Source organism: Nocardioides sp. zg-1228 (assembly GCF_017086465.1).
Taxonomy (GTDB): domain Bacteria; phylum Actinomycetota; class Actinomycetes; order Propionibacteriales; family Nocardioidaceae; genus Nocardioides.
In genome coordinates this window covers 2774548-2832218 of record NZ_CP070961.1, presented here as the reverse complement: position 1 = coordinate 2832218, position 57671 = coordinate 2774548, and the positions used below count along the sequence as shown (strand labels likewise).

The window sequence follows — 57671 nt, the reverse complement described above, 5'->3', positions numbered from 1 at the left end:
GCGCCACGCCCGCCGCTGGGCACGCCAGCAGGGCGGCCCGCTCGCCGAGCGCGCCATGCGCGACTACCAGGCCGCCGCCATCGAGCTCGGCTACCTCCACCACCGCTACCTGCGCGGCACGGCGCCCGACGACTTCGCCGCGCGCGGACAGGAGCACGTCGACGAGCTCCGCCGGATCCGCCCCTACATCTCCTTCCCCGGACAGGTGGTCCCCACCCGATGAACGACAACGACGACGCGACCCCTGGTCAGCCCGCCGACCAGCAGCCGGCCGAGCCGACGCCGGGACGCCGCGACGACGACACCACGACCGCCATGGTGACCGCGCTCGTGCGGCTGCGCGGGGCGCTGCAGGAGGCCCGGCTGCCGCTCGAGCTCCCCGGCGCCGCGGAGCAGCGGGCCGCGCGGGCCGAGATGGTCGACCAGCTCGAGGACTACGTGATCCCGCGGCTGATGACCCTCGACGCGCCGCTGCTCGCGGTCGTCGGCGGGTCCACCGGCGCGGGCAAGTCCACGCTCGTCAACTCCCTCGTCGGCACCCGGGTGACCACCCCCGGCGTCCTGCGTCCCACGACCCGCTCGCCGGTGCTCGTGCACCACCCGTCCGACGCCAAGTGGTTCGGCCAGGACCGGCTGCTGCCCGAGCTCGAGCGCGTCGACCGGCAGACCAACGACCCCGCCGCGCTCCAGCTCGTGCCCTCGCCCGTGATGGCGCCCGGGCTGGCGATCCTCGACGCCCCCGACATCGACTCGGTCGAGGAGCAGAACCGCGTGCTGGCGGCCCAGCTGCTCGCCGCCGCCGACCTGTGGCTGTTCGTCACCTCCGCCGCGCGCTACGCCGACCAGGTGCCGTGGGACTTCCTGCGCAAGGCCGCCGAGCGCTCGGCGGCCGTCGCGATCGTGCTCGACCGCACCCCGCCCGAGGCCGTGGACACCATCACCACGCACCTGGCCCGGATGCTGGCGAGCCGGGGCCTGAAGGACTCGCCGCTCTTCGTCGTCGAGGAGGGCGAGGTCTCCGACATGGGCCTGCTGGCCTCGTCGTCGGTGAGGGAGATCCGGCAGTGGCTGCGCGCGCTCGCCGAGGACCAGGAGGCGCGCCAGTCGGTCGTGCAGCAGACCCTCGACGGCGCGATCCGCACGCTGGCGCGTCGTACGCACGCCGTGGCCGACGCGGCGACCGAGCAGGTCGACGCCGTCCGCCGCCTCCGCGAGGACGCCAACGAGGCCTACGACCGTGCCGTCACGGCGGTGGGCGAGGCCTCCGCCGACGGCACCCTGCTGCGCGGCGAGGTGCTGGCGCGCTGGCAGGAGTTCGTCGGCACCGGCGAGCTGCTGCGCACGCTGGAGACCCGGGTCGGCTGGATCCGCGACCGCGTCGTCAACGCGGTCAAGGGCAAGCCCCAGCAGGCCGAGCGGGTCACGGTCGCCGTCGAGTCGGGCCTCGAGACGCTCATCCTCGAGCACGCCGAGGCGGCCGCCGAGCGGGCCGACGCCTCGTGGCACGGCACCGCCGCCGGGCAGGCCCTGCTGCGCGACGCCGGGGAGGACCTCGGCCGGGCCTCGCGCGACTTCCGCCGCCGCGCCGAGCGCGCCGTGCGCGACTGGCAGTCCGACGTCCTCGACATGGTCCGCACGGAGGGCGCCGAGAAGCGCTCGACCGCGCGCTTCCTCGCGTTCGGCGTCAACGGCCTCTCCGTCGCGCTGATGATCGTGGTGTTCGCCCACACCGCCGGCGTGACCGGCGCCGAGGCGGGCATCGCCGGTGGGTCGGCGATCCTCGGGCAGAAGCTGCTCGAGGCCGTCTTCGGCGACCAGGCCGTGCGCTCGCTCGCCGAGCGGGCCCGGCAGCGTCTGGAGGCCTCGGTCAACGACCTGCTCGACTCCGAGCGCCGGCGCTACACCGACCTGCTCGACAGCCTCCAGATCGCCCCCGAGTCGCCCGAGCGGATGCGGGCGGCGGCGCGCAAGGTCGACGACCTGCGCTTCGCGGAGGCGCAGCGACCTCCCCGGGTGTCGGGTGGTGGTGACGACGCCCCCTAGGGTTGTGGTCACAAGCACCGCAGCCCGGACCGTGAGGGAGACATGACGTCGTTGCTCGAAGGGGCCAAGAAGCTGGTCACCAGGAGCTCTGACATCGGCGCACGCGTCGACGGACTCGAGCGCGCAGCCGAGGCGGCCCGCGGCCGGGTCGACGACGCCGTCGTCGACGACGCCACCGCGGTCGCCGCGCGCGCCGCGAGCCGGCTCAAGCTGTCGGCCGACCACACGGTCGTCGCGCTGGGCGGCGCCACCGGCTCGGGCAAGTCCTCGACGTTCAACGCCCTCAGCGGGCTCGAGCTCGCCGCGGTCGGCGTACGCCGTCCCACCACGTCGTGGGCCACTGCCGTCGTGTGGGGCAAGGAGGGTGCCGAGGAGCTGCTGGAGTGGCTCGGCATCCCGCCGCGCCACCAGGTCACCCGCGACTCGATGCTCTCCCAGGGCGACGAGGACGCCGAGATGCGCGGTGTCGTGCTGCTCGACCTGCCCGACCACGACTCCACCGAGGTCTCCCACCACCTCGAGGTCGAGCGGCTGGTGCAGCTCGCCGACATGCTGGTCTGGGTGCTCGACCCGCAGAAGTACGCCGACGCCGCCATCCACGACCGCTTCCTCAAGCCCCTCGCCGGCCACCAGGACGTGATGCTGGTCGTCCTCAACCACATCGACACCGTGCCCGAGGACCGTCGTGCCGGCATGGTCGACGACGTGCGGCGCCTGCTGGAGGCCGACGGCCTCTCCGGCGTCCCGGTGCTGCCCGTCAGTGCCCGCCAGGGATGGGGCATCGAGGAGCTCCGCGGCATGATCGCCAAGCGGGTGGCGGAGAAGAAGCTCACCCGGGCGCGGCTCGAGGCCGACGTCCGCTCGGCCGCCCAGCGCCTCGAGGAGGCCACCGGCACGGGCAAGGTGCCGTCGCTGTCCAAGGAGCGGGTCGCGGCGCTCGACGACGCGTTCGCCGACGCGGCCGGCGTCCCGACCGTGGTCAAGGCCGTGGCCGACTCCACCCGCATCCGCGCCAACCGGGCGACCGGCTGGCCGGTCACGGCGTGGTTCTCGCGCCTCAAGCCCGACCCCCTCAAGCGCCTCCACCTCGACCTCGGCGCGGCCGGCAAGGAGCTCACCGGCACCGCACGCACCTCCGTCCCGAAGGCGACCGGGGTGCAGCGTGCCCGGATCGACACCGAGGTGCGCGCGCTGGCCGACCAGGTGGGTGAGGGCATGGCGCCGCCGTGGGCCGCGGCCGTGCGCGCGGCGTCGGTGTCGCGCCTGCCCGACCTCGGCGACCGACTCGACCGCGCCGTGGCCGGCGTCGACCTCGGCGCCGCCAGGATCCCGGCGTGGGCCGGGCTGGTGCGCGTCCTGCAGTACGTCCTGATCCTCGCCGCGATCGTCGGGGCCGGCTGGCTGGCCCTCCTCGCGCTCGGGTCCTACGCCCGGCTGCCCGAGCCGCCCACGCCGGAGGTCGGCGCCTTCCCGCTGCCCACCCTGCTGCTGCTCGGCGGGATCGGGCTGGGCCTGCTCCTCGCCCTCGTGTGCCGCTGGCTGGTGGCCGCGACCGCGCGCAAGCGGGCGCGCACGGCCGACAAGCGGCTGCGCGATGCGATCTCGGAGGTGTCCGCCGAGCTGGTCGTCGCCCCGATCGAGGCCGAGCTGGCCTCCTACGCGACCGTCCGCGAGGGCCTCGCCGCCGCCCTGCGCTGACCACTCGCGGGCCGGAGAACGTCCCCAGGCCGCGCCGACGGCGGGTTGTCCCCAGCCTCGCGCCGGTGCGGCCCGTCCTGTCGGCCGGGGCGGCGAGCCTTGGGTGATCGCGGCGGGAGGGCCGTCGCCCGAGCCAGGAGGCACCGATGTACGACACCCAGATCACCCTGACCGGCCGGGTCGGCGGCGACGTGACGCTGCGCGAGATCGCCGACGGTCGCGCCGTCGCGACGTTCCGTGTGGCGTGCAGGCCGAGCCGCTACCGAGACGGCGAGTGGGTCAACGGCGCCACGTCGTGGCACACCGTCAAGGCGTGGAACCGGCTGGCCCGCCACGCGGCCTCCTCGCTGCACAGCGGCGACCCGGTCGTCGTCCACGGGCGGCTGGTGGCCGACGTGTGGGAGCGTGACGGCGCACCACAGACCTCGTTCGAGGTGGTGGCCTCCGCCGTCGGCCACGACCTCTCCCAGGGCACGACCAGCTTCACCAAGGCGGCGCCGGCCGAGTCGCGAGACTCGGCGTCGCAGGTCGGCGGGGAGGCCGGGGAGCAGGCCATGCGGCAGGGCGGGCAGCAGGGCGGGGAGCAGGGCGGCCAGCAGGCCGCTTGACCGGGGGCCTTGCGCGTCGGTGCGATTGTCGGCCGGGGGTCGCTTCCCCGTAGGCTCGGCCGCATGGCTGAGTACGTCTTCACACTGCGCAATGTGCGCAAGGCCCACGGCGACAAGGTCGTCCTCGACAACGTCACCTTGTCGTTCCTCCACGGCGCCAAGATCGGAGTCGTCGGCCCCAACGGCACGGGCAAGTCCTCGCTGCTCAAGATCATGGCGGGGCTCGACCACGCCAACAACGGCGACGCCATCCTCGACCCCGAGGCGACGGTCGGGATGCTCCAGCAGGAGCCGCCGCTCACCGAGGGCAAGACCGTCCTGGAGAACGTGGAGGAGGCGGTCGGCGACCTCAAGGCGAAGATGAAGCGCCTCGAGGAGGCCTACATGGAGATGGGGGAGCCCGACGCCGACCAGGACGCCCTGATGAAGGAGACGGGCGACCTCCAGACCGAGCTCGACAACGCCGGTGCGTGGGACCTCGACAGCCGCCTCGACCAGGCCATGGACGCCCTGCGCTGCCCGCCGCCCGACGTCCTGGTCGACAACCTCTCCGGTGGTGAGCGCCGCCGGGTGGCGCTGTGCAAGCTGCTCCTCCAGCAACCCGACCTGCTCCTGCTCGACGAGCCCACCAACCACCTCGACGCCGAGTCGGTGCAGTGGCTCGAGGGCCACCTCGCCTCCTACCCCGGCGCCGTCCTCGCCGTCACCCACGACCGGTACTTCCTCGACAACGTCGCGCAGTGGATCCTCGAGCTCGACCGCGGCAAGGCGCACCCCTACGAGGGCAACTACTCCACCTACCTCGAGACCAAGAAGGACCGGCTCAAGGTCGAGGGCCAGAAGGACGCCAAGCGCGCCCGGATGCTGGAGAAGGAGCTGGAGTGGGTCCGCTCCAACCCCAAGGCCCGGCAGGCCAAGAGCAAGTCGCGTCTGGCCCGCTACGAGGAGATGGCGGCCGAGGCCGACCGGATGCGCAAGATCGACACCTCCGAGATCAACATCCCGGCCGGCCCGCGCCTCGGCGACATCGTGCTCGAGGCCGAGGGGCTCGGCAAGGGCTTCGACGACCGCACGCTGATCCACGACCTGTCCTTCAAGCTGCCCCGCGCGGGCATCGTCGGCGTCATCGGCCCCAACGGCGTCGGCAAGACCACGCTCTTCCGGATGATCACGGGCTCGGAGCAGCCGGACGAGGGCACCCTCACCGTCGGCCAGACGGTCAAGCTGTCCTACGTCGACCAGTCCCGCGGCGGCATCGACCCCCACAAGAACGTCTGGGAGGTCGTCTCCGACGGTCTCGACTTCATCAAGGTCGCCAACTTCGAGATGAACAGCCGCGCCTACGTCGCCTCCTTCGGCTTCAAGGGCCCCGACCAGCAGAAGAAGGCCGGCATCCTGTCCGGCGGCGAGCGCAACCGCCTCAACCTGGCGCTGACGCTGAAGATGGGCGGCAACCTGCTGCTCCTCGACGAGCCCACCAACGACCTCGACGTCGAGACCCTGTCGTCCCTCGAGGACGCGCTGCTCGACTTCCCGGGCTGCGCCGTGGTCACCTCCCACGACCGGTGGTTCCTCGACCGCGTGGCGACCCACATCCTGGCGTGGGAGGGCGACGACGAGGACCCGGCCAAGTGGTTCTGGTTCGAGGGCAACTTCGCATCCTACGAGCAGAACAAGGTCGAGCGGCTCGGCATCGAGGCGGCCCGTCCGCACCGCGTCACCCACCGCCGGCTCACCCGCGACTGACCGGCTCCGTCGGCCGGCGGCGCGCGACGCCCGCCGGCCGGCGACCCGGCGCGCGTTCGCCCGCCGTCCGGCGTGCGTACGGCGGAGTGGTCAGGCGGGCCGGATCTCCGACTCCGGGTGCCGGTTGACCAGGTGGTCGGCGACGCGGTTGAACACCCGCCCGACGGCGGCGAAGTCCTCTTCGGGCACCAGGTCGACGATGTTGCGCCGCACGCTCTCGACGTGGCACGGCGCCGCGCGCACCAGCAGCTCGTAGCCCTGGTCGGTCATGGTCGCCACCACCCCGCGCCCGTCCTCCGGGGTCGTGCCGCGGGTGACGTAGCCCGCGGCCTCCATCCGGGCGACGGTGTGCGTCACCCGGCTGCGCGAGTGGGCCATCGCGTCGGCGAGCTGGGCCATCCGCATCGCCCGCCCGGGGCGCTCGGAGAGCCGGACCAGCACCTCGTACTCCGTCAGCGACATGCCGAATTCGCGCCGCAGGTCGTCGTCGAGGCGCTCCTCGAGGAGCGTCATGCCCATCATCAGGGCGCGCCAGGAGTGCTGCTGGTCGTCGTCGAGCCAACGCGGCTCCCCCGTCGTGGTCATGGGGCCAGCGTAGTGCTGGCGAGGGCGGGACTTCCTCAGGAGAGCCGCTCGAGGATCATCGCCATGCCCTGGCCGCCCCCGACGCACATGGTGATCAGGCCGGTGGACTTGTCGTGCCAGTCGAGGCTGTTGAGCATCGTGTTCTGCAGGCGGGCGCCGGTCATGCCGAACGGGTGGCCCACCGCGATCGCGCCACCGTTGACGTTGAGGCGGTCGAGGTCGATGCCGAGGTCCTGGTAGGACGGGACGACCTGGGCGGCGAAGGCCTCGTTGATCTCGACGAGGTCGATGTCGCCGATGCTCATGCCGGCGTGCTTGAGGGCGTTCTTGGTGGCCTCGACGGGTCCGAGCCCCATGATCTCGGGGGAGAGGCCCGAGACGCCGGTCGACACGATGCGCGCCAGCGGCGTCAGGCCGAGCTCGGCGGCCTTGGTGTCGGACATGACGACCACCGCGGCGGCGCCGTCGTTGAGCGCGCAGCAGTTGCCGGCGGTGACCACGCCGTCGGGGCGGAAGACCGGGTCGAGGGCGGCGATGGCCTCGTAGGTCACCCCGGCGCGGGGGCCGTCGTCCTTGCTGACCACGGTGCCGTCGGGCGTGGTGACGGGGGTGATCTCGCGCTCCCAGAAGCCGTCGGCGATCGCCTTCTCGGCGAGGTTCTGCGAGCGGACGGCGAACTCGTCGAGCTCCTTGCGGTCGAGGCCGCGCAGCCGGGCGACGTTCTCGGCCGTCTGGCCCATCGCGATGTAGATGTCGGGCAGCTCGCCGTCCTCGCGCGGGTCGTGCCAGTCGCGCCCGCCCTTCGCGTACTCGGCGGTGCGTGCGGCGGCGTCCTCGAAGCGCGGGTTGCGCGTGTCGGGGATGTGGTCGGAGGTGCCCTTGGCGAAGCGGGACACGGTCTCCACGCCGGCGGAGACGATGATGTCGCCCTCGCCGGCCTTGATCGCGTGGAACGCCATCCGGGTGGTCTGCACCGACGACGAGCAGTAGCGGGTCACGGTCGCGCCGGGGACCTCGAGGCCGAGCAGCGTGGTGACCACCCGCGCCATGTTGTTGCCCGACTCGCCACCGGGGAGCCCGCAGCCGAGGAGCAGGTCCTCGATCGTGGCGGGGTCGAGCGCCGGGATCTTCTCCAGGGCGGCCTGCACCACGAGGGCGGTGAGGTCGTCGGGGCGGAAGTCCTTGAGCGAGCCCTTGTTGGCGCGTCCGATGGGGGAGCGGGCTGCGGAAACGATCACTGCCTCGGGCATGGAGGACTCCGGTGGCTCGGTGGGTGGTGGGGAGGTCGTGCGGGTGTGCCATCGCACCTTAGTGCGGCACCGGGCGCCAGGTCGGCGCAGGGTGGGGTCGTCGTCTGCGACGATCGGCACGTGCGTCATCTCTATCGCTGCCCCCTGAGGTGGGCCGACCTCGACCTGCTCGGCCACGTCAACAACGTCACCTACGTCGACTACCTCCAGGAGGCGCGGGTCGACATGTTCCGCACCCACGCCCCTGCGAGCCGGGCCGACGACCTGGCCGAGGGGGTCGTGGTGGTGCGGCACGAGGTCACCTACCTCTCGTCGCTGACCTTCGGCTCCGAGCCGGTCTCGATCGAGTGCTGGGTGACCGAGATCCGCGCCGCGAGCTTCACGATGGCCTACGAGGTCTTCGAGGAGGACGCGTCGGGCGAGCGCACGGTCTACGTCCGCGCCCGGACCGTGCTCACGCCCTACGTCTTCTCCACCGAGCGACCGCGGCGCCTGCACGCCGAGGAGCGCGAGTCGCTCGGGCGGCTGCTCGAGCCGGACGAGCCCGTGCGTACGCCGAGGCTGCCCGACGTCGTCGACGTGCCCGGCGGGCGCTACTCGGTGCACGTCCGCTTCAGCGACGTCGACGTCTACGGCCACGTCAACAACGTCAAGTACTTCGAGTACTTCCAGGAGGCGCGGATCCAGCTCATGATGGCCAGCGGCGCCGAGCTGGGGCAGGGGCACCACCTCGTGGTCGCCCAGGTCGACGTCGACTACCGGCGCCCGATCCTGTTCCGCCCCGAGCCCTACGACTGCCGCACCTGGATCTCACGGATCGGCACCACGTCGGTCGTCTTCGACTCGGTGGTGCGCGACGGCGAGGAGGTGCTGGCCCGTGCGCGGGTGGTCGGGGTGTGCATGGACAGCGCCACCGGGCGTCCGGCGCCCGTGCCCGACGTGCTGCGCGACCTCGCGGGGGAGCTCAGTCCGGGGAGTTGACCATGAACTGCGCGGCGTGGGTGACGTAGTCCCAGAACCGCTCGTCCTGCTCGGGAGTGAGGCCGGCCTCGTCGAGACCGGCGCGGAAGTGCCGCAGCCAGTGCTGCGCCGACTCCGGCGTCACGCTGAACGGCGCGTGGCGCATCCTCAGCCGCGGGTGGCCGCGCGTGTCGCCGTACGTGGTGGGGCCGCCCCAGTACTGGATGAGGAACAGGGCGAACCGGTCCTCGGCGGGGCCGAGGTCCTCCTCGGGGTACATCGGGCGCAGGACCTCGTCGTCGGCGACGCCCTCGTAGAAGCGGTGCACGATCCGGCGGATCGTCTCCTCGCCGCCGATCTCGTCGTAGAAGGTCGTCGTCACGCGACCATCCTCCCGTGCCACCCCAGCCGCGTCAGGACGGGGTCTCCCCGGTGGGCGCGATCTCGGCCTCGGTCTGCGCCGGACCCCGCGCCGGCGGGTGCGCGTCGTCGGGAGCGGACGGGGCCTCGGGGCGCTGCTGGTCGCGGATCCACAGCACGCGCTGGGCGAACGGGATCTCGATGCCCTCCAGGTCGAACCGGGCCTTGATCCGCTGGCGCATCTCGCGGGCCACGGCCCACTGCTCCAGCGGCGCGGTCTTCAGGGCGACGCGCACCAGCACGCCGTCCGGGCCGAGCTCCTGCACGCCCCACACCGACGGCTCCTCGATGACCCGACCGGTGAAGTCCTCGTCCTGCCAGAGGTCGTGCGCGACGTCGGCCAGCACGCGCTGCACGCGGGCCAGGTCCTCGCCGTAGGCCACCCCGACGTCGAGCACGGTGCGTGCCCAGTTCTGGCTCATGTTGCCGACCCGGAGGATCTCGCCGTTGCGGACGTACCAGACGGTGCCGTTGACGTCGCGCAGCCGCGTCACGCGCAGGCCCACCGCCTCCACGGTGCCGGAGGCCTCACCCAGGTCGACCTCGTCGCCGACGCCGTACTGGTCCTCGAAGATCATGAAGATGCCCGACAGGAAGTCCTTGACCAGCGCCTGCGAGCCGAACCCGATGGCGACGCCGATGATGCCGGCGCTGGCGATCAGCGGGCCGATGTCGTAGCCGAGCTCGGCGATGACCATCAGTGAGACCACGGTGAGGACGACACCGGTGATGACGCTCTTGAGCAGCGAGCCCATCGTCGCCGCACGCTGCACCCGCCTGGTGTAGCCCGGGTCCTCACGCAGGTTGAGGGCCGCGCCCATGCGCCCGCCCGAGATGGCGCGGCTCAGGCGGTCGGGCAGCATCCCGTGCTCGGCCCTGCGGACGATCCGGTCGACGAGCCGGTGGAGCGCCCACCGCACCACGAGCCCGATGATCACCAGGCCGGCCAGGGCCAGCGGCTTGCCGACGATCCAGTCGACCACCGTGGACAGCGACGCGTCGCTGGTGCGCTCCCAGGTCCAGTCGCACAGCCGCGCGTCGGCGTCGCAGGGGTTGGTCTCGCTCCCGGAGGCCTCGGTCATGAGCATGATCGGGGTGGTGAGGGGGTGAGGCATGCCCGCCAGTATGGGCGATACGCTGTGACCCGTGACCACGCACGTCAGCCCGTCCCGCTCACCCCGACGCGCCCGCGCCCGCTGGGGCGGCCGTGCCGCAGCCCTCGCCGGGGGCACGGCCCTCGCCCTGCTCGCCGCGCCGGCCCACGCCGACGTCCCCGAGGGCTGGGGTGGCCAGACCGAGCGCCTCCAGCTCGACTCGCTGCACTCCCTGGCGCTGTTCGTCGGATTCCCGCTCCTGGCCTTCGTGGTGATCGCGGTCGCGGTCTACCTACCGCCGATGATCCGCGGCGAGCGGCTCCTGCCCGACCACTCGGCCGGTGAGCCCCAGTGGATCGGCGGTCCGCGACAGGGCGTCGCCGAGCTCCCCGCCCCCGACGGCGAGGACTCCCGAGCAGGTGGCGCAAGTGGCCGCTGGTGAGGCCCTGAGCGACACCGACCGGCTGGCCCTCGACAAGTCCATCCGGCTCGCCGAGCAGGCCTCCCGCTTCGAGTTCTCCGTCTACGTCGGCCCGGTCGAGGGCGACGACGCCCGCACCTGGGCCACCCGCCTGCACAACCGCCTGGTGGTCCCGGCGCGCAGCGTGCTGATCCTCGTCGACCCCCGCCGTCGGGTGGTCGAGGTCGTCACCGGCGGCGACGTACGCCGCGTCCTGACCGACGCCGAGGTCGAGCGCGCCGTCGAGGCCATGACGTCGGACTTCGCCGCCGGCCACCTGCTCGCCGGCCTCCAGCGGGGCATCGCCCTGCTGGCCGAGCGCACCCAGCCCCAGGGCTCCCCCCAGGCCTGAGCCGAGGCGGCTCGTCCTGACGCCGAAGTCGGGTCGAGTCGGCTCGTCCTGACTCCGAAACAGCGCCGAGTCGGCGCGTCCTGACCTCGATGGTGTCAGGACGCGCCGCCTCGACCCTTGTGGGGTGTCAGGACGCGCCGCCTCGACCCTCGTGGGGTGTCAGGACGCGCCGACTCGACCGCTGCCTCGACTGCTACCGGGCGTCGCACTCCTGCGCGGCCAGGGCGCGGGCGATCTCGGCGCGCGCCTCGCCGACGTAGCGCTGCGCCTGCTTGGGCGCCGAGCCGTCGGCCAGCCACTCGTCGAGCCGCGCGAGGGTGGCGGCGGAGCCGAGAGGGCGCGGGAAGCCGTACTCGAGGATCGTCGAGGCCTTGTGGAAGCCCAGCGTGTCGACGAGCGTCTGCGACGCGGTGAGGAACTTCTCGAGGTAGGGCTCGAGCACGTCCTCCTGCCCGAAGCGGAAGATCGAGAACGCGATCTCGCGCGAGGTCTCGTTGGGCGTCGACGGGTCGAGCAGCGCGTCCCAGGCCGCGGCCTTGGCCTCCGCGGTCGGCTGGGCGGCCCGGGCGGCGGCCGCCTGCTCCTTGCCCGAGATGGTCCGGTCGACCTCGAGCTCGGCGTCGATCTCCGCGTCGCCGAAACGACCCTGCTTGGCCAGCGCGGTGATGAGCACCCACCGCATGTCCTGGTCGATCGCCAGCCCTTCGACCTCGAACGACCCGTCGAGCAGGCCGATGAGGTCGTCGAGCGCCGCGTCGCTGTGGGCGGCCCCGGCGTAGGAGCGGGCGAAGGTGAGCTGGTGGTCGCTGCCGGGCTCGGCCGCGAGCAGCAGCTCGCGCAGGCCGGTCTCCCACTGCGCCCTGAGCTCGGGTCGGTGCGCGGGGTCGGAGTAGAAGTTGACGGCGAGCGCGGTCGACGCCGGGATCCGGGTCACCGCCCACGCGTCGCTCTCCTGGCCGATGTTGGCGAGCACCAGGTCGACCCAGTCGCGGGTGCGCATCTCGGCGTCACGCGTCATGTCCCACGCCGCACCCCACACGAGCGCGCGGGGCAGCGAGTCCTCGAACGTCGACAGGGCCGAGATGGCGGTCGCGAGGGAGCGCTCGTCGAGGCGGATCTTGGCGTAGGCGTGGTCCTCGTCGTTGAGCAGCAGCAGCGCGGGCTGCCGCACGCCGACGAGCTCGGGGACGTCGGTGCTGGCGCCGTCGACGTCGATCTCGAGGTAGTCGCGACGCACGAGGCGCCCGGCGCCCTCCTCGTCGGTCACCGTGTCGTAGAGGCCGATGCCGAGGCGGTGCCGGCGCAGCGTCGGCCAGTCGGGGTGGGCCGACTGGGCGACGGCGAACGACGAGTAGGCGCCGTCGGCGTCGAGCTCGAAGACCGGCGCGAGCGTGTTGACGCCGGCCGTCTGGAGCCACTCCTGCGCCCAGCCCTGCAGCTCGCGGCCCGAGGACTTCTCGAGCGTGGCGAGCAGGTCCTTGAACTCCGGGTTGCCGTACTCCCACTCCTTGAAGTAGGACCGCAGGCCCTTCAGGAACGGCTCGATGCCGACCCACGCGACGAGCTGCTTGAGCACCGACGCGCCCTTGGCGTAGGTGATCATGTCGAAGTTGACCTCGACCGCGTGCAGGTCGACGTTGTCGGCCGCGATCGGGTGGGTGGACGGCAGCTGGTCGGCGCGGTAGCCGGTCTGCTTGCGGGCGTTGGCGAAGCCGGTCCACGCGTCGGTGAACTCGGTGGCGTTGGCCTCGCACCAGTAGCAGGCCCACTCCGCGAACGACTCGTTGAGCCAGAGGTCGTCCCACCACTTCATGGTCACCAGGTCGCCGAACCACATGTGCGCCATCTCGTGGGTGATGACCGAGGCGCGGAACTCGAAGAACGAGCGGGGCTGGCGGCTGCGGGGGAGGTACTCGTCGCGCAGGGTCACGCAGCCGGCGTTCTCCATCGCTCCGGCGTTGTACTCCGGCACGTAGAGCTGGTCGTACTTGCCGAACGGGTAGGGGTAGTCGAACTGCTCCTCGAACCACTCGAAGCTCTGCTTGGTCAGCTTGACCAGCTCGGCGGTGTCCATGTGGTCCTTGAGCGACTGGCGGCAGTAGTGGCCCAGCGGGATGGTGCCGAACTTGCCCTCGTAGGTGTCGAACTCGCCGTGGTACTCGCCGGCGACGATCGCGGTGATGTAGGTCGACATCCGCTTGGTGGTGGGGAAGCGCCACAGCGAGGCGCCGTCGCCCGCCTCGACCGGCTCGGGGGTCGCGGCGTTGGACACCACGACCCAGTGCGAGGGGGCGGTGACGTTGAAGGTGAACACGGCCTTGAGGTCGGGCTGCTCGAAGGTGGTGAAGACGCGCCGGGCGTCGGGCACCTCGAACTGGCTGTAGAGGTAGACCCGGTCGTCGGCGGGGTCGACGAAGCGGTGCAGCCCTTCGCCGGTGTTGGAGTAGGCGCAGTCGGCCGTCACCACCAGCGTGTTGCTCGCCTCGAGCCCGTCGAGCGCGATGCGGTGGTCGGCGTACGCGGTGGCCGGGTCGAGGCTGCGTCCGTTGAGCGTGATCTCGCGGACGCTGGGCGCGACGAGGTCGGCGAACGTGGCGGCTCCTGGCTCGCGGCAGGTGAACTCGAGCGTCGTGGTGGAGACGAAGGTGGTCTCCTCGGGCTGGGTGGCTGACGTGAGGTCCAGGTCGACGGTGTACGCCGTGACGTCCAGGAGGGCGGCGCGGGTGGCGGCCTCGTCCCGGGTGAGGTTGGTTCCAGGCATGCTCGCATCCTGCCACCGGGTGCATCGCCGGCCCATGCCGGAGGGGGCCGGTGGGCGGCCGGCGGGCGGCCGGTGGGCGGCCGGTGGGGGAGGGGTGGGGAATAGGTGGCCGTGGCGGGGTCTTGTGGTGGACATGGCTACCGCTGACCTCTGGTTCGACCCGCTCTGCCCGTTCGCCTGGATCACCTCGCGCTGGATCCGCGAGGTCGAGCAGGTGCGCGACATCGACGTGCAGTGGCACGTGATGTCGCTGGCCTACCTCAACAAGGACAAGGACATCCCCGACGAGTACCGGGAGATGCTGAAGGGCACCGAGAAGCCGGTGCGCGTCGCGATCAAGATCGCGCAGGAGCGTGACAACAAGGCGCTGGGCGACTGGTACACCGCGGTCGGCACCCGCCACCACAACCACGGTGAGGGGCTGACCAGGGAGACGGTCGCCGCGTCGCTGGCGGACGCGGGCCTGCCCGCCGACCTGATCGAGGCCTGGGACGACGCGTCGCTCGACGACGCGGTCGCGAAGAGCCACCACGAGGGCATGGACCCCGTCGGCGACGACGTCGGCACGCCGACCATCCACATCGACGGCTCGGCGTTCTTCGGTCCGGTCCTGTCCAAGATCCCCCGCGGCGAGGAGGCCGGCGAGCTCTGGGACGGCGCCGTGGCCGTCGCGAAGTTCCCCTACTTCTACGAGCTCAAGCGCTCGCGCACGGGCGACCTCGACTTCTCCTGACCCCGCGCTGCCGCCCGCCCGTGCCCGGGGACGCCACCGGGGCAGGGCGGGTGGCACCCGGTCACTAGGCTTGCGTCCATGACTCGTGTCCTGTCCGCCGTCGCCTGGCCCTACACCAACGGCCCGCGCCACATCGGCCACGTGGCCGGTTTCGGCGTGCCCTCCGACGTGTTCAGCCGCTACATGCGGATGGCGGGCCACGACGTGCTGATGGTGAGCGGCACCGACGAGCACGGCACGCCGATCCTGGTGCTCGCCGACAACGAGGGCCTGCCCGCCCGCGAGCTGGTCGACAAGTACAACCAGGTGATCGTCGACGACCTCTGCGGCCTCGGGCTGTCGTACGACCTCTTCACCCGCACCACCACCGGCAACCACTACGCGGTGGTGCAGGAGATGTTCGAGACGTGTCGCCGCAACGGCTACATGGTCGAGGAGACGACGAAGACCGCGATCAGCCCGTCCACGGGCCGCACGCTGCCCGACCGCTACATCGAGGGCACCTGCCCGATCTGCAAGTACGCCGAGGCGCGCGGCGACCAGTGCGACAACTGCGGCAACCAGCTCGACCCGACCGACCTCATCGACCCGCGCTCGAGGATCAACGGCGAGACCCCGGAGTTCCGCGACACCCAGCACTGGTTCCTCGACCTGCCGGCCCTCGCCGACGCGCTGGGGGCGTGGCTCGACGAGCGCGAGGCGACCGGCCTGTGGCGACCCAACGTGATCAAGTTCAGCCAGAACATCCTCAAGGAGATCCGTCCGCGCGCGATGACCCGCGACATCGACTGGGGCATCCCGGTCCCGGGCTGGGAGGACCAGCCGACCAAGCGGCTCTACGTGTGGTTCGACGCGGTCATCGGCTACCTGTCGGCCTCCATCGAGTGGGCCCGTCGGCTGGGCGAGCCGGACAAGTGGCGCGAATGGTGGAACGACGCCGACGCCGAGTCCTACTACTTCATGGGCAAGGACAACATCGTCTTCCACTCCCAGATCTGGCCGGCCGAGCTGCTGGCCTACAACGGCGAGGGCGACAAGGGCGGCGAGCCCGGCGCGTACGGCACGCTCAACCTGCCGACCGAGGTGGTCTCCAGCGAGTTCCTGACCTTTGGCGACTCGCAGTTCTCGACCAGCCGCGGCAACGTCATCTACGTCGGCGACTTCCTCGCCCGCTACGGCCCCGACGCGCTGCGCTACTACATCTGCGCGGCCGGGCCGGAGACCTCCGACGCCGCCTTCACGTGGGCCGACTTCGTCACCCGCAACAACTCCGAGCTGGTCGCGGGCTGGGGCAACCTGGTCAACCGCACCGCCACGATGGTCGCCAAGAGCTTCGGCGAGATCCCGGCGGCGGGGCCGCTCGAGGAGGTCGACGAGCAGGTGCTCGCCACCGTGCGCGGGGGCTTCACGAGCGTCGGCGACCTGATCGAGAAGCACCGGCTGCGAGCCGCCGTCGCCGAGGCGATGCGGGTGGTCGGCGAGGTCAACAAGTACCTCACGGTCACCGAGCCCTACAAGATGAAGGACGAGTCCCAGCGCGAGCGCCTCGCGACGGTGCTGCACGTGGCCGCGCAGTGCGTGAGCGACTGCAACACGCTGCTGTCGCCGTTCCTGCCCCACGCGGCCAACAAGGTGCACGCGGTGCTGGGCGGCGAGGGCGAGCTGATGCCGATGCCGCGCATCGAGCAGGTCGAGGAGCTCGAGCCCGACAACGGCGCCGGCCACACGTCGTACACGATCATCACCGGCGACTACTCCGCGACGCCCGCGTGGGCGTCGCGCCCGGTGCCGGTGGGTGCGAAGGTGGCCAAGCCGACGCCGGTGTTCACCAAGCTCGACCCGTCGGTCGTCGAGGAGGAGCTCGCCCGGGTGGGTGGCTAGGCTCCGCCCCATGCCCGACACCGCCGAGATGTACCTGCCGCACTTCGTGGTCAGGCAGAAGCTGACCATGATGATCAACCGCTACGAGATCTCGGAGTCGGACGAGGCGGGCAACCCCACCCGGCTGATGGCGCTCGCGGAGCAGAAGCGGATGGCGTTCAAGGAGCAGGTCACCTTCTTCGCCGACGCGAGCAAGTCGCGTCCGGTCTTCGGCTTCAAGGCGCGCCGTGCGATCGACCTCAACGCCGGCTACGACATCACCGACGAGTCCGGGGCGCAGATCGGCTACTTCAAGAAGGAGTTCGGCGCGTCGCTGCTCCGCTCGACCTTCCTGGTCGAGGGGCCCGGCTACGCCGGCTCCGGTCGCGAGCGCAACCAGCTCGTCGCGCTGCTGCGCCGCTTCACCGACGTCGACTTCATCCCGGTCAACTTCGACTTCGTCGACACCACCGGCGCCCCGCTCTTCTCCGTCGAGCGCAGGATGTCGATCCGTGACCACTACCGCGTCACGGTGCCCGACCGGCGGGTCGACTTCCGGGTCGCGGCCGCGGTCGCCGTCGGCCTCGACGCACTGATGTCGCGCTGATCGAGCGCTGGACCCCGACTCCCACCGACCAGGAGGTCGTCGTGATGTATCCCGAGGTGCGCGCGGCACTCGCCGGGGACGACAGTCCCGACCTCCGCGCGCCCGGCTTCAACCTCGCCGCCCACCGCGAGGACGCACGCCGCGCCAGCCTCCTCGAGCCGCGCGAGGACGTCGCCGCGGTCGAGGAGGTCGACGCCGACGGGGTGCGCTGCCGCCTCTACACGCCCGCCGGCGCCCGGCCGGGCCTCGTCGTGCACGCCCACGGCGGCGGGTTCGTGCTCAACGACGTCGACGTCCACGACCCCATCTGCCGCCGCTTCGCCAACCGGCTGGGCCGCCCGGTGCTGAGCGTCGGCTACCGCCGCCCGCCGGAGCACCGGTTCCCCGCGGCGCCCGACGACCTCGACACCGTGGTCGGCTGGCTGCGGCGCGAGGGCCCGCCGGGCGCGTACGCCGCCCACGGCGACTCCGCGGGCGCCAACCTCGCCCTGGTCGCCGCCCTGCGCAACCCCGGCTTCTTCCGCGCCGTGGCGCTCGTCTACCCCTTCCTCGACCCGCGCAACGCGTTCCCGTCGTGGCAGCAGGGGGCGGACTCGGGCTTCGACCCGGACCAGGCGCGGTGGTACTGGGAGCAGTACGCACGCAGCGAGGCCGACTACGACGACCCCGACCTCGCGCCGCTGCTCTCCGACCGGCTGCACACCCTGCCGCCCACGTTCGTCGCCACCGCCGAGGCCGACCCGCTGCGCGACGAGGGGGAGGAGCTCGCCCGGCGGGTCGCCGAGACCGGCGTGGAGACCGTCGGGGTGCGCTACCTGGGCCAGACCCACGGCTTCTGGCGGCACGCGGGCTTCACCGCGTCCGAGCCGCTGGTGCGGCAGGTCGCCGGCTGGCTCGACCTGCACCTCGCCTGAGCCGCAGGAGGACACTCGCGATCTCGTGGGGGTGGTGTCGGCGTCGGGCTGCTCTGGGAGACTCCTCCCATGCGCGTACACCTGGGCTCCGACCACGCCGGACTCGAGCTGAAGGACCACCTGACCACCTGGCTGGTCGACCACGACTACGAGGTCGTCGACCACGGACCGTTCGTCTACGACGCCCTCGACGACTACCCGTGCTTCTGCCTGCGGGCGGCCGAGGGCGTGGCCGCCGACCGCGCCGACGGCCTGGAGAGCATGGGTGTCGTGATCGGCGGCTCGGGCAACGGCGAGCAGATCGCGGCCAACAAGGTGGAGGGCATCCGGTGCGCCCTGGCCTGGTCGGAGGAGACCGCCGTGCTGGCGCGCGAGCACAACGACGCCAACGTCGTCTCGGTCGGTGGCCGGATGCACCCGGTCGAGGAGATGACCCGCTTCATCGAGCTCTTCCTCACCACCCCCTTCTCCGGCGACGAGCGCCACGCGCGCCGCATCGGACAGCTCACGACGTACGACGAGACGGGCGAGCTGCCGCCGCTGCCGGAGTCGGCCCTGCGCGGCACCGTCCCCGACTCCTCACCCGATCGCCCGGATGCCTGAGGGGCACACGCTCCGCAAGCTCGCCGACGACCTCACCGCGGCCTTCGCCGGACGGCGGGTGCGGGTCACGTCGCCGCAGGGACGGTTCGCGGCCGACGCGGCGCTGCTCGACGGGTCGCGGGTGATCGGCGCCGACTCCGCCGGCAAGCACCTGTTCCTCGAGCTCGAGGGCGAGCGCTTCGTGCACGTGCACCTCGGCCTGATCGGCCAGCTCGACGTGCACGCCGACATCGGGGGAGGGCTCGGGGCGGTCCCCGACCCGGTGGGCGCCGTCCGGCTGCGGCTGGTCACGCTCCCGGACGCCGATGCCGGCGCCGAGTCCGGCGCCGGTCCGCGACCCCCGGCGTACGCCGACCTGCGCGGCGCGATCGTGTGCGACCTGGTGGGCCCCGCCCGCCGCGCCGAGGTGATCGAGCGCCTCGGCCCCGACCCGCTGCGTCCCGACGCCGACCCCGATCGCGCCTGGCGCCGCATCTCGGCGAGCCAGCGCCCCATCGGCGACCTGCTGATGGACCAGAAGGTGCTGGCAGGTGTCGGCAACGTCTACCGCGCCGAGGTCCTCTTCCGCCACCGCATCCACCCGCTCCGGCCCGGCAACACCCTGCGGGTCGGGCAGTGGCGCGCGATGTGGGACGACCTCGTCGAGCTCATGGCCGAGGGCGTGCGCACCGGCCGGATCGACACCGTGCGCCCCGAGCACACCCCCGAGGCGATGGGCCGCGAGCCCCGCAAGGACGACCACGGGGGCGAGGTCTACGTCTACCGCCGCACGTCGCTGCCGTGCCTGGTGTGCGGCACGCCCGTGCTCACGGGTGAGCTCGTCGGACGCAACACGTTCTGGTGCCCCCGATGCCAGCCGAAGTTCCGCTCGCGGGCCTTACGATCTCCCACCAAGGGGACTGGGAGATCAGGAGGGGCTCGTCGGTGAGTTCTCCATCGCTCAACGCCGCCGCCAGTCGGCTCGTCCCCCGCGGGTCGCGGATGCTCGTCCTGCTCGTCGTCGTCACGGTGCTCATCGGCCTGGTCATCTGGCGCTTCCACGAGAGCGTCCCGCTCGTCAGCCTGCTCGTCCCGCTGCTGGCCTCGAGCCTGGTGCTCGGCCCACGCCAGCTGCCGTGGTTCGTCGTGTTCGTCCTGCTGGTGCTCGCGCTCGTCGTGCCCAGCCAGGACCGGATCGACCTGCGCATCGTGCTCACCGTGGTCATCATGTTCGTCCTGGGCTTCGTGGTGCTGGCCTCGTCCCTGCGCCGCACGCGCCTGGGGGTGGCGGGCATCCAGGGCGAGACGATGTTCGTCGACCTGCGCGACCGGATCCTGCGGCAGGGCGGGATCCCCGACCTCCCCGCGCAGTGGTACGCCGCCAGCGAGCTGCGCTCGGCCGGTGGCACCCCCTTCGCGGGCGACTTCGTCGTCGCCTCGCGCATCGCGGAGCGCCTCGAGGTGGCGGTGGTCGACGTGTCGGGCAAGGGCCAGGGCGCCGGCACCCGCGCGCTGCTGCTCTGCGGTGCCCTGGGCGGGCTGCTCAGCGCGCTGCCGCCCAGCGAGTTCCTCGACAGCGCCAACCGGTTCCTGCTCCAGCAGGACTGGGACGAGGGGTTCGCCACGGCCATCCACCTCTCGCTTGACCTGACGACCGGCCGCTACGACATCCGCAGCGCCGGGCACCCGCCTGCCGCCCTGCGCCATGCCGGCTCAGGCCGCTGGGAGGTGCTGGAGTCGGAGGGCCCGATCCTCGGGCTGATCGAGGACGCGACCTTCCCCGCCGTCTCCGGGGTGATGCGCCACGGCGACGCGCTCCTGCTCTACACCGACGGGATGGTCGAGACCCGCAACCGCGACATCGCCCTGGGCATCGACCGGATGCTCGGCCAGGCCGAGCGGCTGCTGCGCGGCCAGTTCGAGGGCGGCGCCAAGCGGCTCGTCGAGGCGCTCGGCTCCCGCAACGACGACCGCGCGCTGCTGCTGGTGCACCGGCGCTGACGCCGGTGTGGCCCCGCGAGCCGGTTGGGGTGCCGGACCGCGGGTGTGGCACCATGACTCCCGCACCGGCGGCGAGGACGCCGTCGGACGCGCGCGGATGTAGCTCAATGGTAGAGCCCCAGTCTTCCAAACTGGCTACGCGGGTTCGATTCCCGTCATCCGCTCCAAGCAGGCCGCGGCGCCTCCGTCAGGAGCGTTCCGGGGTCGGTTTGGCGGGGCGTAGCGTAGTGGCTAGCGCGCCTGCTTTGGGAGCAGGAGATCGCAGGTTCGAGTCCTGTCGCCCCGACCGCTGGTGGCTGATTCGGCCTGCGCCCGCTGCGCCGATAGACTTCCATGGTTTGCGGACGCCTCTTCCCCGCGGTTCCCCCGGCTCGTCCGCATGCGTACCCATGACCTTCAGCATCAGGAGACATTTGTGAAGAGCGCCGTCGAGACCTTGAGCCCCACCCGGGCCAAGCTGACCGTCGAGGTGCCCTTCGAGGAGCTCAAGCCGAGCCTCGACGCGGCGTACCAGAAGATCGCGAAGCAGATCAACGTCCCCGGCTTCCGCCGCGGCAAGGTCCCGCCGGCGGTCATCGACCGCCAGATCGGCCGTGGCCCGGTCCTCGACGAGGCCATCAACGCCGTGGTCCCGCAGCAGTACATGGCCGCGCTGCAGGAGCACGACCTCGAGCCGCTGGCCCAGCCGGAGATCGAGGTGACGAAGTTCGAGGACAACGAGTCCCTCGAGTTCACCGCCGAGGTCGACGTCAAGCCCGACTTCGAGCTCCCCGACTACGAGGGCCTCGAGGCCAGCGTGGAGGACGTCGAGATCACCGACGCCGACGTCGACGAGCAGGTCGAGGCGCTGCGTGAGCGCTTCGGCACCCTCGTCCCGGTCGAGCGCGCGGCCGCCGAGGGCGACTTCGTGACCATCGACCTGGTCGCGGCCCGCGACGGCGAGACCGTCGAGGGTGGCGAGGTCACCGGGATGTCCTACAAGGTCGGCCGCGGCGGCATGATCGACGGCCTCGACGAGGCCCTGGCCGGCCTGTCCGCCGGCGAGGAGAAGACCTTCGACTCCGAGCTGGTCGGTGGCGACCTGGTCGGCGAGCCGGTCCAGGTCACCGTCAAGGTCTCGGCCGTGCAGGAGCAGCAGCTCCCCGAGTACGACGACGAGTTCGCCCAGCTGGCCTCCGAGTTCGACACCGTCGACGAGCTCACCGCCGACGTGCGCGAGCGCCTCGGCCGCGGCAAGCGCCTCGAGCAGGCCGCCGCCGCCCGCGACGCGGTCCTCGAGGCCCTCCTCGAGAAGGTCTCGGTCCCGCTGCCCGAGGTGATGGTCACCGACGAGCTCAACGCGCGCCGCCAGAACATCGAGCAGCAGCTCGCCATGGCCGGCATCGCGATGGAGAAGTACCTCGAGGACGAGGGCCAGAGCCAGGAGGAGTTCGAGGCCGACCTCGAGCGCCGGGTCCGCGACGCCGTCGCCGCCCAGTTCGTCCTCGACAAGATCGCCAAGAAGGAGGAGTTCGGCATCGACCAGGCCGAGCTCTCCGAGCACCTCGTGCGGCGTGCCCAGCAGTCCGGACAGGACCCGCAGGAGTTCGCCAACCACATGTTCGAGCACAACCACATCCCCGAGCTCGTGCAGGAGATCCTGCGCGGCAAGGCGCTGGCCACCATCGTGGAGGCCGCCACCGTCAAGGACGCCTCGGGCAACGTGGTCGAGCTCAAGAACCTGCGCCCCGACGGCACCATCGGCGAGCCCGTCGAGGAGACGGCCGCCGAGAGCACCGAGGACTCCGCGGCGGAGAGCACCGACGAGAGCACCGACGAGTCCGGCAAGGCCTGACCCGCCCGGCTCCCGCGACCGGCGTCCACCCTCGGGTGGGCGCCGGTCCGCATTTCCGGCTCCTCCGCGGACCCCGGCGGACCCGCTCGTGTCCGGGTACGATCGCCGCTGTCCGACGGGGCGTACAGGGGGGCACGGATGGTCGACAGCGCGAGCGAGCACCACGCGTGGCGCCCGCCTGCCGACGGACCGCCGCCGACCGAGGCCCTCGCGGGCTACACCGACCTCGTGGTGGTCGGGCGCGGCGGGGAGTCGGTCGTCTACCGGGCCCGCGAGCCGCGTCTGGGCCGTGACGTCGCGGTCAAGGTGCTGCTGGTCGACGACGCCGAGAGCTCGGCCCGGTTCGCCCGTGAGATCGAGATCACCGTCGGCCTGGGCCGCCAGCACCCCAACATCGTCACGGTGCTCGACACCGGCACGACGGAGTCCGGCCGACCCGCGATCGTGATGGAGTACTACGACGGCGGCACCCTCAACGACCGGCTCCGCGAGCAGGGGCCGTTCCCGCCCGAGGAGGTCGTGCGCATCGGCCTGGTGCTCTCCGACGCCCTCGCCTTCGCCCACGACCAGGGCTTCCTCCACCGCGACGTCAAGCCGCAGAACGTGCTCGTCCTGCCCACCTCGTGGGTGCTGGCCGACTTCGGGATCGCGCGCCTCGTCGACGCGGAGTACACCTCGTCGGTCGAGGCGTTCACCTACCGCCACGCCTCGCCGCAGATCCTCGACGGCCACCCTCCGACCCCCGCCGACGACATCTGGTCGCTCGGGTCCACCCTCTACACCCTCCTCGAGGGGCGCGCGCCGTTCGCCAGCGACGACCCCGACGACGACTCCGCCCTGGCCTACCTGCGCCGGGCCCGCACCGAGCCGCACCGGCCGTTCTCGACCGACGCCGGTGCCCTCGGCGAGGTGATCAGCCGGTGCCTGGTCAAGGACGTGACGCAGCGGTGGGCCAGCGTCAAGGACGTCCACCACGCCCTGCTCCGGATGCGCCACGGCGCCTGGGAGCCGGGCGCTGCCTGGCCCGTTCGAGCGCCCGTCCCCGGGCCCATCGGGCAGCTGGCCGCGCCGCCACTCCCGGAGGCGACGCGTCGCCGTGGCGCCGACGACCCGGCCCCGCTCGCGCCGCGGCCCGCGGTGCCTGTCGGACGGAGCGTCGAGGCGGACGGTGCTCCGCCCGCGCATCCGCCGGCGCCGCACGAGCACACCCACCTCCGCCCCCGCCCCGACGACGAGCCCGACCCCGGCGGTTCGCTCGACGGCGGTGACGCCCGGCCGCCCCGGCGGCGTCGCGCCGTCGCGCTGCTGGGGGTGCTCGCGCTGGTCGTGGGATCAGCCCTCGGCCTCGCCGGGGCACTGCTCCGCGACGACGACCTCGACGACCCCCAGGGGTCCTCGCAGGAGCAGGCGGGTCTCGGCACGACCGCAGCGGAGGAGGACGACCCGGGCCCGGTCGAGCAGCCCCAGAGCGCCTTCGACCCCGCGCTCGCCTTCCGCATCGAGGACCTGCGCGCCGATGCGGGGGAGGTCACCGTGGAGTGGAACGACCCGAGCGAGGGGATCGGCTGGTTCCACATCTCCCAGACCAGCCCCGAGGCGCGGCCGGTCCAGGAGTTCGACACCGGCGTGACCGAGGCGACGTTCACCCTGTCGCAGCCGCCCGGCCGGCCCTGCTTCGTGATGGTGCTGCACATGCCCGACGGCTCGCTCGGACGCTCCGACCAGCGGTGCGTCACCCTCGGCTGAGGAAGACCGAGGGGTCGAAGGGCCACCACCAGCGACGCCAGCGGGGCACGGCGCGGCGCGCGGCCCGGCGTACGTCGCCCAGCACCGGCCCCGGGTCGTCGGCGTCGGTGCCGGGCGGGGCGAAGGCTGCTCGCTGCGACGTGGCGGCGAGCACCTTGACCGCGTCGGTGCCGAGGCGCCGGCTCGCCATGGTCGCGACGTCGTCGGCGCTGTGGTGCGCCGTGACCGGGAGCCCGGCGAGGCGCAGCACGTCGCGCGCCTCGGCCCATGCCCCGCGCGGGCCGCGCCGCAGGTGTCGCCACGACCGGATCCGCCGGGCCGCGAGCAGGAGCGCCAGCAGCCCGGCCAGGCCGCCTGCACCCGCTGCGGCCGGGACGACCCACCCTCCCGGACCGCCGGGCCGCGACGGCGCCGCCTGGCCGGTGCCGTCGGCCTGGCCGGTGCCGGTCCCGGAGTCGTCCGGGGTGGCCCCGGGGCCCGGGTCGTCGCCGTCGCCGCGCTCGACGGTCTCCTCCTCCGGCCGCGGCGCCTCACGGGCGTCGGTGGGGGAGAACGGCACCCAGCCGAGGTCCTGGAAGAAGACCTCCGGCCAGGCGGTGGCGTGCCGACCGCGCACCGACCAGCCGTCCGTCGCCGATCGGCGGGTCTCCGGGTCGGGCCGGAAGCCCACCACCACCCGGGTCGGCAGCCCGTTGTGGCGCGCGAGCACCGCGAACGACGTCGCGAACTGCTCGGCCGTGCCGACACGGGCGCCGACGGTGCCCGGCTCGGCGAGCAGGAACGTGGTGATCCGCCACAGCTGCGACCCGGAGACCGCCGTGGGGGACAGCCGGGCCCGGTCGTGCAGCATCGTCTCGATCGCCACGGCGCGGTCGTAGGGAGTGACCGCACCCGCCACCGTCTGCTCGGCGAAGGTGCTCAGCTGCTGGGGCAGCGGCGGCAGCGCGAGGTAGGGCGCGAGCCCGCCGCCGGTGGGCACGGTCGCGCTCGCCAGCCGGGCGTCGTCGGGGTCGTCGGCGAGCCCGGTGACGGTGTAGGCGACTCCACGGGTGGTGGCGGCGTCGGTGCCACTGCGCACCAGGCCGTCGGAGCTCGTGAGCCACAGGTTGCCGGAGACCGGCTCGACCACGGCGTCGTCGGTCGACACCTCGGTCGGCCAGCCCGGGCTCGGCAGCCAGCGTTCCTCGATGTCGACCATCTCGACCCGGACCGTCGAGGAGCGGGTGCTGCTGCCGAGCAGCGGCGCGACGTCGTAGGTCTCGCCGACGGGCGAGTAGCGCGTGCCGGCGCTCCACTGCGCCCCGTCGTAGCGGTCGAGGGTGACCAGGCGGAGCGGCCCGACCGGTCCGGACACGTCGAGCAGCTCACGGTCGGGGTCGCTCGTCCACGCCCCGAGCTGGGCGAGGGGGTTGCTGGCGACCACGTCGACCGTCGGCGGGTCGACCAGGGTGCGCGGCTCGAAGGGCGCGGACCACCGCACGGTCGTCGAGGCCACCAGCAGGCCGGTGGCCGCCAGCGCCACGACCAGGGCGAGCGCGATCCGCCGCCCAGTCCGGTGGCGGTGCTCGTCGAGCACGACCCAACCGAGCAGGGTGCACGCCACGAGCACCGAGGCCAGGAGGCCGCGGCGGTCACCCTCACCCGTGGTGAGCAGCGCCCCGGCGACGTAGAGAGCGAGCGCTCCCACGACCGGCGCGACCAGCCGGTGGGAGGTGAGCCGGATCGCGACCAGCAGCGACACCAGCGAGGTCAGCAGCAGCGGCCCCACGAGGACGTCGGCCCGGGCCGGGAGCGGCCGGGGGGTCGTGAGCAGGCGCGGCACGGCGTCGGTGACAGTGTCGGAGAACGCCGTCCCGGCGTCGGCGGCGAGGACGTAGGCCCCGAGCACCAGCAGCGACACCAGGACGGCCGCGCTCGCCCAGGGTGAGACGCCGAGGCGGACGACCGCCCGGCACACCGCCAGCGGCACCACCGCGGCGGCCGCCAGGGACAGCACGGGGAGCGGGCCGCTCCACGCCGTCGCGAGCGACAGGCTCCCGAGCACCAGGAGCGCGCCCGCCCACGCAGCCGGCCGGAGTCCCGGGGAGGCAGGGGTCGTCGCGGTCGGCGCCGCGGCATCGGGGGAGGGTGGAGGCGCGTGCGGAGCAGGTGGGGCGAGGGTCGTCACGGAGTCCGCCCGTCCCACAGCCGCGCCAGCGCCCGCGAGCCGGGAGCGCGGAGCACGGTCGCGCCGCCGAGCACGCCCGAGGGTGTCGCGGGCTGCGGGTCGACCACGCACAGCGTGGCGTCGAGGGCGCCACCGACGGCGAGCGCCAGCACGCCGAGGTCGGCGGCGCTCCCGGTCACCACCGCCGCGACGTCGAGCCCGCGGTGGTGCACGTGCTGCAGCCCGCGGTCGGGGCCGGCGTCGATCTCCGCGAGCAGGAGCTCCAGCTCGTGGGCCTCCCGTGGGACCTGCCGGGTGGTCGATCCGGGCACCGTGACGTCGTGGCGCCCGCTCGACGTGGCGAACCACAGCGGGTCGCCGCTCTCGACCGCGACCCGGCACAGGGCGGCGGCGAGCTCGAGGGCCTCCTCGAAGTCGTCCTCCCCGGCGTAGCTCTCCTGCCGGTCGTCGAGCAGGACGCAGACGTGGGGCTGGGCCGGGTCGGCGTCCTCACGGACCATCAGCGTCCCCGTGCGCGCGCTGGTGGCCCAGTGCAGCCGACGCAGGTCGTCGCCGACGGCGTACTCGTGCAGGCCGACCAGGTCGGTGCCGCCGAGCTCGAGGCTGTCGCCGCCGCCGACGGCCGCACGTCGGTGGCCGGCAGGCAGCGAGCCCAGCGGGATCCGGCGCGGCAGCACGCGCAGCCGGACCACGTCGCCGGCGTCGGTGGTGGTCGCTGCCAGGCCGAAGAGCGAGACCCGCCGTAGCCGGAGCGGGCCGACGTCGACCACCCCGCGGCGGTTGGTCGCGATGTCGTAGGTCGTCTCGGCGCCACGAGGGTCGACCTCGACCGGGGCCGTCAGCCGGCCGTCGACACTGTCCTGCGCGAGCGTGCGCACCAGGGCGGCGCGCCTGCCCGCCAGGCGCAGGTGGCCCGAGCAGGGGTCCTGCCGGACGACCACGAGCGGGTCGACGGTGCGGTGCACGACCACGTCGGGGCGGCGGAGCACGGCGACCACCTCGACGACCACCAGCACGACCAGGAACGCGCCGAGCGCGGCGACCACGGGATAGCGGAGCAGGGCTCCGCTCGCGGCCAGCAGCAGGCCGGTGCCGAGCATCCACCTGCCCCGGGGCGCGGTGGCACGCCACGGCGTCATCGCGGCAGCCTCACACCCGGTCCGGCTGGGGAGGGGCGACCCGCTCGAGGGCCTGGTGCACGACCCCGGTCGACGTGTGGCCCTCCAGGAGCGCTTCGCGGGTGAGCACCGTGCGGTGGGCCAGGACGGGCTCGGCGAGGCGGCGTACGTCGTCGGGGATCGCGTAGTGGCGACCGCGCGAGGCGGCGTGGGCCTGCACGGCGCGCACGAGGGAGCGCAGCCCGCGCGTGCTCGCGCCCAGGCGGACGCGCCGGTCGTCGCGGATCGCGACCCCGACCTCGCGCGCGTAGGTGAGGATCGGGTCGGCGACGTGCAGCCGCTCGACGACGGCGGAGAGTCGGGCCATCTCGGTGGGGTCGCTGACGGTGGGCACGTCGTCGATGCGGCCGGCGGTGCTGCCGGGGCGCAGCACGTCGAGCTCGTGCTCGAGGTCGGGGAAGCCCAGGCTGGTGCGCACCATGAACCGGTCGAGCTGTGCCTCCGGCAACCGGTAGGTGCCGTCGAGGTCGATGGGGTTCTGCGTGGCGACGACCGTGAACGGCTCGGGCACGGGGTGTGCGGTGCCGTCGACGCTGACGGTGTGCTCCTCCATCACCTCGAGGAGGGCCGACTGGGTCTTGGCGGCCGCCCGGTTGATCTCGTCGGCGAGCACGACGTTGGCGAAGACGGGTCCGGGGCGGAACCGCACCTGGCCGTCGCGCGGGTCGAACACGCTGGTGCCGGTCACGTCGCTGGGCAGCAGGTCGGGGGTGAACTGGACCCGGTGCATCTCCCCGCCCAGCGCCTTCGCCAGCGCCCTCGCCAGCGTGGTCTTGCCCGTGCCGGGCAGGTCCTCGACGAGCACGTGGCCGCGCGCGAAGGTCGCCACCAGCACGAGGTCGATCACGCCGCGCTTGCCGCGCACGGCGACCTCGACCGCGTCGCCGAGGCGCTGGTGCACCCGGCGGAACTCGACGACCTCCTGCTCGGTGGTGGCGGGGCTCGAGGCGAGGGTGGTCACGGGCTGGCTCCTGGGGTCGGGGAGGGGTCGAGAGTGGCGTCGAGACGTCGGGAAGCGGTCGGCGGCTCAGGGGATGTCGCAGCCCTCGCAGAGGGTGGGCTGCCTGGTCTGCCAGGAGTAGCGGGCACTCAGCACGCTCCCCGAGCTGTTGGTGGCCCGGAACTGCACGGAGTGCGATCGCACGCCCGAGTTGGGCTGCCAGATGTAGGTGCCGTCGTGCTGGATCACCAGCGAGGTCGCGCCGCAGCTGATGGGCGACCAGCCGGACCCGTCGTCGTAGGCGCACGTCCCGCCGAAGCCCGCCCAGTCCGCGGGCGCGAGCTGCAGCTGGGAGGTGCCCATGCCCTCGAGGTTGAGGTCGCCCCCCGACTGGCCCGTGACGTGCTGGCGCCCGCCTCCCGGCAAGGGCTCGACCGGGATGCTCCCGGAGTCACTGGCGCCGGCGGAGGCCTGGGGGCCGGCGCCCTCGCCGTTGATCGCGATGACCGAGGCGGTGCCGTTGCCGCCGGGGGAGCAGGAGGCGTCCCGGGTGCGGTCGCAGCTGCTGACCAGGGTGTGCGAGCGCGCCGAGGCGCCCAGCGTGACGGTCTCCGACCTCGTGCCGGTGGACACGGTCACCCGGTAGCCGGTGATGGGCGAGCCGTTGTCCGGAGCGGGGTCCCAGCGGAGGGTGACGGCGTAGGTCGGCCCCTGCCAGCTGCCGCCGTAGACGCCGGTGGCGGCGACGCCGGGCGCCTGGCCGGGCACGCCGGCGGGGGTCACGGCGTTGGACGCGGCGGAGGCGCTCGAGTCGCTGCCGAGGAAGGCCGTGACCCGGAACGCGACCTGCTGGCCCGCCGGGACCGTGACGACCGCCTGGCGCTGGTCGCCGCCGACCCGCCCGACCTGGCTGCCCCCGGTGGTGGTGAGGACGAACTCGTCGGGCACGTCGCCGGTGTAGTCCCAGCCGAGCTGGACCTGGGTGCCCGAGACGACCGAGGCCCGGACCGAGGTGGGGGTGCCGAGGACGGGGTCGGGCTGCGTGGTCACCGTGTTGGACACCGTCGAGGTGGCCGTCCGGCCGCCGAGCCGGGCGGTCACGACGAGGGCGACGCTCGCGCCGGGGGTGACGTCCACGACCGCGCGGCGGCTGGTGCCGCCGACCGTCGCCAGGGTCGGGCCGCCGGGCTGGGCCACCACGAAGTCGTCCGGAGTCTCCCCGCTGTAGGACCAGTCGACCTGCACCTGCGTGCTGCCGAGCACCGTGGCCCTCACGTCGGTGGGCGTGCTCGGCGTCACGGTGGGCGTGGTGGTCGGGGTGGCAGTGGGGGTGGAGGTGGGGGTGGAAGTGGGGGTGGTCGTGGGAGTGGCGGTCGGGGTGGGGGTGGGCGAGATCGTCGCGACCGGGTCGTCGTCCTCGTCCTCGTCGTCGCGACCGCCTCCGCCGCCGTTGTTGTCGCTCCCGCGGGGGCCCTGGTCGCCGTTGCGGCCCGGGTCGCGCCCGCCCCGGGTCGCCTGGGACCCGGACTCGCCCGACTGCTCGTCGCGCGTCTCCTCCGTCTGGTCCTCGGTCTCAGGCTGCGTCTCGGGGATGGCGATCTCCTGCGGGTCGGTGACGGCGTCGCCGCCGCTCCCGCGGGAGAACTCCGAGAGGGAGCCGTCGGCCCCCACCGAGATCCCGGTGCGCGCACCGGGCACGTTGATCAGGAGCGTGTCGTCGTCGAGGACGAGCTCGGGGTCCTTGCCGCGGGGCGTGAGGATGGGCGGCCCGGCCATCTCGCCCGTGGGGTCGAGCTGGAGGACCTTCGCCCGGCCGGCGCAGGGCACGTAGACGCGTCCCGCGAACACCTCGGGGCGTCCGGGGGAGTCGCAGCCGGAGGCGGCCACGGCCACCTCGGCCAGCCGGCCCGCGGCGAGGATGACGACGGTCGAGGAGTCCGGAGCCGCGGCGGCCGTCAGCTCGCTCGGCGTGCGCAGTGGCGCGAGCAGCTCGCCGCTCAGCGCGGAGGTGGGCGTACGCACCTCGCGCTCGGTGGCGACCTGCTGCATCAGGCCGGGCTCGGCGTCGGTGACGGTGACACCTCGCTCGTGCGCCACGACCACGGCGTCCCCCCGGACGTCGAGCTGGTGGGTGTCCTGCTCGAGGAACTCCGCCGACGTCGCGGACCACCTCAGCGCGGTGAGCCGGCCCGTGCGGTCGAGGGACCACACCGTCCCCTGCCCGTCGACGGCCACGTCGGACAGGCCCCGCCGCTCGACCCACACCCGGCCGATCTCGTCGGTGGTGATGGGGTCGATCGCCGCGAGGCTGTGGGCCGTGCGGTCGACGAGGAAGACGGTCGTGCCGTCGCTCAGGGTCTCCGCGGAGCCGTCGCCGGGCACGCTCCGGCGACCGGACTGCTCCAGCGTGGTGACGTCGATGGTCGAGAGCACGCCGTCGGTGTTGTCGATGACGTAGAGGAAGCCGGCGTACTGGGCGAGGGTCAGGTCGTTGCCGGCCGCGGCGACCGAGCGCCGCACCTCGGCGCGCCCGAGGGCGGGGTTGACCTGGATGACGTCGCCGCTCGGGTCGTCGGCCAGCCAGGTGAGTCCGTCGGCGAGCTCGACCGCGGTGCGGGAGAGGCCGTTGCCGAACAGCACCCCGGCGACGAGCGAGGCCACGACCAGGACGACGGAGAGCTCGGCCGCGCCCTTCGACTGGCGCTTCGACGCGAGCCTGCGCAGCCGCGCGGTGCGGGGCGCGTCGGTGCCCCCGGCGTGCGTCGTCGCCCGACCTGCCCCCATGGATCCCCCTCGTCGCGGTGCGCGGCAAGTCTCACAGAACCGGACCGCACGGCACCACCGTTCGCGCGGCGGAACGTTCCGTCCCGTCCGCCGCTCGGTTCCGCTCCAGGCGGGGCTCAGCCCGGGTGCGGGGCTCCCGCGACGCGCTCGCGGGCGGCCGCCTCGACGCCCGCGAGGTCGTCGACGGTGACCAGGCGGACCTCGGCCGTACGCCGACCCACGGCGAAGCGCACGTTGCTGGCACGCCCGCTGCTGGCCCGGAACGGGTCGTCGCGGACGCTGAAGGCCAGGGACGAGATCGCCTTGATCGCGTCGTCGACCCGCTGGGAGCGCTCGAGGTTCCAGGCGTAGCCGTGCCACCGCAGGACGCGCTCGTAGATCTCGCGGTTGGTCGGGGGACGCGGGTAGTCGTCGGTGCCGACCAGCCAGGGCTCGGCGAGCGCGAGGGCGACGTACCACTCACGGGAGTGCCGGACCAGCCCCGGCGACGGGGCGGTGGCCGAGGAGTCGCGCTCGACGCCGCTGTCGGCGACGGCGGGCCGGGGCGCCGCCTCCTCCCCGGGGGTCGTCACCTCCACGACGATCGTCAGGTCGTCGTAGACCTCGGGGTCGAGCTCGCGCCCGCGCATCACGACGAGGTGGTTCTCCCCCTCGTCGAGCAGCAGCGACATGCCCTCGACGAGCGTCACCCGTCGTGCCCCGCCCGGGGCGTCGAACAGGCTCGCCACCTGGGTCTCGCCCGCGCCGTGCCAGCGCAGCCGGGCGATCTCCTCGCCGATCTCGAGCTCGCCCAGCAGGCGCGACACGTGCGGGGCGCAGTGCGGGAGCGCGAGGACGGTGACGTCGAGGGCCCTGTCGGGCTCCTCGGTGCGCAGCGCCTGGTGGGGCGCGCGACCGAAGAGCAGCCGTTCGCCGCTGCCGAGCGTGGCGGTGGGCAGGTCTGCCCCCCGAAGCGTGACCCGCAACATGGGCCCGAGTAGACCACACGCGCAGGCCCCGCGAGGCGCTTCGATCCGCTGTGGGCGAACAAGGGCCGGTCCCGCGTGGAAGTGTCCGTCCTTCCGGCTAGTGTCGCCAGCGTGAACCAGAACTCCAGCCCAGCCCTCTCGCCCGAGATGAACGGTGCCGGTGGGATGTATGGCCTCGACGACCACATCTACCAGCGCCTCCTCCGTGAGCGCATCGTCTTCCTCGGCTCGGAGGTGCGCGACCAGAACGCCAACGCGATCTGCGCCCAGCTCCTGCTGCTGTCCGCGGAGGACCCGGAGGCCGACATCTTCCTCCACATCAACAGCCCCGGCGGCTCGGTCGACGCCGGCATGGCCATCTACGACACGATGAACTACATCCCCAACGACGTGGCGACCGTCGGCATGGGGCTCGCGGCCTCGATGGGCCAGTTCCTGCTGTGCGCCGGCACCAAGGGCAAGCGCTACGCCCTGCCCCACGCCCGCATCATGATGCACCAGCCCTCCTCGGGCATGGGTGGCTCCGCCTCCGACATCAAGATCCAGGCCCAGCAGTCGCTGCACATCAAGAAGGTGCTGCTCGACCTGATCGCCGAGCACACGGGCCAGAGCGTCGAGCAGGTGGTCGCCGACGCCGACCGTGACCGGTGGTTCACCGCCGACCAGGCCGTCGAGTACGGCCTCGTCGACCAGGTCATCACCAGTGCCCGCGAAGCCGCCGACGAGGGCCGCCCGGCCCGGACCAAGGACTGACAGCCATGAACTACTACATCCCGCAGTGGGAAGAGCGCACGTCCTACGGCTTCCGCCGCATCGACCCCTACGCCAAGCTCTTCGAGGAGCGCATCATCTACCTCGGGACGCCGATCAGCGACGACGTCGCCAACGCGGTCATCGCCCAGCTCATGTGCCTGGAGACGATGAACCCCGACACCGACATCAGCATCTACATCAACAGCCCCGGCGGCTCGTTCACCGCGCTCACCGCGATCTACGACACGATGCGCTTCATCAAGCCCGACGTGCAGACGGTGTGCCTGGGCCAGGCGGCCTCGGCGGCCGCGATCCTGCTCGGCGCCGGAGCCAAGGGCAAGCGGATGGCGCTGCCCAACAGCCGGATCCTGATCCACCAGCCCTACACCGAGGGCACGTTCGGCCAGACCTCCGACATCGAGATCCAGGCCAACGAGATCCTGCGGATGCGCGAGCTCCTCGAGCGGATGATCGCCGACTCCAGCGGCAAGGACATCGACCAGGTCAGCCGCGACATCGAGCGCGACAAGATCCTGACGGCCGAGCAGGCCGTCGAGTACGGCCTCATCGACGCCGTCATCGAGTCCCGCAAGGGTGCCCCGGCCCTCACCTGAGGGTGAGCCGAGGCTGGTGGCGAGGCTCGAAATCATGGTCGTCGACATCCCGTGTCCGGCCCCCGACGGGGGCCGGCTCGGGGTACCGTCGTACGGCCTGTTGCAAGGTGTGAGGAGCCGGAACCCCCATCCGGCACGACTGGAGGACACGACTCGTGGCACGAATCGGTGACGGCGGCGACCTGCTCAAGTGCAACTTCTGCGGAAAGAGCCAGAAGCAGGTCAAGAAGCTCATCGCTGGCCCCAACGTCTACATCTGCGATGAGTGCATCGAGCTGTGCAACGAGATCATCGAGGAGGAGCTCGCCGAGGGCGCCGAGGTCAGCCTCGAGGAGCTGCCCAAGCCGCGCGAGATCTTCGAGTTCCTCAACTCCTACGTCATCGGCCAGGAGCACGCGAAGAAGTCCCTCGCCGTCGCGGTCTACAACCACTACAAGCGTGTCCAGTCCGGCCTGCAGCCCGTCAGCGGCAAGGCCAAGGAGGACGCCGTCGAGGTGGCCAAGTCCAACATCCTGGTGATCGGCCCCACCGGCTGCGGCAAGACCTACCTGGCCCAGACGCTCGCGCGGATGCTCAACGTCCCCTTCGCGATCGCCGACGCGACCGCGCTGACCGAGGCCGGCTACGTCGGCGAGGACGTCGAGAACATCCTCCTCAAGCTCATCCAGGCCGCCGACTACGACGTCAAGAAGGCCGAGACGGGCATCATCTACATCGACGAGATCGACAAGGTGGCCCGCAAGGCGGAGAACCCCTCGATCACCCGCGACGTCTCCGGCGAGGGCGTCCAGCAGGCGCTGCTCAAGATGCTCGAGGGCACCACCGCGTCGGTCCCCCCGCAGGGCGGGCGCAAGCACCCGCACCAGGAGTTCATCCAGATCGACACCACCAACATCCTCTTCATCGTGGGTGGTGCCTTCGCCGGTCTCGAGCAGATCATCGAGCAGCGCGTGGGCAAGAAGTCCCTCGGCTTCACCGCCGACGTGCGCGGCGCCGCCGAGCGCGAGGCCGACGACCTGCTCGCCCAGGTCCGCCCCGAGGACCTCACCAAGTTCGGCCTGATCCCGGAGTTCATCGGCCGCCTGCCGCTGATCGCCAGCGTGAGCAAGCTCGACCGCGAGGCGCTCGTCCAGATCCTCACCGAGCCGCGCAACGCGCTCGTCAAGCAGTACCAGAAGCTGTTCGACCTCGACGGCGTCGAGCTCGAGTTCACCGACGAGGCGATCGACTCGATCGCCGAGGCCGCGCTCGAGCGCGGCACCGGTGCCCGCGGGCTCCGGGCCATCATCGAGGAGGTGCTCCTCTACGTGATGTACGACGTCCCGTCGCGCGGCGACGTCGCCAAGGTGATCGTCACCCGTGAGGTCGTCGAGGACGGCGTCGAGCCCACCCTGGTCCTGCGCGAGGCCGAGGGCCGCAAGAAGAAGTCCGCCTGACCCTGGCTCGGGCTCTGGCCCGGGTCGGCAACCGCCGGTCCGGCCCCGGTGCATCGCCACCGCCGCGCTGACGGTTCATCAAGGTATGTCGCTCAACCCGCACTCCCCACGATCAGCTCACCATGGGAAGTGCGGGTTGGCCTGCATACCGTGATGAACCCGCGGCCCGACGCCCGCGGCCCGACGCCCGGGGCGGCCCCGGGCGACGGGCCGCGGGTGCCCCCAGGGCGTACGAGCCGGCGGTAGTCCGCGTCAGTCCTCGGTGGGCGCGAGCTCGGCGGCGGTGACCCGCAGCTCGGCGCTCGACTCGTCGGTGACGAAGTCGAGGTCGCCGACGATCGTGCCGACGGCACGGAGGTCGTCCTGCGCCTGCTGGGCGGCCTCGAGCAGCGCCGCCGGACCGGTGATCTCCACACGGGAGAGCGGCGCCCGCATCTTGGCCTTGGCCTGCGACTTGGCGCCCCGGATGCCAGTGAGCGCGGCGGCCACCGCATCGAGGACGGTGGGCGGGGCCGCGGCCGCGGCGCCGAGGTCGGCCGCGGTGGGCCAGGCGGCGTGGTGGATCGAGCCGTCCTGCCACCACGACCAGACCTCCTCGGTGACGTAGGGCAGGAAGGGCGCGAGCAGCCGCAGCTGGACGTGCAGCGCGATGGCCAGCGTGGCCCGCGCCGAGTCGGTGCCGGTGCCGCCCTCGACGTCGTAGGCGCGCTCCTTGACCAGCTCGAGGTAGTCGTCGCAGAACTCCCAGAAGAACTTCTCGGTGACCTCGAGCGCCGTGGTGTAGTCGTAGGCGTCGAAGGCCTCCGTCGCCCTGCGGACGACGGTCTCGAGGCGTCCGAGCAGGGCGCAGTCGACCGGTGCGCTGACCGCGCTGGGAGCCAGCTCGGTCGCGCCGACATTGCCGAGGACGAACTTGGAGGCGTTGAGCACCTTCATCGCCAGGCGGCGCCCGACCTTCATCTGCGACTCGTCGAAGGGCGAGTCGGCGCCGGGGCGGCCGATGGCCGCGCGCCAGCGGACGGCGTCGGCGCCGTACTTGTCGAGGATGTCGGTCGGGACGACCACGTTGCCCTTGGACTTCGACATCTTCTTGCGGTCGGGGTCGACGATGAAGCCGGAGATCATCGCGTGCGTCCACGGCGCGACCTGGTGCTCGTAGTCGGAGCGGACGACGCGCGAGAACAGCCAGGTGCGGATGATGTCGTGCGCGTGGGTGGCGAGGTCGTAGGGGAACACCCGCGAGAACAGGTCGTCGTCGACGCCCCACATGCCCGCGATCTGCGGGGTCAGGGACGACGTCGCCCAGGTGTCCATCACGTCGGGGTCGCCGATGAAGCCGCGCGGCTTGCCCCGCTGGTCCTCGGTGTAGCCCTCGGGGGCCTCCGTCGAGGGGTCGACGGGGAGCCGGTCCTCGCTCGGCAGGAGCGGGTGGTCGTGGTCGGGCTCGCCGTCGGCGTCGAGGGGGTACCAGACGGGGAACGGGATCCCGAAGAAGCGCTGGCGCGAGATGAGCCAGTCACCGTTGAGGCCGCCGACCCAGTTGTCGTAGCGGTGCTTCATGTGCGCGGGGATCCAGGTGATCTCCTCGCCGCGGGCGAGCATCTCCTTGCGCAGCGCGGCGTCGCGTCCGCCGTTCTTGATGTACCACTGGCGGGTGGCGACGATCTCGAGCGGCTTGTCGCCCTTCTCGAAGAAGTTGGCCATGCGCTGCGTGGGCTGCGGCTCACCGTCGAGGTCGCCGGACTCGCGGAGCAGGGCGACCATCGCCTCGCGGGCGCTGAAGGTCGTCTTGCCGGCCAGCTCGGCGTACGCCGTCGCGGCGGGCTCGGCAGCGAGCCACTCCGGCGTCTCCCGGAGGAGCCGGCCGTCGCGGCCGACGACCGTGCGGACCGGCAGGTCGAGCTCGCGCCACCACGTCACGTCGGTGAGGTCGCCGAAGGTGCAGCACATCGCGATGCCGGCGCCCTTGTCGGGCTCGGCCGCGGGGTGGGGCAGGACCGGGATCTCCACGCCGAAGACCGGCGAGGTGACCGTGGTGCCGAAGAGCCCCTGGTAGCGCTCGTCGTCGGGGTGCGCGATCAGCGCGACCACGCTGGGGATCAGCTCCGGCCGGGTGGTCTCGATGTGGATCGGCGAGCCGTCGGGGCGGTGGAAGGCGACGCGGTGGTAGGCACCGGGGTAGTCGCGGGCCTCGAGCTCGGCCTGCGCGACCGCCGTCTGGAAGGTGACGTCCCAGAGCGTGGGCGCCTCGGACAGGTAGGCCTCGCCGCGGGCGTAGTTGCGCAGGAACGCGCGCTGGCTGACGGTGCGCGAGTGGTCGCCGATGGTCGTGTAGGTCGGGTTCCACTGGACCGACAGGCCGAGCTGGCGCCAGAGCGCCTCGAACGCCTTCTCGTCCTCGACCACGAGCTGCTCGCACAGCTCGATGAAGTTGGGCCGGCTGATCGGCACCTGCTTCTTGGGGTCGGGCCTCTCCGGCGGCGTGAAGTCGGGGTCGTAGGGCAGGGCGGGGTCGCAGCGCACGCCGTAGTAGTTCTGGACGCGGCGCTCGGTCGGCAGGCCGTTGTCGTCCCAGCCGATGGGGTAGAAGACGGCCTTGCCCTGCATGCGCTGGTAGCGCGCGATCAGGTCGGGGTGGCTGTAGGAGTAGACGTGCCCGACGTGCAGCGAGCCGCTGACGGTCGGCGGGGGAGTGTCGATCGAGTAGACGTTCTCGCGGGGCTGCGTGCGGTCGAACGCGTAGGTGTCGTTCTCGGCCCACACCCGAGACCACTTGTCCTCCAGGCCCTCCAGCGCCGGCCGCTCGGGTACGACGACGGCACGCGGGTCGGTGCTCGATGTCGTCGGACCGGCCTCCGGGGCCTGGGTGCTGGGGTTCTCAGTCATGCTCCGATTCTATTGACGGGCCTCCAGCCGACGAAAACGAGTATCGACGCAGGCGGCGACGGCCTACCGTGCGGCCATGGATCCCGACGTCACGCTGGAGTTCTTCGCCACCCCGCAGCCGTTCCTCGACGCGGCCGGCGGGCTGCTCGCCGCCGAGCCGGTGCTGGGCAGCGTGATCGCCAGCGTGAGCGAGCGGACGGCCCGCGAGCTGGCCGCCGGCCACGACTCCTGGGCCGAGGTGGGGGCGACGTTCGAGCGCTGGTGGGTCGTGGTGCGCGACGCCTCCGGGGCGGTGGTCAGCGCGGCGATGCGCACGGCTCCGTTCGCGCCCCACCCGACGTTCTCGATGCCGATGGACGACGGCGCCGCCACGGCGCTGGCCACGGCGCTGCACGCGCGCGGGGAGCTCCTCGGCGGCGCCAACGGCGCGCTGCCCGGGGCGGCGGTGCTGGCGCGGGTGAGCGCCGAGCTGACCGGGGGAGAGGTGGTGGCCGACAAGGGGACGCGGCTGTGGGAGGCCACGTCCGTCGAGGCCCCGCCCGCGCCCGACGGTCGGCTGCGGCTCGCGACCGAGGACGACGCCGAGCTCGTGCTCGCGTGGTTCAGGGCGTTCCACGAGGAGGCCGACGAGCAGGCCGGGCGCGAGCCCGACCCGGACTCCGGTGAGCACAACACGCTCGACAGCGTCCTGGTCAGGATCCGCGAGGGCGTCGAGTGGCTGTGGGAGCTCCCCGACGGGACGGTCGCCCACCTCACCGGCGCCGGCCTGCCGTCGTACGGCGTCTCGCGGATCGGCCCCGTCTACACGCCCAAGGAGCACCGGGGTCGCGGCATCGCGTCGTACGTCGTCGGCGAGCTGACCCGGCGCGGGCTCGAGGCGGGCCACCGGATGTGCCTGTTCACCGACCGGGCCAACCCGACCTCCAACAAGATCTACGCCGCGCTGGGCTACGAGCCGACGGTCGACATGGCGGAGCACGTCGTCGGGCTCCCCGGCCACGAGTCGTCGTCCGGGCAGCGGGGTCAATAGACTCGCGGGGAGATGACAGACCCCCACGACGCCGCCGACGCACCGCGCCTCGCCCAGACCTACGCCGAGGTCGAGGACGCGCTGCTCTCCCGCTGGCCCGAGACCCGGCTCGAGCCCAGCCTCGACCGCATCGCGGCCTTCACCGAGCTCCTCGGCGAGCCGCAGCGCTCCTTCCGCACGATCCACCTCACCGGCACCAACGGCAAGACCAGCACCAGCCGGATGATCGAGACCCTGCTGCGCGCGCTCGACCTGCGCACCGGCCGGTTCACCTCTCCCCACCTCGAGCGGATGAGCGAGCGGATCAGCATCGACGGCGAGCCGCTCGACGACGAGGCGTTCGTGCGCGCGTTCAACGACGTGGCGCCCTACACCCACCTCGTCGACGCCGAGCAGGACCACCCGCTGAGCTTCTTCGAGACGATCGTCGGCATGGCCTACGCCGCCTTCGCCGACGCCCCCGTCGACGTGGCCGTCGTCGAGGTCGGCATGGGCGGCGGCTGGGACGCCACCAACGTGGTCGACGCCGACGTGGCCGTGGTGCTGCCGATCGCGGTCGACCACGCGAGGTACCTCGGCGACGACCCCGCCACCATCGCCGTCGAGAAGGCCGGGATCATCAAGCCCGGCTCCATCGCCGTCCTGGCCGAGCAGACGCCCGAGGTCGCCGCCGTGCTGCTCGAGCGCGCGGCCGAGGTCGGGGCGACCGTCGCCCGCGAGGGCATGGAGTTCGGCGTCGTCTCGCGCACCCCCGCCGTCGGCGGCCAGGTGCTCACGCTCAAGGGCCTGCGCGCGCAGTACGACGACGTGTTCCTGCCGCTCTACGGCGCGCACCAGGCCCAGAACGCCGCCGTCGCGCTCGCCGCCGTCGAGGCGTTCGGCACGGGCGCCCTCGACGACGAGGTCGTGCGCGCCGCGTTCGCCGAGGTCACCTCCCCGGGGCGGCTGGAGATCATCCGCCGCAGCCCCACGATCGTGCTCGACGCCGCGCACAACCCGCACGGGGCCGAGGCCGTGGCCGAGGCGCTCGAGGACTCCTTCTCCTTCAGCCCGCTGGTCGGGGTGCTGGGCGTGATGGAGGACAAGGACCACGAGGGACTCCTGTCCGCCTTCGAGCCGCACCTGGCCTACCTGGTCTGCACGCAGAACTCCTCGCGGCGCTCGATGTCGGCCGCCGCCCTGGGCCGCGCGGCGGTCGAGGTGTTCGGCGAGGACCGCGTCAGCGTCGTGCCCGACCTGGCCGAGGCGATCGACCGCGCCGCGACGCTCGCGGAGGCGGGCGAGGCCATCGACGTCTCGATCGGGTCCGGCGCCGTGCTCGTCACCGGCTCCGTCGTCACCGTGGGCGAGGCCCGCGCGCTGCTGAAGGGGCGCCGATGAGCGAGAACACTCCCGAGCAGGTGCCGGCCAACACCGAGCGCTCGCCGCGGCGCGGCATGGCCGCGGCCGTGCTGAGCCTGGAGGCGATCACCCTCGGTCTGAGCACTCCCGTGATGATCACCATCGCCGGCGTCCCGACCGGCACCGCGCTGACGGTGGGGCTCGGCCTGGCGCTCGTGTGCCTGCTGCTGGCCGGGATGCTGCGCGCCGAGTGGGCCTACCTCGCCGGCTACGCCGTGCAGGTGGCCGCCATCGCGCTGGGCTTCGTCGTCCCGGTGATGTTCGCCCTCGGGGCGATCTTCGCCGCGCTCTGGACGGCGGCCGACCTCCTCGGGCGCAAGATCGAGCGGGAGCGCGCCGCCGCGTGGGCGGCGTACCGCGCGGAGCAGGGCTGAGGCTCCTCGCTAGGCTGCCCGCATGACCGACGTCCAGCGCTCCCTCGTCCTCGTCAAGCCCGACGGCGTACGCCGCGGCCTCTCGGGCGAGGTGCTGCGCCGGATCGAGGCCAAGGGCTACACCCTCGCCGCCGCCGAGCTGCGCTCCGCGACGCCCGAGCTCCTCGCCGAGCACTACGCCGAGCACGAGGGCAAGCCGTTCTACGCCCCGCTCGTGGAGTTCATGCTGTCCGGCCCCGTGCTCGCCGTCGTGATCGAGGGCGAGCGCTGCATCGAGGGCTTCCGCTCCCTCGCCGGCGCGACCGACCCCACCGTCGCCGCCCCCGGCACCATCCGCGGCGACCTCGGCCGCGACTGGGGCCTCGCCGTCCAGCAGAACCTCGTCCACGGCTCGGACTCCGAGGAGTCGGCCGCCCGCGAGATCGGCATCTGGTTCCCCGCCCTCGCCCGCTGAGCGGGCGTTCTGGCTGAGCCTTTCTTCGTTTGTCGGAGTCCCCGCTCGAGCGGGGACTTCGTCACTTGGAGGGGGTTGCAACGGCCTCGAAGTGTCGGACTCGCTCACCAAGTGTGGCGTGACGTCAACCCGCTGGCCCGGGCGTACAAGCGCGCCCCGGGTGCGTACGTCGCGGCCGGACTTGCGCCGCCCCGCGCGTGTCCTCCCCAGAACACCGGGCCGCGCTCCTTAGCCTGAGTGCGGGTCGGCTGCAGCGGTCGTCCCCACTTCCCGGTACGACCGACCTGCAAGGGCAGCAGCGGCATGGCAAACAGCTTCATCGGTCGAGACATGGCCGTCGACCTCGGCACCGCCAACACGCTGGTCTATGTCCGCGGCCGGGGCGTGGTGCTCGACGAGCCGTCCGTCGTGGCGATGAACACCGCCACCGGGGAGGTCCTCGCCGTCGGCCACGAGGCCAAGCGGATGATCGGGCGCACCCCCGACAGCATCGCGGCGATCCGTCCGCTCAAGGACGGTGTGATCGCCGACTTCGAGGCGACCGAGCAGATGCTGCGCTACTTCATCCACCAGGTCCACCGCCGCCGCTACTTCGCCAAGCCGCGGATGGTCATCTGCGTGCCGAGCGGCATCACCGCGGTCGAGCAGCGCGCGGTCAAGGAGGCCGGCTACCAGGCCGGCGCCCGCCGGGTCTACATCGTCGAGGAGCCGATGGCGGCCGCGATCGGCGCCGGGCTGCCGGTGCACGAGGCCACCGGCAACATGGTCGTCGATGTGGGCGGCGGCACGACCGAGGTGGCGGTGATCAGCCTCGGTGGCATCGTGACCAGCCTGTCGGTGCGCACCGCGGGCGACGACCTCGACCAGGCGATCATCGCGTGGATGAAGAAGGAGTACTCCCTCATGCTGGGGGAGCGCACCGCCGAGGAGATGAAGATGACCCTCGGGTCGGCCTTCCCGCTCCCGAGCGAGCCCGACGCCGAGGTCCGCGGGCGCGACATGGTCTCCGGGCTGCCGCGCACGGTCGTGGTCTCCAGCTCCGAGCTGCGCCAGGCCCTCGAGGAGCCGCTCCACAACATCATCGACGCCGTCCGCACCACCCTCGACCAGACGCCTCCCGAGCTCGCCGGCGACATCATGGACCGCGGCATCGTCCTCACCGGGGGCGGCGCGATGCTGCGCGGCCTCGACGAGCGGCTGCGTCACGAGACCGGCATGCCCGTCCATGTCGCGGAGGACCCGCTGTCCTCGGTGGCCCTCGGCGCCGGCAGGTGCGTGGAGGAGTTCGAGGCGCTCCAGCAGGTCCTGGTGTCCGACCCGAGGCGCTTCTGATGGGCGCCCTCGGGGGGCACGAGGTGCGCGAGCGTCGCTGGACCGGCCTCGACAAGCTCGAGTCGCGCAACCGCACGCCCCGGTCGCTGCTCGTGGCGCTGGTCCTGGCCAGCGTCACCCTGATCACCCTCGACGTCTCCGGCGGCGCCGACTCTCCCGTCGAGCCGGCGCGGCGCGTGGTGGGCGAGGCGTTCGGGCCCGCCGAGGCGGGCGCTGCGGCCGCCGTACGCCCCTTCACCGCCGTGCCCGCGTGGTTCCGCAGCAAGGGCGACCTCACCGACCGGGTGCGCGACCTCGAGGCCAGCAACGCCGAGCTGCGCGGCCGCGTGGAGCTCGCCGGCTTCGACCGCAACCGCCTCGAGCAGTACGACGGCCTCACCACCGCCGCGACCGACCTCGGGTCCGCCCTCGTGCCGGCCCGCGTGGTCGCGATGGGCCCGCGCCAGTCCCAGAGCTTCACCGTCACCATCGACGCCGGCTCCGAGTCGGGCGTCGGTCCCGACATGACGGTCGTCAACAACGACGGACTCGTCGGCCGGGTGCTGCGGGTCACGCGGAGCACCGCGACCGTGCTGCTGGTCATCGACCCCGACTCCACCGTCGGCGGTCGGGTCGGCTCGAGCATGGAGATCGGGTTCGTCACCGGCAGCGGCTCGCTCGACCAGAAGGCCGGGCTCGACCTGCGCCTCGTCGACGACGCCTCCGTGCCCGCCCGCCACGACACCGTCGTGACCTGGGGCAGCTCCACCGGCCCCTACGCGCCGGGCGTGCCGATCGGCACGATCACCGAGGTCTACAGCTCGCTGCGCGAGGCCTCCCAGCGGGCGGTCGTGAAGCCGTTCGTCGACTTCTCGGCCCTCGACGTGGTCGGGGTGATGGTGCCCAGCGGCTCACGGAGCGACCGGGCCGTCATCGAGGCCGACGGGAGCCTGCGATGAGCCGCCTGCGCTGGGTCGTCGCCCTGGCGGCCGTCGTCGTCGCCCTCGTCGTCCAGGTCACGCTCTTCCCGCACGTCGCCTGGCACGGCATCGTGCCCAACCTGTGCCTGCTGGTCGTCGTGGCCGCCGCGCTGACCGTCGAGGCGCCGTTCGCCCTCGTCCTCGGCTTCGTCGCGGGGCTGACGCTCGACCTCGCGCCGCCCGCCGACCACGTCGCCGGACGCTGGGCGCTCGCCCTCACGATCGCGGCGTTCCTCGCCGCCCGGGTGCGCCAGGACCAGAAGCCCACCGCCCTCGCCGTGATCGGCACCGTCGCCGCCGCGTCCTTCGTGGCCACCTCGCTGTTCGCGCTGTCCGGCGTCATCCTCCAGGACCCCGCCATGTCGGTCGTGGGGCTCCTCGAGGTCGTCCTGGTCGCCGTCGTGTGGGACGTGCTGCTCACGCCGTTCGTGCTCCCGCCGCTGATGAGGCTCTTCGGCCGGCTGAGCCCGCAGTGGGCGGCGTCGTGACCGCTGCCGGGTCCGGGGCCGCGAAGAGCCGGCTCCGCCTCGTCGTGGTGCAGGCGCTGGTGTTCTCGCTCTTCGCCACCCTGTTCGTCCGCCTCTACTACCTCCAGGTCATCGGCGGCGAGTCCTACCAGGCGCAGGCGGCCGACCAATCGGTGCGCGACATCGTCGTCCAGCCCCAGCGTGGGCTCATCGTCGACAGCCAGGGCCGTCCGCTCGTGGCCAACCGCACCTCCTGGGTGATCTCGCTCGACCGCACGGTGCTCGGCAAGCTCGGCGACAAGCAGCGCACCGAGCTGGTGCGCCGTGTCGCGGTCGTCGTCGACGCGACCCCCGAGGACGTCGAGGCGCGCCTCGTCACCTGCGGCGACCCCGGCAGCGTCCGCGACGTCTGCTGGAACGGCTCGCCCTACCAGCCCGTGCCGGTCGCCGTCGACGTGCCCAAGGACGTCGCGCTGCGGGTGCTCGAGCAGTCCGAGGACTATCCCGGCGTCCTCGCCGAGCAGCAGAGCGTCCGCTCCTACCCGCGCCCCTTCGGCATCAACCTCGCCCACGTGCTCGGCTACCTGAGCCCGGTGACCGAGGACGAGTACGACCTCGCCGCCGAGCGCGACGACCGGTCCCTCAACGGCGCCTCGGTCGTGGGCCGCGCCGGCGTGGAGAAGCAGTACGACGAGTGGCTGCGGGGCCTGCCCGGCTACCGCCGCGTGGCCGTCGACTCGATGGGCCGGGTGCTGGGCGACGACTCCCTGGTCGAGAGCACCCCGGGCGACACGCTCGTCACCTCCATCGACGCGAAGGTGCAGTCGGTCGTGGAGCGCCAGCTCGCCCAGCGCATCGCCTTCCAGCGCACCCAGGTCGACACGGTGACCGGGCGCCGGTTCGCCGCCGACTCCGGGGCTGCCGTGGTGCTCGACGCGAAGACCGGCCGGGTGATCGCGATGGCGAGCCAGCCGACGTACGACCCCGACGTGTGGACCGGCGGCATCAGCGAGGCGCAGCTCACCCGGCTCTACTCGGAGAAGGCCGGCACACCGCTGCTCTCCCGCGCCACCCAGGGCCAGTTCGCGCCCGGGTCGACATGGAAGCCGTTCATGACCGCCGGCGCGCTCACCCACGGCTACTCCATGGACACCACGCTGCCGTGCACGTCGGGGTTGCAGGTCGGCAACCGCGTGTTCAAGAACTACGAGTCGGGCGCCTACGGCAACATCGGCTTCGCCAAGGCGCTCGAGGTCTCCTGCAACACCTTCTTCTACCGCATCGGCTACGACTTCTGGCAGCGCCTCGGCAGCGACCCGGCCGACATCGACGCGGAGGACCCGCTGGTCGAGGAGGCGAAGGAGTTCGGGTTCGGCTCGCGCACCGGCATCGACCTGCCGGGCGAGGCGCCCGGGCGCATCGCCGACCGGCACTGGAAGCAGGCCTACTACGAGTCGCAGAAGGACTACTACTGCGAGCTGAGCGACAAGCCGCAGACCGCCGACACGAGCGACTTCGTCTACCGGTTCGCCCGCGAGTTCTGCCTCGAGGGCAACCTCTACCGCGCCGGCGACGCCGTCAACTTCTCCATCGGCCAGGGCGACACGATCGTCACGCCGCTGCAGCTCGCCCGCGGCTATGCCGCGCTGAGCAACGGCGGCACGCTCTGGGCGCCCACCGTGGCCAAGGCCATCGTGAGCCCCGAGGGCAAGGTGCTGCGCCGCATCGCACCGCGCAGGATCGGCCGGGTCGACGTGCCGAGGAAGTACCTCGACTACATCGACGGCGCGCTGGAGAACGTCTCCCGGGTCGGCACCATGGCCTGGAAGCTCGGCGGCTTCCCGATCGACGAGGTGACCATCCGCGCCAAGACCGGCTCCGCCGAGGTCTACGGCAAGCAGTCGACGGGGTGGGTGGCGTCCTACTCCGAGGACTACGTCGTGGTGATGATGATCAGCCAGGGCGGCACCGGCTCCGGCTCCACCGGTGACGGCATCCGCGCCATCTGGGAGGCGCTCTACGGCATCGAGGGCGAGGCCGTACGCCCGGCGCGGGCGGCGATCCCCGGCACGGTCCCGCCCGCCCGGCTGCCGCAGTTCCTGGAGGACGGATCGATCATGCCGCCGGTCCCCGAGAAGGCACGGAAGTGATGCGATGACCGTCCTGTCGACCCGTCCCGCCACCCGACCGGGACAGCGTCCCCTGCGCGGGTCGAGCCTGCGCGCCCCCGGCCTCGACTGGTCCCTGATGCTCGCTGCCGGGCTGCTGGTGGTCCTCGGCACCCTGCTCGTGTGGTCCGCCACCTCGACGCGGACCGACCTGACCGGCGGTGACCCCAACGCCTACCTGCGCAAGCAGCTGGTCAACGTCGCCATCGGCCTGGTGCTGATGGTCTCGGTGATCGCCACCGACCACCGGTGGGTGCGCATCCTCGCGCCGCTGGCCTACCTCGCGAGCGTCGGCGGGCTGGTGATGGTGCTCGTGGCCGGCAGCACGATCAACGGTTCCCGGTCGTGGATCCAGCTCGGCGGCATGTCCATCCAGCCCGCCGAGTTCGCCAAGCTGGCGGTGGTGGTGGGCATGGCGCTGGTGGTGGCCGAGCGCACCGAACGCCGGTGGGGCAGGGGCGTGGGCAGCCTGGAGGTCGTCGCGATGCTCGCCATCGCCGCCGTCCCGGCCGCGCTCATCCTGCTGCAGCCCGACCTGGGCACCATGCTCGTGCTGGCCGCGACCGTCTTCGGCGTGCTGGCGGTCGCGGGAGCCGGCCGGCTGTGGCTGGCCGGGCTCACCCTCGGCGGGGTGGTCGGCGCGGTCGCGGCGGTGTCGTTGGGGGTGCTGAAGCCCTACCAGGTCGACCGCTTCCTCGCCTTCACCGATCCCGGCCTCGACCCGCGCGGGGCCGGCTACAACACCGAGCAGGCGCGCATCGCGGTGGGCAACGGCGGCCTGTTCGGCCAGGGGCTCTTCGACGGCTCGCAGACGCGCTCCGGCTTCGTGCCCGAGCAGCACACCGACTTCATCTTCACCGTCGCCGGTGAGGAGCTCGGCCTCGTGGGTGCCGGGCTGCTGATCCTGCTGGTCGCCGTCGTCATCTGGCGCGCCCTCGCGATCTCCGCGCGCGCCGACGACCTCTTCGGCCGGGTCGCGGCGGCCGGCATCGCCTGCTGGTGGGGCTTCCAGGCCTTCCAGAACATCGGCATGTGCCTGGGCATCATGCCGGTCACCGGCGTGCCGCTGCCGTTCGTGTCCTACGGCGGCAGCTCGCTCTTCGCCGGCATGCTGGCCCTCGGCCTGCTCCAGAACATCCACCTCCGCTCGGCCGGACCCGTCCGCCGCTGAGCAGGTCGCTGAGCAGGCCGCTGAGCAGGCCGCTGAGTAGGCCGTGCCACCTGGCGCGACGTAGTCTTGGTGGTCGGCCGCGGGTCGTGTGTCGTGCCCCGCCCCGTCCTCCCTTTCCCCGAGCTCAGTCGAGGTGTTCGCAGCATGTCCGTCGCGTCGGTCTTCCCGCGCCTGGAGGCCAGGCTTCCCTCGGTGCAGAAGCCCATCCAGTACGTCGGCGGCGAGCTCAACTCCGTCGTCAAGGACTGGGACTGCGCGGACGCCTCGGAGTCCGGCGGACCCACCGTGCGGTGGGCGCTGATGTATCCCGACGCCTACGAGGTCGGCCTGCCCAACCAGGGCGTGCAGATCCTCTACGAGGTGCTCAACGAGCGCGACTGGATCCTCGCCGAGCGCACCTACTCGGTGTGGCCCGACATGGAGCGGGTGATGCGCGAGGGTGACGAGCACGGCCCGATCCCGCAGTTCACCGTCGACAGCCACCGCCCGGTCGGCGCGTTCGACCTCTTCGGCCTGAGCTTCTCGACCGAGCTCGGCTACACCAACATGCTCAACGCGCTCGACCTGGCCGGCATCCCGATCCACGCCGCCGACCGCGGCGAGGACGCCCCGATCGTCATCGCCGGCGGGCACGCCGCCTTCAACCCCGAGCCGATCGCCGACTTCGTCGACGCCGCCGTGCTCGGTGACGGCGAGGAGGTCGTGCTGGCGATCTCCGAGGTCGTCCGCGAGTGGAAGGCGCAGGGGCGTCCCGGCGGACGCGAGGAGCTGCTGCGCCGCCTGGCCGTCACCGGCAACATCTACGTGCCGCGCTTCTACGACGTGGCCTACGGCGCCGACGGCGCGATCGAGGCCGTCGTGCCCAACCGCCCCGGCATCCCGTTCCGGGTCCGCAAGCACACGCTGATGGACCTGGACCAGTGGCCCTACCCGGCCAACCCGCTGGTGCCGCTCGCCGAGACCGTCCACGAGCGGTTCTCCGTCGAGATCTTCCGCGGCTGCACGCGCGGGTGCCGCTTCTGCCAGGCCGGCATGATCACCCGCCCGGTGCGCGAGCGCTCGATCAAGACCATCGGCGACATGGTCGAGAACGGCATCCGCAAGACCGGCTTCGAGGAGGTCGGCCTGCTGTCGCTGTCAAGCGCCGACCACACCGAGATCGGCGACGTGGCCAAGGGCCTCGCCGACCGCTACGAGGGCTCCAACGTCTCCCTGTCCCTGCCGAGCACGCGCGTCGACGCGTTCAACATCACCCTGGCCAACGAGTTCTCCCGCAACGGCCGGCGCTCCGGCCTGACGTTCGCCCCCGAGGGCGGCTCGGAGCGGATGCGCAAGGTCATCAACAAGATGGTCAGCGAGGACGACCTGATCCGCACCGTCGCCGCGGCCTACTCCCACGGCTGGCGCCAGGTGAAGCTCTACTTCATGTGCGGCCTGCCGCAGGAGACCGACGAGGACGTGCTCGCCATCGCCGACCTCGCCAAGCGCGTCATCAAGACCGGTCGCGAGGTCTCCGGGCGCAACGACATCCGCTGCACGGTCTCCATCGGCGGCTTCGTGCCCAAGCCGCACACGCCGTTCCAGTGGGCCGCCCAGCTCGACCACGTGGCGACCGACGAGCGGCTGCGGCTGCTGCGCGAGGTCGTGCGCGAGGACAAGAAGTACGCCCGGGCCATCGGCTTCCGCTACCACGACGGCAAGCCCGGCATCGTCGAGGGCCTGCTCTCGCGCGGCGACCGGCGCGTCGGGCGGGTCATCGAGGAGGTGTGGCGCGACGGCGGCCGCTTCGACGGCTGGAGCGAGCACTTCTCCTACGACCGCTGGATGGCGTCGGCCGAGAAGGCGCTGGCCGGCACGGGCGTCGACGTCGACTGGTACACCACCCGCGAGCGCGACTACGACGAGGTGCTGCCCTGGGAGCACCTCGACTCCGGCCTCGACAAGGACTGGCTCTGGAGCGACTGGGAGGACGCGCTCGCGGCCGCCGACGGCGCCGACATCGAGGTCGAGGACTGCCGCTGGACGCCCTGCTACGACTGCGGCGTGTGCCCCGAGATGGGCACCGAGATCCAGGTCGGCCCGACGGGACAGACGCTCCTGCCGCTCAGCGTGGTCTGAGACTGGCATGATCCGGCGCGTGCCCCACGCGTCGCAGCTGCTCGACCTCGGGTCCCGGAGGCTCTGGCGGCTCACCGGGCGCCGGGTCGACCTCCAGGGCGCCGAGCGCTGGCTGGACGCGCCCGTGAGCGCGTCGCCGCGGGTCGGCGAGGAGTGGGCGGCGGCCGAGGCCGCCCGGCACGGGGGCGTGACGGGCGAGCCCGGCCCGCACGCCGGGTTGCTGCCGTCGATGGCGGTGCTCGACGGCCCCGGCTTCGACGCCGCGCGGCTCCGCCCCGAGGTCCGCGACTTCTACGAGTGCACGACGCAGTGGCACATGGAGGTCTGGACGGGCTGGTCGCCGCTCTTCTGGCCAGCCGGCGAGGTCGTCTCTCGGCTGTGGGGCCGGCGGGTCGAGCAGCTCGCCCTGCCGATGCGCCCCCTCGAGGTCGCCCGCGGCATGGACAGCCGCATCACCCCGATCCTCGACCGGCAGGGCGAGCAGGTCGCGGCCGCTTGGACGCGCACCCTGCGCGGCAGCGGGAGGCCGGTGTTCAGCGGCGCCTACTCGGCTCGGACCCTTCCGGGCGCCGACCGCGCGAGCGTCCACGTCGCGTTCCCGCTCGAGTCGGGCAACGTCCAGGTGTTCCTGCGCCCCGAGGTCACCACCGACGGCGGGCTCCTGCTGTCCTCGCAGTCCGGCCGGTTCGGCGACGACGGCGCCTACATCGTGGTCGCCGACCGGAAGGTCCACGCCGCCCGGGTGCCCCTGCACGAGTCCTTCCATGTCCACGTCGACCCCGACGGGGTGCTGCGCACCGACCACGAGCTGCGGCTGGGTCGCGCGTCGGCCGTCCGGCTGCACTACAAGCTGGAGCGCCGCCCGTGACCCTGCACTCCTTCCACCTCGCCGAGGTGCCGCACCGGGTCGGTGCGCGGGCGCTGCTCCGGCCTCCCGGCGCCACGACGCCTGGCCTCGACCACGTCGAGTGCCTGTCCCTGATGCGCCTCGGTGCGCCCGTGGTGTCCCCCGAACGCCTTCAGCTGAGCCGGCTCGCGGTCTTCGCGCAGTGGCGCGACGAGGCCTCCCTCGACCGCTTCCTCGAGCGCGACCCGCTCGGGCGCGAGCTCGCCCACGGATGGCACGTCCGCCTGGAGTTCCTGCGCCGGTGGTCGAGCATCGCGGCCCTCCCCGACCTCCCCGTCCGCGCCGGGCGATGGGACCGCGACGAGCCCGTCGTGGCCGTGACGCTCGCCCGGATGCGGCTGCCCGAGCTGCCACGCTTCCTGCACAGCGGGCGGCCCGTCGAGCGCCTCGTCCGCGACCACCCGGCCACCACCCTGGCGGTGGCCGCACTGCGTCCGCCGCGCACGATCTCCACGTTCTCCGTCTGGCGCACGGTGCACGAGATGGAGGAGATGGTCCACGGGCGCTCCGCGGTGCCCGAGCCGGCGCGGCACGCGGCGGCCATGGCCGAGCGCGAGCGTCGCGACTTCCACCACGAGTTCGCGACCTACCGCTTCCGCCCGCTCTCCGAGCACGGCGCGTGGCAGGGCCGCACGGGCATCGTCCCCCGACCAGCGGCTCGCTAGAGTGCGGCGCGTGAGCGAGTCCGACCCCGACAGCCTCCACGACGAGGTGGACCTGCTGCGCCGTGAGCTCGCGGCAGCGCGCGCCGACCAGGAGAGGGCCGGCGAGCGCGAGGCGCGGCTCCGCAAGTCGCGCGACCGCGCCGTCAAGGCGGCCGACGTGCTCTCGGCGCTCCTCGCCGAGCGACTGCGCGGCGAGACGGCTGTGGCGGGCGCGGCGGAGCGCTCGTGGTGGCGGCGCGGCGCGGCGACCGTGACGCCGGAGGAGGCTGGGCAGCTCGAGCTGATCCGCCAGTCGCCGCTCTTCGACGCGGCCTACTACCTCCGCAGCCACCTCGACGTGGCCCGCCGCGGCGAGGACCCCGGCGTCCACTTCCTGCGGCACTGGGACCATCCGTTCCGCAGGCCCAGCGAGGCCTTCGACATCGCCCAGTACGTCCTCGACCACCCGGAGGTGCTCGTCGAGCGGGTGAACCCGCTCGTGCACTTCCTGGCCTCCGCGGAGTCCGAGGGCGCCGACGCCTACCCGCCGGCCCGCCGGTGACGGGCCTCGAGCACTCGGCGCTCGAGGAGCAGCTGGCCCAGCGCCGCGCGCTCCTGGACGACTTCCACGCCCGGTGGGCTGTGTTCGTGCGTCGGTGGCGCCGCGCTGCGGCGGAGGGTCCTGAGGCCGCCTGGGCGCTGGTCGAGGAGGTCCTGCGAGACGGGCTGCCCGAGGGGCGGACCGACGACGAGCCCGCGGAGCGGTTCTCGCTCGCGGCCGCTCGCGCCGTCGTGGCGGCCAGCGGCTACCTCGACGCCGACGAGTACGTCGTGCGTCACCGGCTGCGGCGCGGCACCGACCCCTACCGCCACCACGTGGAGACCGGCTGGCGGCTGCTGCAGAACCCCAGTCCCCGCTTCGATCTCTGGTCCTACTGGGTCGACCACCTCGACCCGACCCGCGACGGGGCGGACCCGCTGCTCCACTGGCTGGTGCTGGGCCGACACCTGGGCTGGGATGCGCTGCCGCCGCCGGCCCCGGAGCGGCCGCCGCTGCCCTCGGCCGAGGGCGCGCCGCCGCGCCGGATCTGCTTCTTCGCCGCGTACGACGCCGACGGCCTCGTCGACGACTACGTCGTGACCTACCTGCGCGAGCTCTCCCGGCACGCCGACGTGTACTACCTCGCCGACGGCGTGCTCGAGCCGGGCCAGCTCGACCGCCTCGCCGACGTCACCGCAGGTGCGTGGAGCGTGCCGCACGGCGGCTACGACTTCGGCTCCTTCTCGATGCTCGCCCGCGACCTGGTGGGCTGGGACGTCGTCGACACCTACGACGAGCTGCTGCTCGCCAACGACTCGTGCTTCCTGCTGCGACCGCTCGACGAGGTCTTCGCGACGATGGACGCGAGAGCGTGCGACTGGTGGAGCCTCCAGGCCACGACGATGGAGCACGACGAGAACTACTTCCGCGACGACTCCGCGATGTCGCTCGCAGAGGCCAAGCAGCGCTTCCTGGGGTCGCGCCACTTCAGCGACGTGCGCTACCTCCACCTGAGCTCGTACTTCCTCGTCTTCCGCAGACCGGTGCTGGCCGACCCCGGATTCCGCTGGCGCCTCGACACCGTGGTGCCCCAGGAGGCCAAGGGGCTCGTGGTGCACAAGTACGAGATCGGGCTCAGCCGGCACCTGATGAACGCGGGCTACGACTTCGGCACGTGGTTGCCCGAGCTCGAGCCCTTCCACCCGCTCTACTCCCGCCACGTCTTCGAGCTGATCGGTCGGGGCTTCCCCCTGGTCAAGCGCAACTTCCTCGGCGAGAACCCGCGCCGTGCTCCCGGCGTGGGGGAGTGGCGCGAGAGGCTGCGTGAGCTGGCGCCCGCAGCGCGGATCGAGGAGATGGCCGCCGACGTCGAGCGGGTCACCGACCCGGCCAGGCTGTACGACGCGTACGACGTCACGGTGGACCCCGCGACGGGACGACGCACCGTGCGCACCTCCGCCCTCGCCGGACACCCGTTCCGGCGCCTGGACCGCGAGACGCCGTCCTTCGGCCACTGGTGGGCCTTCGCGGCAGGGCCGTCGGGTCGGCTCGACCCCGGCGTGCGTGCGGTGTTCGAGGAGGTCCGGCACGATCCGAGCCTGCGCAAGGTCGTGCTCACCCGGACCCGGCCCCTGCACGACGACGTCACGGGCAGCAACGTGAGGGTGGTCCCGATCGCCACCCTCGACGGCCAGGAGGCCGTGGTGCGATGCGGCGTGATCGTGGTCGCCGACCCGCTCGACGCCGCCCTCCCGCATGCGCCACTGCCGGCCCGGCACCGGGTCGTCCACGTGGGGTCGCCCTGGGCCGTCGGCCGTGCCGCACCGGTTCTCGGCGCGGTGGACGCCGTCGCCGCCACCTCCGACCACGAGGCCGTCACGCGTCGCGTGGCGGATCCGCACCTCGGCGACGACGACGTGTGGCTGACCGGCCTGCCGCGCCACGACCTCCTCCGCGCCGACGTGCTGCCCGACGACCTGGCGCTGGCCGAGGAGCGGCTGCGAGCCCGGTTGGCCGGCCGCGCCCTCGTCGTGCTCGCGGCTCCCGGGCTCGCGGACCTGGCGTCCGACGACGTGGCGCGGCTCGGCGAGTGGGCCGTCGGCGCCGGTGTGGCCCTGGGGGTGCGCGAGCACCGCCCGGACGACCCCGCCGGTCTGACGCACGCGCTCCGGCAGGTCGCGCCGATCGGCCTCAGCGACCGCAGCGTGGTGTCCGAGGCGGTCGTGCTGCGCGTGGCGTCCGCAGTCGTCGGCGACTCCGCGGCCGGGATCCTCGACGCCCGGGCCGCCGGTCACGCCCACGTGGTGCACTCGCCCGGCGAGCCCGCCACGGGGCTCCTGGAGCATCTGTCGAGCGCCGCAGCCACCGGCTGGCCGGCCCCCGGGAGCCCTGCGGGCGACGTGGTGCCGCTCGACGGGACGGCGGCCCGCCGGTTCGTGCGGCGGGTGCGCCAACGGGGGCTGGCGCGCCCCTGACCCGGCCGGTCAGGACAAGGACACGGCGGGCCCGGTGCCCGTAGCAGCGTCCACGGCCGCCTCCTCCGCCTCCCACTCGTCGATCGGCAGGTAGGTGCGCTTGATCGCGCGGACGACCCGCTCGGCAGCGTGGCCGTCGCTGGCCGCGTGCAGGGCGCGGCCCCAGTCCGCGTAGGCCTCCTCGACCGCACGTCCCCCGAGGGCGGTGTCGAGCGCTGCTCCGAGGTCGTCGCGCGCGGTCTTCGGAAGCGGGAGCCCGGCGGCCAGCGCCTCGTCCGTCGCCACGAGGCTGATGGCCGGGCGGCCGAGGACAGCCCAGTCAGCGAGGTCGGCAACGGAGCCGGACACCAGCACGTCCGCGCAGCGCCAGGCGGTCTCCGGGTGCACCGGAAACAGCGTCCTGGCGTCCTCGGAGATCAGGGACTCGTCGGAGAGGTCGAGAAGCGGCTCGGGGAGCGAGCCGCCGCCGCCCGTGCGAGGGCGTACGCCGACGGCGACCTCCGGGTGCGCCACGGCCCACGCGGCGAGCACGTCGAGGTCGACGGAACCGCCCCACGGCTCCACGACGACGAGTCGGCGGCCTGCGAGGACCGTGCGCAGCCGGTCGATCTCGGCCCGGTGCGCCGGGGCCAGGGCGGCCTCGCCGGTGACGAGCAGGTCGATCCGGGGCGAACCGAGCTCCCACACGCCGTCGGGGTCGAGCCGCGCGAGCCGGGCAGCGGCCTCGGCACCCCGCGCGCCGGACACCACGACGGCCCGGGTGAGCGAGTCGTCGAGCTCCACGGCGCTGGCGTCGCGCAGGCCCCAGGTGTCGCCGCTGCCGTCGAGTCCGACGTCCGGCGACGACAGGCCGGTGGGGCGGCCGAGCTGGAGGAAGCGGTGGTATCGCGGGGAGAGGGGGTGGTTGACGTCGCTGCGTGGTCCCACGGTGGTGAGGATGGTGCCCATCCGCAGGCCGTACATCTGTCCCGGCGGGCTCTCGGTGGCGATCCGCACGACGTTCTGGCCGGAGACGTCGAGCGGGCGCGAGCCCTCGAGCACGATCTTCTTCACCGAGGGGTCGTCGCGCACGGCGTCGAACACGGCGCGGACCGCACCGCTGAGCAGGCCGGTGCGCGGGTCGACCGGGAATCCCCACCAGTGGTCGAACGACGGGACCCACCGGTCCTCGTCGGGGAACGTCTCCGAGCCGAGCGGCTCAGGCAGCACCGCGGTCCCGTCGGGACCGGACCGGATCGCGAAGCTGCGATGCAGGCTCCACGCCGGCGCGATGCGACGCAGGTTGGACTCCATCGCGTCGACGTCGGCGTCCGGGACGTGCTCGAGCACCCGCTGCTTCCACAGGCGCAGGTCGGGCGCGGAGAAGGGGTTCTCGTAGAGGAACTGCCTCTTCAGCAGTGGGAACCCGTCGGCCATCACGTCGAAGGCGGAGGCGCGGTAGACGGGGTGGTAGGGCAGGATCCCGTCGACGAAGGTCGCGAGGTGGTAGCCCCCCAGGATGAGCAACCGGGAGAACCCGATCTCGTACTTCAAGATGATCGCGGTCTTGTCACGCTGCTTGGCGACCGTCTCGAGCCGGCGGCGGAACTCCGGGTCGTCCAGCACGCGTCGACGGTAGACGAGGAAGTACGACCCCACGTGGATGAAGTCGGAGTAGCGCCACAGGTCCTGCTGGCGCATCTGCTCCTCGACGTCGTCGAGCGACAGCGGTCGTCCGAGCGCCTCGTGCTCCTTGACGCCGAAGTCCTCGTAGGTGGCCTGCAGGCCCCACCAGTCGCACGCCGTGGCGTCCATCTTGGCGAAGACGGTGTCGAGCGGCTGCACGAGCCAGCACGAGTCGTTGGCCAGCATCATCTCGTCGTACTGGTCGATGACGTCCCACCCGACGAGGTCGGTGGCGAGCATCGAGTACGAGCCGAAGTCGTAGCGGCCGTGCCGCACGGCCCAGGCGCCCTTCGTGTAGGGCGCGAGCTTGTCGAGCTCGCCGTCCTCGAGCTCGCAGTCCGCGAGGTAGTAGACGTCGGCGAACCGGCTGAGGTCGGCGAGGTAGGACACGACGGTCGGGTCCACGATGCCGTCGACGTCGAAGGCCGCGAAGAGGCAGACCCGCCGGGGCGCACCGGTCGGCGCTGTCGGCGCCGGCAGCTCGCGCACCTGCGGCAAGGTGTCGAGGCCGTGGCGCCGGCCCTCGAGCGCGTAGTGGACCACCGGGTTGACCTCGTCGTCCTCCGGGTCGAGGTACGCGTTGGTGTAGTGCCACAGGTCGAAGCCGGGGGAGGGGTGCCGCATCTCGTGCCATCCGCGCTCCGCGAAGTGGATGGCCTGCTCGGGCCCGGTGCACAGGTGCCAGCGCAGGTCGGGGTTGTGCCACATGTAGCCGAACTCGTCGAACTCCCCGCTCGCGCGGATGACGGCCACCTCCGCCGCCAGGACCGCGTCGCGGTCGGGTGCCTCGCCCGGCTCGCCATCCGGCAGCCCGTGGTCCATCGCGTCCTGGACGAGGCGGGAGCGTTCGTCCTCGGACGCAGCGGCCCATCGCGAGACGAAGGCGCGCCAGCGGGAGACGAACTCGGCGAGGTCCAGCATGTCGGTCACAGGTGCAGGTCGCTGGCCGGGGACGCGGCCGCGTCGTCGTGGGACGTCTCCCCGAGCCGGTCGTGGCGGATCGCGTGGACCAGGGCGGGCAGGTCCTCCTGGGTCGCCTCGGGATGCCGCTCGAGGTACGCGGCGGTGCTGAACGACGGCCCGGGATCGAGCCGCTTGGCGTTGCCGTGGCGGACGTAGTGCAGGGCAGGGCTCAGGCCCGAGCGGAGCGCCTGCGGATGGGCCCGGAGGTACCAGCCTCCGTCGAAGGCGCCGCTGGCCTCGACCTGCCGCACGAGGCCTGCCTCGCGCTCGCCCGACGGGCGTCGTCCGACCAGGCGGGCGACACCGGTGCCCCGCGACTCCCGGTCGGCCCAATAGGCCCGCGACAGCGTCGCGGCGAGGGCATCGGAGAAGGTGTCCACCTGCTCGCGCAGCCGTGCGCGCTGGCGGCGGGCCCGCTGGAGCGACTCCGTGGTGTGCTCGAGCTCGATCTGCCACCACTTCAGCTCGCGCCCGGACTGTCGCAGTGCCTTCTCCGCGCGGGCGAGCCTGGCAGCCACACGCGGGTCGTCGGTCTCGTCTCCCCGGTTCTCCACGGGGCAGCACCCTACCCTCGGCACGCAGAACCTATGCTGTCGCCCGACCTCGCACGAACACCTTCGGAGGATCCCGTGGCCGACATCTTTGATCACGTCGTCGTGGGCGGTGGCATCGTGGGAGCCGCGACCGCGTGGACCATCAGCCGGCGCCACCCCGACCGGCGCGTGCTGCTCCTCGACAAGGAGGCGGAGTTCGGCCGGCACCAGACCGGTCACAACAGCGGCGTGATCCACTCCGGGATCTACTACACCCCCGGCAGCCTCAAGGCAGACCTGTGCCGACGCGGCGCGACCGCCACCGAGCAGTTCGCCGAGCAGCACGGCATCCCGTGGCGGCGGATCGGCAAGCTCCTGGTCGCCACGGACGAGCGCGAGCTCGCCGCCATGCAGGCGCTGGCGGAGCGCGCTGTCGTCAACGGGATCGCGACCACCGTCTTGTCGGGTGCGGAGCTGCGGGAGCGCGAGC

General features: G+C 72.7%; 48 protein-coding genes and 2 tRNA genes (2 of these 50 only partly in view). 37 read left to right on the top strand and 13 right to left on the bottom strand.

Going from position 1 to position 57671, the window contains the following annotated elements; genetic code table 11:
* The 5 genes from JX575_RS13595 to ettA all read left to right on the top strand — a co-directional run.
* A protein-coding gene (locus JX575_RS13595) for a PrsW family intramembrane metalloprotease (protein WP_186340761.1) crosses the window boundary here: on the top strand, positions 1-223 show its final stretch. The gene continues 896 nt to the left of window position 1, outside the view; 223 of the gene's 1119 nt are visible here — the last part of the coding sequence; its start codon lies off the left edge, out of view; its stop codon occupies positions 221-223.
* The gene (locus tag JX575_RS13590) at positions 220-2043 is read left to right on the top strand and encodes a GTPase domain-containing protein (protein ID WP_241005159.1); all 1824 of its coding nucleotides are present in this window, start codon (positions 220-222) and stop codon (positions 2041-2043) included. Before JX575_RS13595 ends, JX575_RS13590 begins: the two co-directional genes overlap by 4 nt.
* A gap of 42 nt (positions 2044-2085) precedes the next feature.
* Complete coding sequence (locus JX575_RS13585) at positions 2086-3741, top strand: YfjP family GTPase (RefSeq protein WP_186340762.1); 1656 nt, start codon at positions 2086-2088, stop codon at positions 3739-3741.
* A gap of 146 nt (positions 3742-3887) precedes the next feature.
* Positions 3888-4349, top strand: a complete 462-nt coding sequence (locus JX575_RS13580) for a single-stranded DNA-binding protein (RefSeq protein WP_186340763.1) — start codon at positions 3888-3890, stop codon at positions 4347-4349.
* Between the two features lie 63 nt (positions 4350-4412).
* A complete protein-coding gene (ettA, locus tag JX575_RS13575; RefSeq protein ID WP_186340764.1) occupies positions 4413-6095 on the top strand; it encodes an energy-dependent translational throttle protein EttA in 1683 nt (560 codons plus the stop codon).
* Between the two features lie 90 nt (positions 6096-6185).
* On the opposite strand, the gene JX575_RS13570 is transcribed toward ettA, so the two are convergent.
* On the bottom strand, positions 6186-6680 hold the full coding sequence (locus JX575_RS13570; RefSeq protein WP_186340765.1) for a MarR family winged helix-turn-helix transcriptional regulator: 495 nt from the start codon (positions 6678-6680) through the stop codon (positions 6186-6188).
* Positions 6681-6715: 35 nt separating this feature from the next.
* Positions 6716-7930 (bottom strand): acetyl-CoA C-acetyltransferase, encoded by a 1215-nt coding sequence (locus JX575_RS13565; protein WP_186340766.1) that lies wholly within the window; start codon positions 7928-7930, stop codon positions 6716-6718.
* A gap of 120 nt (positions 7931-8050) precedes the next feature.
* On the opposite strand from JX575_RS13565, the gene JX575_RS13560 reads away from it, so the two are divergent.
* On the top strand, positions 8051-8911 hold the full coding sequence (locus JX575_RS13560) for a thioesterase family protein (protein ID WP_186340767.1): 861 nt from the start codon (positions 8051-8053) through the stop codon (positions 8909-8911).
* Here the strand turns inward: JX575_RS13560 and JX575_RS13555 are convergent.
* Positions 8895-9272, bottom strand: a complete 378-nt coding sequence (locus JX575_RS13555) for a globin (protein ID WP_186340768.1) — start codon at positions 9270-9272, stop codon at positions 8895-8897. The genes JX575_RS13560 and JX575_RS13555 overlap by 17 nt on opposite strands.
* A 31-nt stretch (positions 9273-9303) precedes the next feature.
* The gene (locus JX575_RS13550; protein WP_241005158.1) at positions 9304-10425 is read right to left on the bottom strand and encodes a mechanosensitive ion channel family protein; all 1122 of its coding nucleotides are present in this window, start codon (positions 10423-10425) and stop codon (positions 9304-9306) included.
* A gap of 31 nt (positions 10426-10456) precedes the next feature.
* Here JX575_RS13550 and JX575_RS13545 point away from each other — a divergent pair, with 31 nt between their 5' ends.
* Together JX575_RS13545 and JX575_RS13540 are read left to right on the top strand one after the other, a co-directional pair.
* Entirely contained in the window at positions 10457-10846 is a 390-nt protein-coding gene (locus JX575_RS13545; RefSeq protein ID WP_186340769.1) for a hypothetical protein, read from the top strand.
* Positions 10833-11216 (top strand): DUF5130 family protein, encoded by a 384-nt coding sequence (locus tag JX575_RS13540; protein WP_186340770.1) that lies wholly within the window; start codon positions 10833-10835, stop codon positions 11214-11216. Before JX575_RS13545 ends, JX575_RS13540 begins: the two co-directional genes overlap by 14 nt.
* A gap of 193 nt (positions 11217-11409) precedes the next feature.
* Here the strand turns inward: JX575_RS13540 and pepN are convergent, their stop codons facing one another.
* On the bottom strand, positions 11410-13977 hold the full coding sequence (gene pepN, locus JX575_RS13535) for an aminopeptidase N (RefSeq protein ID WP_186340771.1): 2568 nt from the start codon (positions 13975-13977) through the stop codon (positions 11410-11412).
* A 133-nt stretch (positions 13978-14110) separates the two neighbouring features.
* On the opposite strand from pepN, the gene JX575_RS13530 reads away from it, so the two are divergent.
* From JX575_RS13530 to JX575_RS13480, 11 genes are all read left to right on the top strand, one after another.
* Positions 14111-14710, top strand: a complete 600-nt coding sequence (locus tag JX575_RS13530) for a DsbA family protein (protein WP_186340772.1) — start codon at positions 14111-14113, stop codon at positions 14708-14710.
* Positions 14711-14788: 78 nt separating this feature from the next.
* Complete coding sequence (metG, locus tag JX575_RS13525) at positions 14789-16591, top strand: methionine--tRNA ligase (RefSeq protein ID WP_186340773.1); 1803 nt, start codon at positions 14789-14791, stop codon at positions 16589-16591.
* A 10-nt stretch (positions 16592-16601) separates the two neighbouring features.
* Positions 16602-17177, top strand: a complete 576-nt coding sequence (locus JX575_RS13520) for a hypothetical protein (RefSeq protein ID WP_241005157.1) — start codon at positions 16602-16604, stop codon at positions 17175-17177.
* 44 nt (positions 17178-17221) lie between these two features.
* Positions 17222-18091: an alpha/beta hydrolase gene (locus tag JX575_RS13515; protein WP_186341232.1), complete on the top strand. Its 870-nt coding sequence runs from the start codon at positions 17222-17224 to the stop codon at positions 18089-18091.
* 69 nt (positions 18092-18160) lie between these two features.
* Positions 18161-18694: a ribose-5-phosphate isomerase gene (locus tag JX575_RS13510; protein WP_186340774.1), complete on the top strand. Its 534-nt coding sequence runs from the start codon at positions 18161-18163 to the stop codon at positions 18692-18694.
* Positions 18687-19622: an Fpg/Nei family DNA glycosylase gene (locus tag JX575_RS13505; protein WP_186340775.1), complete on the top strand. Its 936-nt coding sequence runs from the start codon at positions 18687-18689 to the stop codon at positions 19620-19622. Before JX575_RS13510 ends, JX575_RS13505 begins: the two co-directional genes overlap by 8 nt.
* Positions 19619-20674 (top strand): PP2C family protein-serine/threonine phosphatase, encoded by a 1056-nt coding sequence (locus JX575_RS13500; RefSeq protein ID WP_241005156.1) that lies wholly within the window; start codon positions 19619-19621, stop codon positions 20672-20674. Before JX575_RS13505 ends, JX575_RS13500 begins: the two co-directional genes overlap by 4 nt.
* 93 nt (positions 20675-20767) lie before the next feature.
* Positions 20768-20841: transfer RNA gene (locus JX575_RS13495), tRNA-Gly, on the top strand.
* 46 nt (positions 20842-20887) lie between these two features.
* Positions 20888-20960, top strand: a tRNA-Pro gene (locus JX575_RS13490).
* 129 nt (positions 20961-21089) lie between these two features.
* The gene (gene tig / locus JX575_RS13485) at positions 21090-22508 is read left to right on the top strand and encodes a trigger factor (protein WP_186340777.1); all 1419 of its coding nucleotides are present in this window, start codon (positions 21090-21092) and stop codon (positions 22506-22508) included.
* 138 nt (positions 22509-22646) lie between these two features.
* Positions 22647-24254, top strand: coding sequence for a serine/threonine-protein kinase (locus tag JX575_RS13480; protein WP_186340778.1), 1608 nt, complete (start codon positions 22647-22649; stop codon positions 24252-24254).
* Here the strand turns inward: JX575_RS13480 and JX575_RS13475 are convergent.
* The 5 genes from JX575_RS13475 to JX575_RS13455 form a co-directional block, all read right to left on the bottom strand.
* Positions 24241-26298 carry a transglutaminase domain-containing protein gene (locus JX575_RS13475; protein ID WP_186340779.1) on the bottom strand — a complete coding sequence of 686 codons (2058 nt, stop codon included), beginning with the start codon at positions 26296-26298 and terminating at the stop codon, positions 24241-24243. The two genes, JX575_RS13480 and JX575_RS13475, sit on opposite strands and share 14 nt — an antisense overlap.
* 119 nt (positions 26299-26417) lie before the next feature.
* On the bottom strand, positions 26418-27560 hold the full coding sequence (locus JX575_RS13470; RefSeq protein ID WP_186340780.1) for a DUF58 domain-containing protein: 1143 nt from the start codon (positions 27558-27560) through the stop codon (positions 26418-26420).
* Between the two features lie 10 nt (positions 27561-27570).
* Positions 27571-28560, bottom strand: a complete 990-nt coding sequence (locus JX575_RS13465) for a MoxR family ATPase (RefSeq protein WP_186340781.1) — start codon at positions 28558-28560, stop codon at positions 27571-27573.
* A gap of 66 nt (positions 28561-28626) precedes the next feature.
* Positions 28627-31323: a fibronectin type III domain-containing protein gene (locus JX575_RS13460; RefSeq protein WP_186340782.1), complete on the bottom strand. Its 2697-nt coding sequence runs from the start codon at positions 31321-31323 to the stop codon at positions 28627-28629.
* Between the two features lie 116 nt (positions 31324-31439).
* Positions 31440-32291, bottom strand: coding sequence for a hypothetical protein (locus JX575_RS13455; protein ID WP_186340783.1), 852 nt, complete (start codon positions 32289-32291; stop codon positions 31440-31442).
* Between the two features lie 165 nt (positions 32292-32456).
* On the opposite strand from JX575_RS13455, the gene JX575_RS13450 reads away from it, so the two are divergent.
* From JX575_RS13450 to clpX, 3 genes are all read left to right on the top strand, one after another.
* The gene (locus JX575_RS13450; protein ID WP_277395326.1) at positions 32457-33044 is read left to right on the top strand and encodes an ATP-dependent Clp protease proteolytic subunit; all 588 of its coding nucleotides are present in this window, start codon (positions 32457-32459) and stop codon (positions 33042-33044) included.
* 5 nt (positions 33045-33049) lie between these two features.
* The gene (locus JX575_RS13445; RefSeq protein WP_186340784.1) at positions 33050-33658 is read left to right on the top strand and encodes an ATP-dependent Clp protease proteolytic subunit; all 609 of its coding nucleotides are present in this window, start codon (positions 33050-33052) and stop codon (positions 33656-33658) included.
* Positions 33659-33813: 155 nt separating this feature from the next.
* On the top strand, positions 33814-35094 hold the full coding sequence (gene clpX, locus JX575_RS13440; protein WP_186340785.1) for an ATP-dependent Clp protease ATP-binding subunit ClpX: 1281 nt from the start codon (positions 33814-33816) through the stop codon (positions 35092-35094).
* Between the two features lie 252 nt (positions 35095-35346).
* On the opposite strand, the gene valS is transcribed toward clpX, so the two are convergent.
* The gene (valS, locus tag JX575_RS13435) at positions 35347-37980 is read right to left on the bottom strand and encodes a valine--tRNA ligase (protein ID WP_186340786.1); all 2634 of its coding nucleotides are present in this window, start codon (positions 37978-37980) and stop codon (positions 35347-35349) included.
* A gap of 76 nt (positions 37981-38056) precedes the next feature.
* Between valS and JX575_RS13430 the strand changes: the two genes are divergently transcribed.
* The 14 genes from JX575_RS13430 (at position 38057) to JX575_RS13365 (ending at position 54020) form a co-directional block, all read left to right on the top strand.
* Positions 38057-39010, top strand: a complete 954-nt coding sequence (locus JX575_RS13430; protein ID WP_186340787.1) for a GNAT family N-acetyltransferase — start codon at positions 38057-38059, stop codon at positions 39008-39010.
* A 12-nt stretch (positions 39011-39022) separates the two neighbouring features.
* Complete coding sequence (locus JX575_RS13425) at positions 39023-40390, top strand: folylpolyglutamate synthase/dihydrofolate synthase family protein (protein ID WP_186340788.1); 1368 nt, start codon at positions 39023-39025, stop codon at positions 40388-40390.
* Positions 40387-40785: a DUF4233 domain-containing protein gene (locus JX575_RS13420; protein WP_241005155.1), complete on the top strand. Its 399-nt coding sequence runs from the start codon at positions 40387-40389 to the stop codon at positions 40783-40785. Before JX575_RS13425 ends, JX575_RS13420 begins: the two co-directional genes overlap by 4 nt.
* A gap of 22 nt (positions 40786-40807) precedes the next feature.
* Positions 40808-41239 (top strand): nucleoside-diphosphate kinase, encoded by a 432-nt coding sequence (gene ndk / locus JX575_RS13415; protein WP_186340789.1) that lies wholly within the window; start codon positions 40808-40810, stop codon positions 41237-41239.
* Between the two features lie 303 nt (positions 41240-41542).
* Positions 41543-42571: a rod shape-determining protein gene (locus tag JX575_RS13410; RefSeq protein WP_186340790.1), complete on the top strand. Its 1029-nt coding sequence runs from the start codon at positions 41543-41545 to the stop codon at positions 42569-42571.
* Positions 42571-43509 carry a rod shape-determining protein MreC gene (mreC, locus tag JX575_RS13405; protein WP_186340791.1) on the top strand — a complete coding sequence of 313 codons (939 nt, stop codon included), beginning with the start codon at positions 42571-42573 and terminating at the stop codon, positions 43507-43509. The genes JX575_RS13410 and mreC overlap by 1 nt, the downstream gene beginning before the upstream one ends.
* Positions 43506-44018 carry a rod shape-determining protein MreD gene (mreD, locus tag JX575_RS13400; RefSeq protein WP_186340792.1) on the top strand — a complete coding sequence of 171 codons (513 nt, stop codon included), beginning with the start codon at positions 43506-43508 and terminating at the stop codon, positions 44016-44018. The genes mreC and mreD overlap by 4 nt, the downstream gene beginning before the upstream one ends.
* Complete coding sequence (mrdA, locus tag JX575_RS13395) at positions 44015-46147, top strand: penicillin-binding protein 2 (protein ID WP_186340793.1); 2133 nt, start codon at positions 44015-44017, stop codon at positions 46145-46147. The genes mreD and mrdA overlap by 4 nt, the downstream gene beginning before the upstream one ends.
* A gap of 4 nt (positions 46148-46151) precedes the next feature.
* Positions 46152-47336 carry a rod shape-determining protein RodA gene (gene rodA / locus JX575_RS13390; RefSeq protein ID WP_186340794.1) on the top strand — a complete coding sequence of 395 codons (1185 nt, stop codon included), beginning with the start codon at positions 46152-46154 and terminating at the stop codon, positions 47334-47336.
* 144 nt (positions 47337-47480) lie between these two features.
* A complete protein-coding gene (locus JX575_RS13385; RefSeq protein ID WP_186340795.1) occupies positions 47481-49454 on the top strand; it encodes a TIGR03960 family B12-binding radical SAM protein in 1974 nt (657 codons plus the stop codon).
* 19 nt (positions 49455-49473) lie between these two features.
* Positions 49474-50322 (top strand): hypothetical protein, encoded by an 849-nt coding sequence (locus JX575_RS13380; protein ID WP_241005154.1) that lies wholly within the window; start codon positions 49474-49476, stop codon positions 50320-50322.
* Positions 50319-51026 carry a hypothetical protein gene (locus tag JX575_RS13375; protein WP_186340797.1) on the top strand — a complete coding sequence of 236 codons (708 nt, stop codon included), beginning with the start codon at positions 50319-50321 and terminating at the stop codon, positions 51024-51026. The genes JX575_RS13380 and JX575_RS13375 overlap by 4 nt, the downstream gene beginning before the upstream one ends.
* 10 nt (positions 51027-51036) lie before the next feature.
* A complete protein-coding gene (locus JX575_RS13370; RefSeq protein ID WP_186340798.1) occupies positions 51037-51567 on the top strand; it encodes a hypothetical protein in 531 nt (176 codons plus the stop codon).
* Positions 51564-54020, top strand: a complete 2457-nt coding sequence (locus JX575_RS13365; protein WP_186340799.1) for a rhamnan synthesis F family protein — start codon at positions 51564-51566, stop codon at positions 54018-54020. Before JX575_RS13370 ends, JX575_RS13365 begins: the two co-directional genes overlap by 4 nt.
* Positions 54021-54029: 9 nt before the next feature.
* Here JX575_RS13365 and JX575_RS13360 read toward each other — a convergent pair whose 3' ends face one another.
* Entirely contained in the window at positions 54030-56606 is a 2577-nt protein-coding gene (locus JX575_RS13360) for a rhamnan synthesis F family protein (RefSeq protein ID WP_241005452.1), read from the bottom strand.
* A gap of 5 nt (positions 56607-56611) precedes the next feature.
* Positions 56612-57202, bottom strand: coding sequence for a hypothetical protein (locus tag JX575_RS13355; RefSeq protein WP_186340801.1), 591 nt, complete (start codon positions 57200-57202; stop codon positions 56612-56614).
* 75 nt (positions 57203-57277) lie between these two features.
* Here JX575_RS13355 and lhgO point away from each other — a divergent pair, with 75 nt between their 5' ends.
* On the top strand, positions 57278-57671 hold the start of the coding sequence (lhgO, locus tag JX575_RS13350) for an L-2-hydroxyglutarate oxidase (protein WP_241005153.1). 809 nt of this gene lie beyond the right edge of the window; only the first 394 of its 1203 coding nucleotides appear in the window; the start codon lies at positions 57278-57280; the stop codon falls past the right edge of the window.

Excerpts from the sequence above, each read along its gene's own strand:
- JX575_RS13590 (WP_241005159.1), top strand. The coding sequence starts at position 220 with ATGAACGACAACGACGACGCGACCCCTGGTCAGCCCGCCGACCAGCAG.
- JX575_RS13585 (WP_186340762.1), top strand. The coding sequence starts at position 2,086 with ATGACGTCGTTGCTCGAAGGGGCCAAGAAGCTGGTCACCAGGAGCTCT.
- JX575_RS13580 (WP_186340763.1), top strand. The coding sequence starts at position 3,888 with ATGTACGACACCCAGATCACCCTGACCGGCCGGGTCGGCGGCGACGTG.
- ettA (WP_186340764.1), top strand. The coding sequence starts at position 4,413 with ATGGCTGAGTACGTCTTCACACTGCGCAATGTGCGCAAGGCCCACGGC.
- JX575_RS13570 (WP_186340765.1), bottom strand. The coding sequence starts at position 6,680 with ATGACCACGACGGGGGAGCCGCGTTGGCTCGACGACGACCAGCAGCAC.
- JX575_RS13565 (WP_186340766.1), bottom strand. The coding sequence starts at position 7,930 with ATGCCCGAGGCAGTGATCGTTTCCGCAGCCCGCTCCCCCATCGGACGC.
- JX575_RS13550 (WP_241005158.1), bottom strand. The coding sequence starts at position 10,425 with ATGCCTCACCCCCTCACCACCCCGATCATGCTCATGACCGAGGCCTCC.
- pepN (WP_186340771.1), bottom strand. The coding sequence starts at position 13,977 with ATGCCTGGAACCAACCTCACCCGGGACGAGGCCGCCACCCGCGCCGCC.
- JX575_RS13530 (WP_186340772.1), top strand. The coding sequence starts at position 14,111 with ATGGCTACCGCTGACCTCTGGTTCGACCCGCTCTGCCCGTTCGCCTGG.
- metG (WP_186340773.1), top strand. The coding sequence starts at position 14,789 with ATGACTCGTGTCCTGTCCGCCGTCGCCTGGCCCTACACCAACGGCCCG.
- JX575_RS13520 (WP_241005157.1), top strand. The coding sequence starts at position 16,602 with ATGCCCGACACCGCCGAGATGTACCTGCCGCACTTCGTGGTCAGGCAG.
- JX575_RS13515 (WP_186341232.1), top strand. The coding sequence starts at position 17,222 with ATGTATCCCGAGGTGCGCGCGGCACTCGCCGGGGACGACAGTCCCGAC.
- JX575_RS13510 (WP_186340774.1), top strand. The coding sequence starts at position 18,161 with ATGCGCGTACACCTGGGCTCCGACCACGCCGGACTCGAGCTGAAGGAC.
- JX575_RS13505 (WP_186340775.1), top strand. The coding sequence starts at position 18,687 with ATGCCTGAGGGGCACACGCTCCGCAAGCTCGCCGACGACCTCACCGCG.
- JX575_RS13480 (WP_186340778.1), top strand. The coding sequence starts at position 22,647 with ATGGTCGACAGCGCGAGCGAGCACCACGCGTGGCGCCCGCCTGCCGAC.
- JX575_RS13470 (WP_186340780.1), bottom strand. The coding sequence starts at position 27,560 with ATGACGCCGTGGCGTGCCACCGCGCCCCGGGGCAGGTGGATGCTCGGC.
- JX575_RS13460 (WP_186340782.1), bottom strand. The coding sequence starts at position 31,323 with ATGGGGGCAGGTCGGGCGACGACGCACGCCGGGGGCACCGACGCGCCC.
- JX575_RS13455 (WP_186340783.1), bottom strand. The coding sequence starts at position 32,291 with ATGTTGCGGGTCACGCTTCGGGGGGCAGACCTGCCCACCGCCACGCTC.
- JX575_RS13450 (WP_277395326.1), top strand. The coding sequence starts at position 32,457 with ATGTATGGCCTCGACGACCACATCTACCAGCGCCTCCTCCGTGAGCGC.
- JX575_RS13445 (WP_186340784.1), top strand. The coding sequence starts at position 33,050 with ATGAACTACTACATCCCGCAGTGGGAAGAGCGCACGTCCTACGGCTTC.
- valS (WP_186340786.1), bottom strand. The coding sequence starts at position 37,980 with ATGACTGAGAACCCCAGCACCCAGGCCCCGGAGGCCGGTCCGACGACA.
- JX575_RS13430 (WP_186340787.1), top strand. The coding sequence starts at position 38,057 with ATGGATCCCGACGTCACGCTGGAGTTCTTCGCCACCCCGCAGCCGTTC.
- JX575_RS13425 (WP_186340788.1), top strand. The coding sequence starts at position 39,023 with ATGACAGACCCCCACGACGCCGCCGACGCACCGCGCCTCGCCCAGACC.
- JX575_RS13420 (WP_241005155.1), top strand. The coding sequence starts at position 40,387 with ATGAGCGAGAACACTCCCGAGCAGGTGCCGGCCAACACCGAGCGCTCG.
- ndk (WP_186340789.1), top strand. The coding sequence starts at position 40,808 with ATGACCGACGTCCAGCGCTCCCTCGTCCTCGTCAAGCCCGACGGCGTA.
- JX575_RS13410 (WP_186340790.1), top strand. The coding sequence starts at position 41,543 with ATGGCAAACAGCTTCATCGGTCGAGACATGGCCGTCGACCTCGGCACC.
- mreC (WP_186340791.1), top strand. The coding sequence starts at position 42,571 with ATGGGCGCCCTCGGGGGGCACGAGGTGCGCGAGCGTCGCTGGACCGGC.
- mreD (WP_186340792.1), top strand. The coding sequence starts at position 43,506 with ATGAGCCGCCTGCGCTGGGTCGTCGCCCTGGCGGCCGTCGTCGTCGCC.
- rodA (WP_186340794.1), top strand. The coding sequence starts at position 46,152 with ATGACCGTCCTGTCGACCCGTCCCGCCACCCGACCGGGACAGCGTCCC.
- JX575_RS13385 (WP_186340795.1), top strand. The coding sequence starts at position 47,481 with ATGTCCGTCGCGTCGGTCTTCCCGCGCCTGGAGGCCAGGCTTCCCTCG.
- JX575_RS13360 (WP_241005452.1), bottom strand. The coding sequence starts at position 56,606 with ATGCTGGACCTCGCCGAGTTCGTCTCCCGCTGGCGCGCCTTCGTCTCG.